The organism is Rhizobium sp. PRIMUS64 (assembly GCF_023006465.1).
In the GTDB taxonomy this organism is placed as follows: domain Bacteria; phylum Pseudomonadota; class Alphaproteobacteria; order Rhizobiales; family Rhizobiaceae; genus Rhizobium; species Rhizobium leguminosarum.
On record NZ_JALBGX010000024.1, the window covers coordinates 1 to 55,971 of the forward strand.

Consider the following 55,971-nt stretch of genomic DNA (forward strand, 5'->3'; position numbering starts at 1 on the left):
CGCCCGCCGGCGCGCCGGCGCCGGCGTGTCTGGCACGCTCGCCGCAACAACGAGATGGCCGTCGGCATCCTGCTTCGCCATCTCACGCGCATGCCGCTGAAGCTTCTCTTCACCTCGGCCGCGCAACGCCGCCACACCGCCTATACGAAATGGCTGATCCGTCGCATGGACGCCGTCATCGCGACCAGCGACCGTTCCGGCTCGTTCCTCGAGGTGCCGCACACGGTCATCCAGCACGGCGTCGACCTTGCTCTGTTCCATCCGCCGGTAACCGCAGAGGACGGCATCGCCGCTACCGGCCTGCCCGGCCGCCATCTGGTCGGCTGCTTCGGCCGTGTGCGCCATCAGAAAGGCACTGATCTTTTCGTCAGGGCGATGATCGAACTGCTGCCGCAACATACTGAGTGGACGGCAGTCGTCTCCGGCCGCGTGACGGCGGAGCACGTGGCATTCGCAGACAAACTCAAGGCGGATGTCGTCGCCGCCGGACTGAGCGACCGTATCCTCTTTCTCGGCGAAGTGCCTGACATCAAGATCTGGTATCGCCGCCTGACGCTTTACGTCGCCCCCTCCCGCAACGAGGGCTTCGGCCTGACGCCGCTCGAAGCCATGGCCTCGCGAACCGCGGTGGTGGCATCGGATGCGGGCGCCTATGCCGAGCTCATCGTCACCGGCGAGACGGGTTCGGTCGTCGCCGCCGGCGATGGCGAGGCGCTGACGCGGGCAATCGCGCCCTATATCGCAGATCCCGCTCTGGCGGTCGCGCATGGCGAGAATGCGCTGCGGCATGTCAGCGCGAATTTCGCGCTGGAGAAGGAAGCAAGTGCGATCGGCGCCGTTTATAACAGTCTTCTCGGCGACAATCGCAGCTGAAGCAGAAAAGAGAAACGGCCCGTTGGATGACGGGCCGCTGCAGGACTTTTAAGGATAAGGGGATAGCGGCTGACTATTCGGCCGGCTGCAGCCCGGCAGCCGAAGTATCCTCTCCGGTCTGGCCGCCCAGTGCTGTGGCGAGTTGCACCGTATCCAGCTCGTTTTCCCAACGTGCCACGACGATCGTCGCCACCGCATTGCCGACGAGGTTGGTCAGCGCCCGGCATTCCGACATGAAGCGGTCGATGCCGAGGATGAGCGCCATGCCAGCGACCGGCACGGATGGGACGACGGAGAGCGTTGCGGCAAGCGTGATGAAGCCGGCGCCGGTGATGCCTGCGGCACCCTTCGAGCTCAGCATCGCCACCAGCAGCAGCAGGATCTGGTCACCCCAGGAGAGATGGATGCCGGTTGCCTGAGCAATGAACAGCGCTGCCAGCGTCATGTAGATGTTGGTGCCGTCAAGATTGAAGGAATAGCCGGTCGGGATGACGAGACCGACGACCGAGCGCTTGCAACCGGCCTTTTCCATCTTGTTCATCAGCCCTGGAAGTGCGGCTTCCGAAGACGAGGTGCCGAGGACCAGCAGCAGTTCTTCCTTGATGTAGCGCAGCAGCGCCACGATCGAGAAGCCGTTGTAGCGGGCAACAGCACCGAGAACGATGAAGACGAAGAGCAGAGACGTGATGTAGAAAGTGCCGATCAGCATGGCAAGGTTGGCGATCGATCCGACGCCGTACTTGCCGATGGTGAATGCCATGGCGCCGAAGGCGCCGATCGGGGCAGCCTTCATGAGGATGGCGACGAGCTTGAAGACGGGAGCCGTCAGGGAATTGAGGAAGTTGACGACCTGCTCGCCCTTTTCGCCGACCATGGCGAGCGCGATGCCGAAGAGCACCGAGAAGAACAGAACCTGCAGAATATCGCCATCGGCAAAGGCGCCGACAATCGTCGTCGGGATGATGTTGGTGAGGAAGCCGACGATGCTCTGCTCATGCGCCTTGGCGGCAAAGGTGGCGACGGCGGCCGGATCCAGCGAGGCCGGATCGATGTTCATGCCGGCGCCTGGCTGGACGACATTGGCGACGATCAGGCCGATGATGAGCGCCAATGTCGAGAAGGTCAGGAAGTACAGCATCGCCTTGCCGGCGACGCGGCCGACCTTCTGCAGATCGCTCATGCCGGCAATGCCGGTCGCAACCGTCAGAAAGATCACCGGCGCAATGATCATCTTGACGAGCTTGATGAAGGCATCGCCGAGCGGCTTCAGCTGGGTGCCGAGTTCGGGATAGAAATGACCGAGAAGGATACCCGCAGCGATGGCCACGAGAACCTGAACGTAAAGATGGCTATAAAAGGGCTTCTTGCCCTTGCTGCCTGCGACTGCATCGAGTGGTGCTGCGATCATGATGTCCTCCTAGTGGCTCGTCCGGAACGAACTCCGGCCTCCCGAGCCGTTCGCTTCAAGTCCAACAGCTCAGCCGTTGTTGCCACCTCCCTCGCAATCGCCGTGCCAGTTTTACGTCGCCCACCAACCGATTGAATTTATTAACGAAAAATTTACTGGACTGCTGACAACTCATTAATCAATGCGGAAATCCGCACAAATCCATTTGCGTTTCGTGCAGAAAAATGCACAAATCCGCCATGTCCGTGTCGCAGAAATTGTGGCCTTCCCTGCCCCTGCAACACCGCATCCGCCGGATGTGGTGGGCCTATGCCGCGCTCGCCTTCCTCGCTGTCGTCGCAAGCCTTTGGACCAGCGGCGAGATCGGCCAGCACCGGGCGGAGGCTGCCCTCGAGGAGCAGGCCCGCATGGATGTGACGCTGAATGCGGCGTTGCTGCGCACGGTCCTCGAAAAATACCGGGCGCTTCCCTTCGTGCTGTCGCAGGACACCGCGCTCGCCGCGGCGCTGGTGGGAAACGATGCCGGCACGTTCGAGCGGCTCAGTCAGAAGCTCGAAATGCTGGCGGCGGGCACGAAGGCCGCCGTCATCTATGTCATCGACAAGGACGGCATCGCGGTTTCGGCCAGCAACTGGCGCGAGCCGACGAGCTTCGTCGGCAATGACTACCGCTTCCGGGAGTATTTTCAGGGGGCGGTCGAACGAGGACAGGCCGAGCACTTCGCGCTCGGCACGGTCAGCAAGAAACCGGGTCTTTATATCTCGCAGCGGATTTCGGGCAGCAATGGCTTGCTGGGTGTCGTCGTGGTCAAGGTCGAATTCGACGACGTCGAGGCGGATTGGAACGCCTCCGGCACCCCGTCCTACGTCGTTGACGAGCGTGGCATTGTCCTCATCACCAGTCTTCCATCATGGCGGTTCATGACGATCGGCCGGATCGCCGAAGACCGGCTGACAGCGATCCGCGAAAGCCTCCAATTCGGCGCTGCGCCACTTCAACCCCTGCCCCTCGACATGGTCCGAAACCTCGGCGAAGGGCTCGATGTCGTCGAGATCGTCATGCCCGGCGATGCCGGGAAAACCAGGTTTCTCGATGTCGCAACGTCGGTGCCGGCGACCGGATGGCATTTGCAGCATCTGGTGGCGCTGGGGCCGTCCGTCGATGCGGGGATTCGCGAAGCCCGCATGCTGGCATTGCTCATACTCTTGCCACTGCTGGCCGGAGCAGCCTTCCTCTTGCGCCGCCGCCATACGATCGCCCTGCGGATCTCCAGCGAACAGCAAGCACGAGAGGAACTGGAACGGCGGGTAGTCGAGCGGACGCTGGATCTCAGCCAGGCGCGAGACCGGCTGCAGGCTGAAATCATCGGCCACAAGAGCACGGAGCAAAAGCTGCAGGCGGTGCAGCAGGATCTGGTGCAGGCCAATCGGCTGGCCATCCTGGGCCAGGTAGCCGCCGGCGTCGCTCATGAGATCAACCAGCCGGTGGCGACCATCCGTGCCTATGCGGATAATGCCCGCACCTTCCTCGATCGCGGCCAGACTGCGCCTGCCGGCGAAAATCTCGAGAGCATTGCGGCGCTGACGGAACGCATAGGTTCGATCACCGAGGAGCTGAAGACCTTTGCCCGCAAGGGCCGCGGCAGCGCCGAACCAACAGGATTGAAGGACGTCATCGAGGGCGCGGTGATGCTGTTGCGCAGCCGGTTTGCCGGCCGCATGGATACGCTCGACATCGACCTGCCGCCCGACGAACTGCAGGTGATGGGAAACCGGATTCGTCTCGAGCAGGTCCTCATCAACCTGCTTCAGAACGCCCTGGAGGCGGTGGCGCCGAAGGCCGGAGAGGGTCGCGTCGAGATCAGAACATCAACTGACGCGGGGATGGTAACGGTGACAGTCGCCGACAACGGCCCCGGCATTCCCCCGGAAATCCGCAAAGGCTTGTTCACGCCGTTCAATACCTCGAAGGAAAGCGGTCTCGGCCTTGGCCTCGTTATCTCCAAGGATATCGTCGGCGACTACGGCGGCCGGATGGACGTTGCAAGCGACAGCGGTGGTACCCGGTTTATCGTTCAGCTGAGGAAGGCTTGAGGTCATGGACACACTGATGCCCGTTGCGCTGATCGACGACGACAAGGATCTGCGCCGTGCCACCGCGCAGACGCTCGAACTCGCCGGATTTTCCGTTTCCGCCTATGACGGTGCGAAAGCCGCGCTGGCGGACCTGCCGGCGGACTTTGCCGGCCCCGTCGTCACCGATATCCGCATGCCCGAGATCGACGGACTGCAGCTCTTCGCCACGCTGCAAGGGATGGATGTCGACCTGCCGGTGATCCTGATGACCGGCCACGGCGATATTCCCATGGCCGTTCAGGCGATTCAGGACGGCGCCTATGATTTCATCGCCAAGCCCTTCGCAGCCGATCGGCTCGTGCAGAGCGTGCGTCGCGCAAGCGAGAAGCGCCGGCTTGTTCTGGAGAACCGCATGCTGCGGAAAGCAGCCGAAGATGCGCAGGAGAATTTGCCGCTGATCGGCCAGACGCCTGTGATGGAAAACCTCAGAAACATTCTTCGCCACATCGCCGATACCGATGTGGACGTACTCGTCGCCGGCGAAACGGGCAGCGGCAAGGAAGTGGTTGCCCAGATCCTGCATCAGTGGAGCCACCGCCGGAAAGGCAATTTCGTGGCGCTGAACTGTGGCGCCCTGCCCGAAACCGTCATCGAAAGCGAACTGTTCGGCCACGAGGCCGGCGCCTTTACCGGCGCCCAGAAGCGCCGCACGGGCCGCATCGAACATGCAAGCGGCGGCACGCTGTTCCTCGACGAGATCGAAAGCATGCCGGCCGCCACGCAGGTCAAGATGCTGAGGGTGCTGGAGATGCGCGAGATCACGCCGCTCGGCACCAATGAGGTGCGCCCCGTCAATCTTCGCGTCGTCGCGGCTGCCAAGATCGACCTCGGGGACCCCGCGGTTCGCGGCGATTTTCGCGAGGATCTCTATTACAGGCTGAATGTCGTGACGATCTCCATTCCGCCGCTGAGAGAACGGCGGGACGATATTCCGCTGCTGTTTTCCCACTTCGCCGCTCGCGCCGCGGAGCGCTTCCGTCGCGATGTCCCGCCGCTTTCACCTGATGTGCGGCGGCATCTGGCCTCGCACACATGGCCAGGCAATGTCCGCGAGCTCTCGCACTATGCCGAACGCGTGGTGCTTGGCGTGGAAGGCGGCGGAGCGGCAGCGGTCCCTCCTCAGCCGACGGGTGCGACGCTCCCCGAACGGCTGGAACGCTACGAGGCGGAGATCATCCGCGACACGCTGTCGGCCAATGACGGCGACGTGCGCCGCACCATCGAGGCGCTCGGCATTCCGAGAAAGACGTTTTATGACAAACTTCAGCGCCACGGCATCAACCGGGGCGGCTATAGCTCGCGCAAGTAATCCGTGACGACGATTAACCTGCCAAGGTCGTTTTAGACTTCGACCAGTCCCAGCTTCTTCACCTGCCGGATCGTCAGCATGGTGCGCACGGTATCGACATGTTCGTTCGCCGTCAGCACCTCGATGACGAAATCCTGAAAGCGGGTGAGGTTCTCCGCCACGCAATGCAGCAGGAAATCGCTGTCGCCCGAGACCATCCAGGCCTGGCGCACCAGCGGCCATTCGGCGGTGGCAGCGGCGAAGGCCTTGAGATTGCCTTCCGACTGGTGCTTGAGGCCGACCATGCAGAAAGCGACGAGGTCGAAGCCGAGCTTCGGGCTGTTCAGCATCGCGTGGTAGCCCTCGATGATGCCGGCTTCCTCGAGCTTGCGCACACGGCGCAGGCAAGGCGGCGCCGAGATGCCGACGCGATCGGCGAGCTCCACATTGGTCATGCGGCCATCGGCCTGCAGTTCCCGGAGGATCTTTATATCGATGACGTCGAGTTCCGCACGCCCCACATCATTGCCTTTCTTTAATTCTCCGCGGGGAGCTTCTATATAAAGCCGCGGAATACGCAAGAAAGTTTCACGCCGATGACGGATTCTTGCACATCTGGGCGATTTGCCTTGTTGGTAACGCAAGGCTGCCCTTGAATAAAAGCATTGGACGTTCATAAATGGCGCATGGACCGCGAAACGGCCGCAATCGCCACTTAGCCGCCGCCCTCCTGCCAGTCGAAAGGAAATGACATGCCCGCCCGCCACACCAAGGTGCTCATCATCGGTTCCGGACCCGCAGGCTATACTGCCGCGGTCTATGCCGCGCGCGCCATGCTGAAACCGGTTTTGATCGCCGGTCTCGAACAGGGCGGCCAGCTGATGATCACCACTGATGTCGAGAACTATCCGGGCTTTGCCGATCCGATCCAGGGTCCCTGGCTGATGGAGCAGATGCTGCAGCAGGCAAAACATGTCGGCGCCGAGATCGTCAACGACCTCGTGACCGAAGTCGACATGAATCAGCGTCCGTTCGTCGCCCGCACCGACAGCGGCCAGGTCTGGACCGCCGATACGCTGATCATTGCCACCGGTGCCAAGGCCAAATGGCTCGGCATCGAGAGCGAGCAGCATTTCCAGGGCTTCGGCGTTTCGGCTTGCGCCACGTGCGACGGTTTCTTCTATCGCAACAAGGACGTGATCGTGGTTGGCGGCGGCAACAGCGCCGTCGAGGAGGCGCTCTATCTCTCCAACATCGCCAAGTCGGTTACATTAGTGCACCGGCGCGACTTCTTCCGAGCCGAGAAGATCCTGCAGGAACGCCTGTTCTCCAAGGAGAATGTCAAGGTGCTGTGGAATACCGAAGTGGCCGAAATAACAGGCACACCGGCCAAGCCGCCAATGCCGCAATCCGTATCCGGCGCGCGCCTGCGTGACGTCAGAACCGGCACGATCACCGACATGGTGATCGATGGCGTCTTCGTCGCGATCGGCCATGCGCCGGCAACCGAACTCTTCAAGGACAAGCTGAAGCTGAAGGACAATGGCTATCTCTGGACCGCGCCGGATTCGACCGCGACCAGCCTGGACGGGGTCTATGCCGCGGGCGACGTGACGGATGATACGTTCCGCCAGGCGATCACTGCCGCCGGCCTGGGGTGCATGGCTGCACTTGAAGCCGAGCGATATCTGACGGGCCACATGCCCGTCGCCGTGGCCGCGGAGTAAGATCGGCATGAGGGGTGGGGGAATGCCATTGGATTGGGACAAGCTGCGTATTTTTCACGCAGCTGCCGAGGCGGGTTCGTTCACGCATGCGGCGGATAAACTGCATCTGTCCCAATCCGCCATCAGTCGCCAGGTCAGCGCGCTGGAGCAGGATGTCGGCACCAAGCTGTTTCACCGCCATGCACGCGGCCTGATTCTGACGGAACAGGGCGAACTGCTTTACCGCACCGCCCATGACGTGCTGCTGAAGCTCGAAACCGTGAAGATGCAGCTCACCGAGACGACCGAGACGCCATCCGGCAAGCTGCGCGTCACGACGACGGTCGGTCTCGGCCAGGGCTGGCTGACCGACAAGATCCAGGAGTTCCTGCAGCTTTATCCCGATGTGCAGATCCAGCTGATCCTCGACAACGAGGAAGTGGATGTGAACATGCGTCATGCCGACTGCGCGATCCGCCTGCGCCAGCCGCAGCAATCCGACCTCATCCAGCGCAAGCTCTTCACCGTGCACATGCACGTCTATGCGGCCCCGTCCTACATCAACCGCCACGGCGAGCCGCAGAAGGTCGAGGATCTCGACAATCACCGCATCATCACCTTCGGTGAGCCGGCGCCGAGTTACCTGCTCGACGTCAATTGGCTTGAGGTCGCCGGCCGCTCCTCCGACAACAAGCGCATCCCGCATCTGCAGATCAACAGCCAGACCTCGATCAAGCGCGCCGCCCTGCTCGGAATCGGCGTCGCCTGCCTGCCGGATTACATCGTCGGTCGCGACCCCGGCCTGATTCAGCTGGCGATCAATGCCGACGTCCCCTCCTTCGACACCTATTTCTGCTATCCGGACGAGATCAAGAACGCCGCCAAGCTGAAAGCCTTCCGCGATTTTATCGTCAGCAAGGCCAGAAACTGGAACTTTTGAGCCCGGTTTTATTGATGAATCGTCGACTATGCAGAACGTGCATGACTGGCATGCACAAATGAGGGTTGCCGTTTGCCCAATAAACCACCATATCGCACATAGCTGATGCACATGGTGGCTTTTCCTCCCAGTTCCACCGCATTAGCTGTTCCCCTCTGGAGGTTTTTGACCTTCACACTTATAAGGGCCCTGGTTTTCCAGTGGCCCTCTTTTTTTGCCCTTACTTCCTCGATAAATGCCGCACCGCAAAAAAATTGTGCGGCGCATAGCAGACATGCACAAAAAAGCATTGAAACCTGCTCAAGGAAGCACCATATCTCTCTCAGCTGATGCATCTTGTGGTTTCTCTCCCAGTACCACCGCATTAGCTGTTCCCCTCTGGAGGTTTTTGACCTTCACAATTACAAGGGCCCTGGTTTTCCGGTGGCCCTCTTTTTTTGCCCAAAATTTGCGCACTCACTAAAAACCACGGCCTCACGCCTCCGTGATTTGCATATCGAAGCCTGACGATCAATATATCGATTAAACACGATTTATAGTTCGGCGAATGACGATGGACAAAGACGAAATTATCAAGGCACTCGCCCATCCTACCCGGATGGACATTCTGAGCTGGCTGAAAAACCCCGAGGAACATTTCCCCTCGCAGGAGCATCCTTTCGAAATGGGCGTCTGCGCCAGCCAGTTCGAGCGCTGCGGCCTGTCGCAGTCGACGGTCTCGGCCCATCTCGGCACGCTGCATCGCGCCGGCCTCGTCACCACCAAACGCGTTGGCCAGTGGATCTTTTACAAGCGCAACGAAGAAACGATCGCCGCCTTCCTCAAGCAACTGACGCAGGATCTTTAGAATGCCCCTCGCCCTCCTCGTTCTCGCCTTGAGCTCGTTTGCGATAGGCACCACCGAATTCGTCATCATGGGTCTGTTGCCGGAGGTGGCTGCCGATCTCTCGGTCAGCATCCCGCAGGCCGGGTGGCTGGTCACCGGTTACGCCCTGGCGGTCGCGATCGGCGCCCCTGTGATGGCCATTTCGACTGCGAAGCTGAAGCGCCGTACCGCCCTGATTGCGCTGATGGCATTCTTCATCGCCGGCAACCTGCTTTGCGCTCTGGCGAGCGATTATTGGGTGCTGATGATCGCCCGAGTCGTGACGGCACTCTGCCATGGCGCCTTCTTCGGCATCGGCTCGGTGGTTGCCGCCGGCCTCGTCGCCGAGGATCGCAAGGCCCGCGCCGTCGCGCTGATGTTCACCGGGCTGACGCTCGCCAATGTTCTTGGCGTGCCGCTCGGCACCGCGATCGGCCAGGCCTATGGCTGGCGCGCCACCTTCGGCGTCGTCACCGTCATCGGTATCGTCACCATATCAGGCCTGATCGCCATCCTGCCCAGGGATAAGCAGCAAGAGAACGGCAGCATCCTGCGTGAGATCGCAGCCCTCAGGAATGGCGGCCTGTGGCTGGCACTCTCCACCACCGTCTTCTTCGCCGCCTCTATGTTCGCTCTCTTCACCTATATTGCGCCGCTGCTGCGCGTCGTCACCGGCGTTTCGCCGGAAGGCGTCACCTGGACGCTGTTTCTGATCGGCCTCGGACTGACCATCGGCAACCTCGTCGGCGGCAAGCTTGCCGACTGGCGGCTCGGCGCGACGCTTGCCGGCGTCTTCGCCGCGATCGCCATCACCTCGATCGCCTTCAGCTATACGAGCCGCTTCTTCATCCCGGCTGAAATCACCCTCTTCCTCTGGGCGATGGCAAGCTTTGCCGCCGTGCCGGCGCTTCAGGTCGGCGTCGTCGGCTTCGGCAAAGACGCTCCGAATCTCGTCTCGACGATCAACATCGGCGCCTTCAACACCGGCAATGCGCTCGGCGCTTGGGTGGGCGGCGTGGTCATCGACGCCGGTTTCGATCTCACCCGCGTTCCGCTCGCCGCAGCCTTGATGGCCCTGATAGGCCTCGGCGCCACGGCACTCACCTATCTCTCCGCCAGGGGCCGGGCCGCCCTCGCCCCTGCCGAGTGATCCTCCCGCAAAAGAAAGGACCATCATGGCCAAGCTTTTCGAACCCACGAAAGTCGGCGACATATCAGTCAAGAACCGCATCGTCATGGCGCCACTCACCCGCAACCGATCGCCGGGCGCAATTCCCAACGACCTCAACGTCGAATATTACCGCCAGCGCGCCACATCAGGCCTGATCATCACCGAAGCAACCGCGATCACCCATCAGGGCCAGGGTTATGCCAACGTGCCTGGTCTCTACACCAAAGAGGCTCTCGACGGCTGGAAGCGCGTCACCGACGCGGTCCATGCATCAGGCGGCAAGATCGTCGTCCAGATGTGGCATGTCGGCCGCATCTCGCACACGACATTGCAGCCGGACGACGGCAAGCCGGTTTCATCGACCAATCGTGTCGCCAAGGCCAAGACCTATCTGGTCAATGCCGACGGCACCGGCAGCTTTGCCGACACCTCCGAACCACGCGCGCTCGAAACCGCCGAAATCCCTGGCATCATCGAGGATTACCGCAAGGCTGCCCGGGCGGCGATCGACGCCGGCTTTGACGGTGTCGAGATCCACGGCGCCAACGGCTACCTGCTCGACCAGTTCATCCGCGACGGCGTCAATGACCGTACTGATGCATATGGCGGCTCGATCGAAAACCGCACCCGTCTGACTTTCGAAGTCGTCGATGCCGTGGTGAAGGAAATCGGCGCCGGCCGCACGGCGATCCGCATCTCACCGGTGACGCCGTCCGGCGAAAGCTACGATTCCAACCCGCAGGCGACCTTCACCCATGTCGTCGAGGGACTGGCCAAACACGACCTGGCCTATATCCATGTCATCGAAGGCCAGACCGGCGGCGACCGTGATTACAAGCAGGGCGACAATCCCGCCTTCGATTACAAGGCACTGCGCCAGACTTACGAAAAGGCTGGCGGCAAGGCCGACTGGATGGTCAACAATGGCTATGATCGCGATCTGGCGATCGACGCCGTCGCAAGCGGCCGCGCCGATCTCGTCGCCTTCGGCAAGCCTTTCATTGCCAATCCCGATCTCGTCGAACGCCTGGTACACAATCTGCCGCTCAACACGCCCGACCAGTCGACCTTTTACGGCGGCACCGGCAAGGGCTATATTGACTATCCGGTCCTCGAAAAAGTCGCCTGAACCTTTCACACGCGAATGGGAATCCCGCCGAAAGGCGGGATTCCCATTTTCACGACCTCTCGGTAAGTTGCACCATGTTTAGTCCCCATCTTGATCGCTGGTCGCTGATATCAGACGGTGAACCCATCATCACCCATTCCAGCCGCCTGCTGCCGGTCCGCTGGCAGGGCAGGCCAGCCATGCTGAAAGTGGCGGCCGATATCGACGAACGTTATGGCGCGCTATTGATGCAATGGTGGGACGGCGACGGCGCAGCCTATGTCTACGCCCATGAGGGTGACGCCGTGCTGCTGGAAAGGGCGACGGGAAAACGCTCATTGCTTGCCATGGCGATGAACGGCGAGGACGACGAGGCAAGCCGCATCCTCTGCCGGACAGCGGCACGGCTGCATGCGCCGCGCGAAAAACCGCTTCCCGATCCCATACCCCTCACCCGCTGGTTCCGCGATCTGGAGCCGGCAGCAGGCAAGCATGGCGGCACGCTTACCGATTGCTCGGCGATCGCCAACACCCTCCTTGCCGATCAGCGTGAAGTCACCATCCTCCACGGCGACATCCACCACGACAATATCCTCGATTTCGAGGCACGCGGCTGGCTGGCAATCGATCCGAAGCGGCTCCATGGCGAACGTGGCTTCGATTTCGCCAATATCTTCGCCAACGAGGAACTGCCAACGATCACCGATCCCGCCCGTTTCCGCCGCCAGCTCGCCATCGTCTCAGCAGAGGCGAAACTGGAGCCGAAGCGGCTGCTGCGATGGATCGCCGCCTATTCCGGTCTTTCCGCCGCCTGGTTCCTCGGCGATCCGAATATTCAGCAGGCAGAGACAGCCCTGACGGTCGCCCGGATCGCGGTGGCCGAACTCGAGAGCTAACCCGCGTTCTGCGACGGGTGCCCGATAAGGGCGGCCGCGGCTTGACGGTGCGGTTCGGGCAGGCAGCCAAGCGCCACGAGCGAAGCCCTGACCGCCTCGTCGATCGGCGTCTGCGGCTCCTTGCCGAGTTCGGCCGTAAGCTTGGTATTCCGCATCCGCACCGGCACCTTCCAGAGATAGCGCATCTCCTTGATCTCCCGCATCACGGGAACGAAAGGAGCGGTCAGCGGCACGATCCACCAAGGGAAGTTGCCGATCTTCGCCCTACCGCCGACGACGCGCTTGATCGCTTCGGCCATCTGCATGCCGTCCGCATCCCAGAAGCCCTCCATGTGATAGACGGCGAAAGGCGGCAGTCGATCGGCCCGCTCGACGAGTTGGGCAATGGTTTCTGCCATGTCGGGCAGGTAGGCCCATTGATGGCCGATGCCGCGCCGTGCCGGGTTCCTGATCGTGCCGACCGGCTTGCCTGGGGTCACGAGGCCGGACGAAAACCAGCTATTGGCCGTCGTGCCTGGACCGAAGAAATCCCCTCCCCTGACGATGATGGCGCCGGCGCCGGACTGCGACGCCGCCTTCATCCGCTTCTCCATTTCGACGCGGATCGCCCCCTTCTTCGTCACCGGATTCTGTGGGCTTTCTTCCGTCGGCGCCGGCAGGGCATCGGGACCAAAATTATAGACGTTGCCCGGCAGCACGACGCGCACGCCGACTACGCGAGCAGCGGCGATGGTATTGTCGAGCATCGGCAGCACCAGCGTTTCCCAGTCGCGATAACCGGGCGGATTGACAGCATGGACGATCAGGCCGACGCCTTCAGCCGCCCTCAGGACGTCGCCGGCATTCATCGCATCGCCCTGCACCCATTCGAAAGCCGGCTCGTTCCTCGACGCTTTGGCGGCGTCACGGTTCAGCGCCTGGATGCGCCAGCCGCGCGCAAGCAGCTTGCGGGCAACCGCGCCGCCGATACCGCCTGTGGCGCCGAGAATGAGGGCCGTCGTCTTCATTTTGCTGCTCATGACAATCATCTCCTTCGATCGGATGAGAGGATCATGCCCCCAGAAGGGAATAAACGAAATTGACGAAATAAATGCATCTGCTATACAAAAATATATGAGCGTCGAACCAAGCTGGGATTTCTACCGCAGTTTCCTGACCGTGCTCCAGCAAGGGTCGCTGTCAGCCGCCGCCCGCGAACTGGGGCTGACTCAACCGACCATAGGCCGCCATGTCGACGCCCTGGAACTGGCGATCGGCGCCGAACTCTTCACCCGCTCACCGAACGGCCTGCTGCCGACCGACGCCGCACTGGCGCTCAAGCCCTATGCCGAAACGCTGGCGGCAACCACCGCCGCCCTTTTGCGCACAGCATCCGGCCAGCGCGATTGCGTGACGGGAACGGTCAGGGTCAGCGCCAGCGAGGTCATCGCCGTCGAAGTACTGCCTGCGATTCTCGGACCGCTGCAGGAGACTTATCCGGAACTTCAAATCGAGCTCTCGGCTTCCGATACGATCGAGGACCTAGTGAACCGCGAAGCCGATATTGCCGTGCGCATGGCCGAACCGCAGCAGGACGCACTCGTCGTGCGCCGAATCGGCGATATCCCGCTCGGCTTTCACGCCCATCGCCGCTATCTCGAACGATACGGCATTCCGCAGACCCTGGCTGACCTCGCAAACCACCGGCTCATCGGCTTCGACCGGCAGACGGCCTATGTCCGCATGGTGATGAAACGTTATGCGGTGCCTGGCATCGAGTTCTCCTTCCGCTCCGACAGTAACCTTGCCCAACTTTCGGCGATCCGTGCAGGAGTTGGCATCGGCATCTGCCAGACAGGGCTCGCGCGTGAAAATCCAGACCTTGTTCACATCCTGCCTGATGCCTTCAGCATTCCGCTCGGCACGTGGGTGGCGATGCATGAGAGCCTGAAGTCTTCGCCGCGCTGCCGCGCTACCTTTGATGTATTGGTCAAGGGACTTCAGGACTATCACCGATATTCGACCAGCGCATAATCGCGAAAATCAGAATCGATTTTCGCAAAGAATCATGCGCAAATTTCGAAGCGATAGAGCCTCCTTAACGCGTCGAGCACCACAGCGGGATGAAAATGATAACGCACAGCCCGGTTGAACTCGTGCCTCACGATCCGCAATGGCCGCAAGCCTTCCAGCGCATCCGCGACAGGCTGCTGACCTTGCTGCCGCAGGCGCTCTCCATCGATCACATCGGCAGCACGTCCATACCGGGCATGACAGCCAAGCCGCTTATCGATATCGACATCGTTCTTCCCGACCTCGGGCATATCGAGGGCGCCACACGCGTACTCCTGGTAGAAGGCTACGAGCCACGCGGCAACCGCTATGACGACGAGGTTTGGGCTTTTCTATCGAGAGGTTCAGTGCCGGCGGAACGGGTCTACCTTTGCCCTTCCGGCAACGGCACGCATCGAAACAGGCTGGCTTTCCGGGATTATCTCATCGCGCATCCGCAAGCGGCGGCCGATTATGCCGCGCTCAAACGCAGGCTGGCAGCCGAATTCAGGATGGACGGCGACCGCTACACTGCGCATAAGCGCGAATTCGTCGATGCGATCGTCGCGCGGGCATTGACGGGCGATGCTTAGCTTCAAATGCCTTGCGAGGCCTCGGCCGTACGGTCCTTCCACAGGCCGTCCACCACTTCGGTTTCCGGCCGGTCGCCGCCCTCGGCATATTCCTCATGCCATTTGCCGTTCTCGTCCTGCCAACTGATCTCGGCGGAATCGCCGCCGACCTGCTGTTCGGCCGCGACGATGCGCGCAGCTTCGAGCGCCTCGGCATGGGTCGGGAATGCCTCGGAATAGACACCTCCCAGCCTGTAGGCCCAGCCGCCGTCATGTGGCACGACTTCGTAGACCACCTTGATCATGCATCCGTCTCCTCATCTTCTTGTTGCGCATTCGCACGCTTCCGGACAGGATCCGGATCATCGCGGCCGCTTGACGAGAATTCGAGGACGCCGCGATCTGCTTTCCGGCCCCGATGACGTTCAGTATTCCATTAAACGCCGAAGACTGCAAATGGCCCTCGACCGGAGCTCGCTTGATAGGCGAAATCAGCGACTTAGATAAAATGCGTGAATCTGGACAGGAGCTGAGGCTTGAGGATCGCGTCACGCTTTAAAGAAGAAAAGTTTCTGGTCGCCGCACTTGTCGTTGCAGCGATCGCCTATCTCTTGGAACACGCCGTGATCGGGATGGGGCGCGGCGTCGCGCTGATCGCAGCCGTCGTCCTGGTCGGCACCATCGTGCTCGCCTCGATCCGCGTCGCCCATCATGCCGAACTGCTCGCCGTCAAGGTCGGTGATCCCTATGGCACGATGATCCTGACGCTCTCGGCTGTTGCCGTCGAAGTCATCATCCTCGCCATCATGATGGGCGGCGAGAGTTCGCCGACGCTGGTGCGCGACACGATCTACTCGGCCCTGATGCTCGATATCAACGGCATTCTCGGCCTTGCCGCCCTGCTCGGCGGCCTCAAGCACGGTGAACAGCCCTATAACGACAATTCCGGCAAGACCTACGGCGTGATGATCCTCACCGCCATGGGCATCTCGATGATCGTGCCGGAATTCGTGCCGAGCGACAAATGGCACTATTATTCCGCCTTCACCATCGTCGCGATGATCGCGCTCTACGGCCTCTTCCTGCGCATGCAGGTTGGCCAGCACAGCTATTTCTTCAGCTACAGCTACCCGCGCTCCGAACGGAAGAAAGAAACTCCGGACGAGCATAGCGCCGACGAGTCGACCACAATCTCGATCGCCACCATTCTCGTCGGCGTCGTCATCATCGGCCTGCTGGCGGAGTTCATGGCGACCTTCATGACCGAAGGCCTGCGCGACAGCGGCGCGCCGATCGCCGTGACCGCCGTCGTCGTCGCAGCGATTTCGGCGGCCCCCGAGATCCTGACCGCATTAAGGGCGGCACTCAGGAACCGCATGCAGGCGACGGTCAACATCGCCATGGGCGCCTCGCTGTCGACGGTCATCCTGACGGTGCCCGTCATGGAGGCGATCGCGCTCTATACCGGCCAGCCCTTCATCATGGCGATGACCCCGGTGCAGACGGTGATGGTGGCGATCACGCTGATTGCCGCCGCGATCAACCTCAACGACGGCGAGACCAACGCCATCGAGGGCATGACGCATTTCATCCTCTTCGCCACCTTCGTCATGCTGACGGCGCTGGGACTTTGAGGGCTTCCCTTCTCCCCGACAGGGGAATGGAGAGCAGTCATCCGCGCGCGGAACGTTAGCTCAAAGAGCAACTTTCTCGACAGCCTCGCCTTTGGGGAGGGCTTTCGACAGTCATTCCTTCGACTTTTCGAGGAAACGCTGCTTGCGGGTTTTCGGCTTGAAGCGCCGGAAGAAACCCTCAATGGCGCGGATCGATTTGGTGACGGACATCAGCCTGTCGATCTGGCCGTTCGCATTGTGGAGCCGTTCCGACAAAACTTCAGCCGCGGTCATCGCGATCTCGATCGGCGGCACCTGTGGGAAGCGTTTGGCGAGTGCGGCATAGGGGCCGGCGTCCACGCCGCCCAACATCGAGATCGTGCCCATCCTGGCAAAGAGACGCAGGAAGATCTGCTCGAACGTCCAGTCGTGCACGTCGAAGACCTTCCACTTCTCGCTCCTCTTGGCCGAAAAGCCGGCAAGCAGGATCTTGCCCGGCAGTTGCAACTCGGCGAGCCAAAGCGCCATCGCAAAGCCGCTCGTCGCGATTTTGCCTGTCGGATAGAGGTCGCCGAGCATTTGCGTCAGATCGAGATGGCGGGTTCTGGCGCCCTTGAAGCCGCTCGCCTCACTGAAGTTCTCCTCCGGGGAGACGCGAATGTTGACGACGCCCAGAAAATCGTCGCCGGCAAAGAAACGCAGGACATCCACCACCTCGCGCCGGTGAACGATATTGGCGCCCATCACGCCGCTGCGGGCAATCAGCACCGCATGGCCGGCGAAGGGTTCGTCGAGCACCTTATAAACATTGTTGAAGAACACGTAGAGCGCCGTCTCCGGCAATTCGCTTCGCAGCCGTCCGAAATCGACTGCTTCGCTGTTTGCCACCAGCACGACGTGGGAATAGGGTGACAGCAGCGCCTTCCACGCCTCCGGCGTCAGGACGTTGAAGCCGCCATCTGGCGCGCCGGCATTCTGCGTATCACTGGGAATTGCTTCCATATCGGCTCACATGCACTTTCCAAGGACGATGCGCTCTGCCCGCCCTACTAGCTGTTGCTGAAATAGGCGCGCGTTCGTGCCAGCCGCGTCAGCCCGCCGATGCGCTTTCCCAAATGCGAGAAGAAACCCGCAACTCGACCCGCCATTGACGGCTGCCTGCAGAAAGAGGCCCACGGTGTGTTGCTGAGATCCTCGATATAGTGCTTGGCCATCCGCCGGTGCACCCAGGGCACGGTGGCCTGCCACGGCTTTTTCCGGCCAGTGAAATGAAGGATCGCCGGCCGGTCGACGAAGGGCAGCAGGCCCGTCTGCGTGTTCCAGCGCGGATCGAGCACCAGCCAGTCGCCGTCGAAGGTGACATTCAGTGCATCCTGGTCGTTATTCTCGAAAAGATGCGACCGTTCCTCGAATATCTCCCGTGTCCTGGCAAAAAGCTCCCTCTCCCGGCAGGCCGACCAGTCGAACAGCAGCACGCCGGCATTGAAATAGCGGCCGCCCTCGCGCATGCCGATCTTCCGCTGCCGGGCACCGGCCTTCTCGGGAAAGGCCATGACATAATCGTCGACCGCAGCCAGCGCTTTGCCTTGGAGATTTCTCGTGAAGAGTTCGTCGACAGGCGAAACCGCCAGCACATCGGCGTCGAGATAGAGCAGGCGCTCGATATGATCGGGTATTTGCAGATCCATGTAGAGTCGCGCCAATGTCGCGCCCGACCAGCGGCCCCGCGCCTGCAGCGCCGTATCCGGCATATTGTAGGGCATCACCCTGATCGCCATGTCATGCAGCCGCGCGAAATTTCCCACCTCGGCGATCTCGTTCGGCTTGAGGTCGATGCCGAGAAGCAGGAACTCCACGGCAGAGCCTGAGAGATTGCGCTTGACGGAAAGCAGGGTGCAGCAGGCGGCAGGCAGCATGTTGACATCCGAACAGACGATCACGGCACTCTGCTGCAAAATCCCGGCCTCCCGAAGCGGCACTTAAACTTGATGCCGGATATCTAGTTGGTTTGATGCCAACCCGCAACCGCAGATCACCCGCCGGACCGTCACTCTGCCGTCACGTTTTGAATCGGATTTCAACGACTTGAGAGGCAAAGCGGAATCAACTCCGCAGCATGTTGAATTGGGATGTGAGCGATAATCGCAGCGCCAGCCCAACGTCGCCGCAAACAAAAAGGCCCGCCGTCGCCGGCAGGCCTTCGATCGGTGTTTTTTAAAACCCGCTTACTTGCAGGCGCCGCAGAAGCGCTGGATGCGGCGGCAGGCTTCCTCGAGCTGCTCTTCCGAGGTCGCATAGGAGATACGGAAGTTCGGGCCGAGGCCGAAGGCCGAACCGTGAACAACGGCGACGCCTTCCGATTCCAGAAGTTCGGAGACGAAATCCTCGTCCGTCTCGATAACCTTGCCGGAGGGTGCGGTCTTACCAATCAGACCCTTGCACGAGGGATAGACATAGAAGGCACCTTCCGGCACCGGGCAGACAATACCCTTGGCCTGATTCAGCATCGAAACGACGAGATCGCGGCGGCCTTCGAAGATCTTCTTGTTCTCGGGGATGAAGTCCTGTGTGCCGTTCAGCGCTTCGACAGCCGCCCACTGGGCGATCGACGTCGCACCCGAGGTCTGCTGACCCTGGATCATGTCCATGGCCTTGATGAGCTGGATTGGGCCGGCCGCATAGCCGATACGCCAGCCGGTCATCGCATAGGCCTTGGAGACGCCGTTCATCGTCAGCGTGCGGTCGTAAAGCTGAGGCTCGACTTCCACAGGCGTAACGAACTTGAAGTCGCCATAGGTCAGGTGCTCGTACATGTCGTCGGTCAGCACCCAGACCTGCGGATTCTTCATCAGCACATCCGTCAGCGCCTTCAGCTCGTCATGCGTATAGGCGGCCCCCGTCGGGTTGGACGGCGAGTTGAAGATGAACCACTTGGTCTTCGGCGTGATCGCCTTTTCGAGATCGGCCGCCTGAAGCTTGAAGTTATGCTCCTGGGTGGCAGAAACGAAAACCGGCGTGCCGCCGCACAGTGCCACCATCTCAGGATAGGAAACCCAGTAAGGCGCCGGGATGACGACTTCGTCGCCGGGGTTCAGCGTTGCCATGAAGGCGTTGAAAAGGATCTGCTTGCCGCCGGTGCCGACGATCGTCTGCTCCCAGGAATAGTCGAGGCCGTTCTCGCGCTTGAACTTGGCGGCGATCGCCTTGCGCAATTCCGGGATACCGGAAACCGGCGTGTACTTCGTTTCGCCGCGGTTGATCGCGTCGATGGCCGCCTTCTTGATATTATCGGGCGTATCGAAATCCGGCTCACCGGCGCCGAGGCCAATGACGTCACGTCCTTTTGCTTTCAGCTCGCGCGCTTTCTGGGAGACGGCGATGGTGGCTGAAGGCTTCACACGGGAAAGAGCATCGGCAAGGAAAGCCATGATAACGGTCCTAATGGTTGAAACGGGCAGAAAGCCGGGACCGGAGTTCTGCGGTTAGCTCTATGTCCAATGTATGGCGGCATTTCAAGCGGAAAGGCGTCATGGTGGCATGATTCTTATTGATCGGTTCGCCGCACCATCAGCCCGGCATGCCGCGCCCTTGGGAGAGGCTTGCGTCACCTGGCCGAAACGCCAGGCGCCGATCTTGAATCAATCTCTAAAGTCATCCGGATTTATCTCCTGAAATCAGTGGCATCGCCGGATTTGGCCATCGCCACGAATAAGCCGCAACAAATGCCGCGCCGCGCCGCAATTCGGTCGCGAGCGCGCCGAGATCGAAGCCGCATCATCCGGCATCCGAAATTGGTTATTGAGGGTATGCCAATGTTTCTGGAAGATGAGTTCGCCATAGGGCGCATACGTGCGCGCCGAATTTCCGTTTCAGTCCTTGTTGCATTCACTATCTTTGCGGCCTGCATCACCGCGGTGCTGGGACGTGCCTCCGCCGTCCGCGCCGCCGAGACGCCGAAGGCATCCGCTGAGCTCGCAGCACTTGTCCGGCCGAACGACGTCCGCAGCGGCTCGCTGCTCTTTCCGTCGAAGGAGCCGGGCTTCTATGTCGAAGCGCCGCAGCTGAAGAGTGATGTCGCCATCGATGTCTCAGGCCCGATCGCCAGGGTAAAGGTGACGCAACGCTTCCAGAATCCGAGCCAGGGTTGGGTCGAAGGCACCTACGTCTTCCCGCTGCCGGAGAATTCCGCCGTCGACACCCTGAAAATGCAGATCGGCGAACGCTTCATCGAAGGCCAGATCAAGCCGCGCCAGGAAGCCCGCGAGATCTACGAGCAGGCCAAGGCCGAGGGCAAGAAGACGGCGTTGCTCGAACAGCAGCGGCCGAACATCTTCACCAACCAGGTCGCCAATATCGGTCCCGGCGAAACCATCGTCGTCCAGATCGAATACCAGCAGACCATCCACCAGTCGGGCGGCGAGTTCTCGCTGCGCTTCCCGATGGTCGTCGCCCCGCGCTACAATCCGGCGCCGATCGTCCAGACCGTCGAATTCAACAACGGCGCCGGTTTTGCCACACCGCGCGACCCGGTGGAAAACCGCGACAAGATCGAAGCCCCCGTGCTTGATCCGCGTGAGAACGCCAGGATCAATCCGGTTTCGCTGACCGTCGATCTCAAGGCCGGTTTCCCGCTCGGCGACGTCAAATCGTCCTTCCACGCGGTCGATATCAGCCAGGACGGCGACCAGGCGAGAACGATCAGCCTGAAGGCGGACTCCGTTCCCGCCGACAAGGATTTCGAGCTCACCTGGAAGGCCGCCCCCGGCAAGATGCCGAGTGCCGGCCTCTTCCGCGAAGTGATTGATGGTAAGACCTATCTGCTCGCCTTCGTCACCCCGCCCACTGCCCCCGATACGGCAGCGCCGCCGGCGAAACGCGAGGTGGTCTTCGTCATCGACAATTCCGGCTCCATGTCCGGCCCGTCGATCGAGCAGGCAAGGCAGAGCCTGGCGCTTGCGATCTCCAAGCTGAACGTCGACGACCGCTTCAACGTCATCCGTTTCGACGATACGATGACCGATTATTTCAAGGGTCTCGTCACTGCCACCCCTGACAATCGCGAAAAGGCGATTGCCTATGTCAGAGGCCTGACTGCCGACGGCGGCACGGAAATGCTACCTGCCTTGCAGGCTGCGCTGCGTAACCAGGGACCGGTCGCAACCGGAGCGCTGCGCCAAGTCGTGTTCCTGACGGATGGCGCGATCGGCAACGAACAGCAGCTTTTCCAGGAAATCACCGCAAACCGCGGCGATGCCCGCGTCTTCACCGTCGGCATCGGCTCGGCGCCGAACACCTATTTCATGACCAAGGCCGCCGAAGTCGGCCGCGGCACCTTTACGGCGATCGGCTCGACCGATCAGGTGGCGAGCCGCATGGGCGAGCTTTTCGCCAAGCTGCAGAACCCAGCCATGACCGATATCGCCGCAACCTTCGAAGGCATCGCTGCCGAGGACATCACGCCAAACCCGATGCCGGACCTCTATAGCGGCGAGCCTGTCGTGCTGACCGCGCGACTGCCTGACGATAAGCCCGCCGGCAAGCTGCAGATCTTCGGCAAGACAGGCGAGCAGCCCTGGCGCGTCGAGATGAATATCGCCAATGCCGCCAACGGCAACGGCATTTCCAAGCTCTGGGCGCGGCGCAAGATCGACGATTTCGAGGCGCGCGCCTATGAACGTCAGGATCCGGCCGCGCTCGACAAGGATATCGAGACCGTCGCGCTCGCCCATCACCTCGTCTCCCGCGTCACCAGCCTGGTTGCCGTCGACATCACCCCGTCTCGCCCGGTCGATCAGCCGCTCGGCTCGACCAAGCTGCCGCTCAACCTGCCGGAAGGTTGGGACTTTGATAAGATCCTCGGCGAAAACCCTGCCCCTCTTGACGGCGCGGAGCGCCATGGCTCGGCTACGCCGACAGGAAACGCCGGACCGGAGCGGGCTGCGGCCGAAACACAGAAACTCCTCGCATCGCCTGAGATCGCAAACATGATGGCTGCAGCCCCGACCGCCAAGGCCGCCACCATGATCGCGCAAAAAAGCACGACCGTGAACCTGCCGCAGACGGCGACGCGCGCCGACGAGCAGATCATCCGTGGGCTGACCATGCTTCTCCTCGCGCTGATGGCGGCAAGCGGGCTGGCCGTCTGGCGGCGGCGCCTCAAGGGCATTATCGCCGTCGGAGCCAAGCGAAATGGTCTCTAGGCTCTCTGCAAGCCAGAATGAGGAAGCGGCCGAATTCGAGCCGCTTCCGACCTATCTGGAACTCGCCATGGCCGCCGCCACGGCCTATGACCGGCCGAAGATGCGCCAGAAGAAGGGTTTCTTCCTCTGGCGTCTTTCCTCGATCGAAAAAGCAATCGCCTTTGCCATCGCCGGCCTTGCCCTCTATGGCTTGGCGCTGATCGGCGACGGCTTCCTGCTGAAGGCGAAGGCGGAGCTTTCCCAAGTTCTGCTGAAACGCGCCTTCGCCGCCGAATTGCGGGGCGAAGAAACAAAACCCTGGCCCTGGGCGGATTTCACCACCGAGGCCAAGGTTCGCGCCCCGCGCCTTGGCAAGGAGGCGATCGTGCTCTCCGGCGCCTCCGGCGAAGCTCTCGCCTTCGGTCCGGCCTGGCTCGTCAACACGCCACAGCCGGGCGAGGAAGGTACCTCCGTGATTGCCGCCCATCGCGACACGCATTTCCGCTGGCTGCAATATATAAGGCCCGGCGATACGATTGAAGTCACGCGCCGCGACGGCAAACTGTTGACCTTCAAGGCCGGCGAGGGCCGCATCGCCCCGTGGGATGCAAGCGGCATCGATCCCTCCTCCGATGGCCGCCGCCTGGTGCTGACCACCTGCTGGCCCTTCGACGCGACGGAACGCGGGCCGTTGCGCTATATCCTCGAGGCGGAATTGGTCGATGGCTAGAGCGCCGTGCGTCCTCTTGGACGCACAAAGGACGCTCTACCTTTTTTGAATCTGCGCGACGGGATCAGTTCAACCGGTAAACACAAAGCCGTTATTGCAGGTCGAATGAGGGTTGAAGCTCTCGCCTGCCCGCTCCACGTTCAGCCTGAGAGACGACGGGGACGCACGATGAAGAGAATGTCCGCCTTCCATTTCGCCGCAGCGCTGGTCCTGTTCGGCACCGTATCGGCGGATGCAGCTGATACTGTCAACACGCAGGATCTCGCGGTGCGGGTCGACAAGCTCGCCGACGGCCTCCAACATCCCTGGGCGGTCGAGGTCTTGCCCGACGGCGCCTATCTCGTCACCGAGCGGCCGGGCCGCATGCGCATCGTCCGCGACGGCAAGCTCTCCGACCCGATCGGCGGCGTGCCTAAGGTCAGCGCCCGTGGCCAGGGTGGCCTGATGGACGTGGCGCTCGCACCGGACTTTGCGACGAGCCGCAAGCTCTATTTCACCGCCGCCATCGCCAACAGCCGGGGCTCCGGCACCGAAGCCTTCAGCGCCACGCTTTCAAATGACGAAAAGACGCTTCACGCCGTGACGCCTGTTTTCACCATGCAGCACTTCACGTCAGGCAACATCCAGTACGGCTCGCGCATCGCGATTGCCCGTGACGGCTCGCTGTTCATCAGCGTGGGCGACCGCGGCGACCGCGACCGCTCGCAAGACTGGCAGGACGATGCCGGCTCGATCATCCATATCAATGCCGACGGCAGCATCCCTGCCGACAATCCGTTCAAAGACGGCGGCAAGGCGCTGCCGGAAATCTGGTCGAAAGGCCACCGCAACCCGCAGGGCATCACCTTCGACGCCAAGGATGGCAAGCTCTATACCGTCGAGCACGGCGCGCGCGGCGGCGACGAGATCAACCAGCCCGAGGCCGGCAAGAATTACGGCTGGCCTGTTATCACCTATGGCCGCGATTATTCGGGCGCCGAGATCGGCGAAGGCACGGCCAAGGAAGGGCTGGAACAGCCGCTGCACTACTGGGATCCTTCGATCGCACCCGGCGCGCTCGTCGTCTATCGCGGCGCCATGTTTCCAGAATGGGACGGCAATTTCATCGTCGCAGCGCTGAAGTTCCAGCTGCTCTCGCGCATGCAGCGCGACGACGGCGGCGCCTTCGTCACCGAAGAACGTCTGTTCGAGGGCGAATACGGCCGCATCCGCGACGTCGTCGTCGCACCCGACGGCGCCCTGCTGATGGTGACGGACGAGGACAACGGCGCGCTGCTCAGGATCTCCAGAGCGCAGGCCCGCAACGGCTGAGACGTCACAACGCGCCGCGCAGTTCCTTGCGGATGACGAATTTCAACCCGGACCAGATCTCGTCAACGGCGCAGACCTTGACGTCGACGAGGCCCATCGGAAGCAGAACCTCCCGCAGCACGTCCTCGGTGATATCGGTCGAAACCCGTGAGCTCTTCTTCGGCCAGGATATCCAGACCATCCCGTCCGGCCTCAGGACACGGAAAAGCGCGGGCGCAATGGCGTCCAGCGCCGCACGTTCTGTCGTAAACAGATGCACGTAGTCGAATGCACGCTGAGGCGTCTCGGGAAGCGCATGGACGACCGAAGCAAAACCATCGAAACCATTGATGTCGCCGATCGTTTCCGGAATGCCGAGAAGAGCGGCTGCCTGCCCCTGTGCAAGGCCGAGTTTCCTGACAAGCGGCGTGCCGGAATAACCGGTCGCCCTGGGCGCTGCCGTGTCGTCAGCCTGCGGCCTCTCTTCACCTCGCATGCCTTCACCTCCGTCAACCGGCACGAAGTCTTCACCCTTGCCGAAAGGAAACGCAACTGCTAACCGCTTGGGCACATCCCTTCCCCATCGAGGACGACATGACGCGCGTTCAGGCGAACCTCCTCCTATTGCTTGCAGCCGCCATCTGGGGCGGCGGCTTCGTCGCGCAGTCGACGGCGATGAAGACGATCGGCCCTTTCTGGTTCATTGGCCTGCGTTTTGCCGTCGCCACGCTGGCCGTGCTGCCCTTCGTCCTTTTCGAAGCGCGCAAGGCAAAGGAAAAGACCAGCGCACGCCATGCGAAGCTCTATATCCTGATCGGCCTTGCCCTTTTCGGCGGCGCAGCCACGCAGCAGGTCGGACTGCAGACGACGACGGTGACGAATTCCAGCTTCATCACCGGCCTCTATGTCGTCTTCGTGCCGCTGATCGCCGTGTTCTTCCTGCGACGTGCCCCGCATTGGGTCATCTGGCCGGGCGCGCTGATGGCGGTCACCGGCATCTATCTCCTGTCCGGCGGCCATCTCTCGGCGCTGACCCCAGGCGATCTGCTGACCGTCGTCTGCGCCGTCTTCTGGGCGATCCAGATCACCCTTGCCGGCACGACCGTTTCGGAGACCGGAAGGCCGCTCGCGCTCTCCGCGGTGCAATTCGCCGTCACCGCAGTCTGTGCGCTGGCCGTTGCCGTAGCTGTCGAACCGGTCAGCCTTTCGGCGATCTGGGCCGCGGCGCCGGAGATCCTTTATGTCGGTATCTTCTCCTCGGGCGTGGCTTTCGTGCTGCAGGTGATCGGCCAGCGCTACACGACGCCCTCGCAGGCCGCGATCTTCCTTTCTTCCGAAGCACTCTTTGGCGCCTCACTCGCTGCCCTGCTGCTCGGCGAGACGATGCCGGTAACAGGCTATGCAGGTTGCGCGCTAATGTTTATCGCTATGCTTGTAGTCGAACTCGTGCCGGGACTGACCCGCGGGCGCTTGCCAGCCGCGTGAACACGCGTCCAAATATGGGTGAGTCACGCATCGGAAAAAAAATTCATTTGCCGCGAGAGACGCGTTCACGTTGCATTTTTGGGAAAATCTGCTCGGAACTTATATTGCAGACGATATAAAACGTTAATCATTCCCTATCAGCGAAGGAAATTTTGCGTTTTTTCGCAAATTGGATGTCGGCAGGGGTGTGCCCAGAACGACACGTTAAAAAACTTTTGCTTGCCAAAATCCTTTAAACGCAGCACTCTCAGCGCGTTCGGGCATTTTGCGAGCATGGGAAGTCCTTAAGTATTTGCGCGCCGGGAACGCTAATATTCCGGTCAGCCGGTTCCGAAAATGGCGGGCGAAAGTCCTGCCTGGAACAGGCCGAGGTAGAGGGGACCTTTTTCTCACATTTCAAGAATTGCCTGCCAACACCTCCCCGCAAGGAGGCAATGCTATGATGCTGCCCGTGTGGATGGCGGGCAGAGAGAAAAGGACCTGAGGCATGGCAGAGACTGGCACTGTAAAATTCTTCAATACCGACAAAGGCTTCGGCTTCATCAAGCCGGACCGGGGCGGCGCCGATATCTTCGTTCACATTTCTGCCGTTCAGGCCTCCGGCCTGGCCGGTCTGACGGAAAACCAGAAGGTAAGCTTCGACACGGAGCCGGATCGCCGCGGCAAGGGCCCGAAGGCCGTCAATCTGCAGATTGCGGGCTGAACCCTTAACAAGGCTGGCGAGTTCGAGTTGAAGCCCGGCAGCAATGCCGGGTTTTGTCGTTCAGCCTTCGTTCAGCTACAAATCTGTACTTCTCTCATCATCGAGAAAGGGGCCGGCGTTCGGTTCCCGGGATTAGGATTTATGCTTATGAACAGGCTCGCCAAGACCATTCTGCTGACGGCAACCGCTGCCGCACTCACGCTTTCTGCCATCGGTGAAGCGTCGGCCCGCGACCGCCACTGGCGCCACGGCAATCACGGCAACAACGATGCGTGGGTAGGCGGCGCTGTCGGCCTTGCCACCGGCCTAATCGTCGGTTCGGCCATCGCCAACGCCAATAATGGTCCGGTCTACGAAGAACGCCGCTACATCGACCCGGCCTACGAGCCGGATTATTACGAACCCGCTCCGGTCTATCGCGCCCCGCGCCGCGTCTATGTCGACCAGCCGCAATATTACGCGCCGGTCCGCACGGCGGTGGAGCCCTGGTCGCCGCAATGGGAGCGTTACTGCTCTTACCGCTACCGCTCCTTCGATCCGCGCAGCGGCACCTATGTCGGCAATGACGGCCGCAGCCACTTCTGCACCGCCGGCTGAATCGTCTAATATCCCTGATGCCAAGCGCCGCTTTTCAGCGGCGCTTTTGTTTTGCCTGCGTCAGCCGGTCTTCTTGTTCCAGGGCATGAACTCAGCCTCAGCATCAAAATCGGTCGAGACACTCACGGTGCGCCACATCCGATCGGCTTCGATACGCGCGGCATCCGCCTTTTCGACATTGAGTACCGCATCGCTGCCGAGCAGCAGCCGGAACGGCGGCTCGTCGAGACCGGCGATGTGGATGACGACTGCCGCCGCTCTGGCAGGATCGCCGGGCTGGCGACCATCGTACTCACGCTGGAAACGCACCGTAGCACCGACCGTCTCCGCATAGTCCTGCCGCCCTTCGGCAAGCACCGTCGAGGAGCCGGCGAAATCGGTCCTGAAGCCGCCGGGCTCGATCACCGTCACCCTGATGCCGAACGGCGCGACCTCTTTCGACAGCACCTCGGAAAAGCCCTCGACACCGAATTTCGCTGCCGAATAGGCGCCGCGCCCGGCAGGTCCGATCCGGCCGCCGACCGATGAGAACTGGATGATGTGCCCCGCCCCCTGCCCGCGCATCAGGGCGATGACCGCCTTGGTCATGATGATCGTGCCGAAGAGGTTGGTCTCGATCTGGGCGCGGAAATCGGCAAGACTGGTATCCTCGATCGAGCCGACATTGCCGTAGCCGGCATTGTTGACGAGCACGTCGATGCGCCCGAACCTCTTCACACCAGCTTCGACTGCTGCCGCTGCCGCCGCCTCGTCGGTCACGTCAAGCGCCAGCGTCAGGACCTGATCGCCATACCGCTCGGAAAGATCGGCAAGCTGGCCGGGATCGCGCGCAGTTGCCACCAAATTGTCGCCGGAGGCCAAAACCGCCTCGGCCAGCGCCCGGCCAAGACCGCGCGAACTCCCTGTTATCAACCAGACTCTGAACATCGGAAACCCTCCTGCTTTGGTTCCCGGCTCATGTATGGTCTATTGTATCCAATCGAAAGAAGGTACCCGGACGATCTATACACACCTTGAGGTAACTGACTTGACCAGTGACATCTTCGATTTCTGCAGCAGTATGACGGACGAACAGGATGGGCGAGCCCGTGAACTGATCGAGCGGGCGGCGGCGAAATGGCCGCTGCGCATCCTGCACGTACTCTCCGATGCCGGCGCACCCCTGCGCTTCTCACGCCTTATGGAGAGGGTCGAGGGCATCAGCCAGAAAGTGCTGACGCAGACGCTGCGCACCCTCGAAAGAGATGGCCTCATCATCCGCACGCTCTATCCCGAAGTGCCGCCGCGCGTCGAATACGAGTTGACGCCGCTCGGACGCGACCTCCTCATGCAAGTCGTCACGCTCTGGCGCTGGATCGTCGAACACCTGGATGATTTCGATGCGCGCAAAGCCGTAAAGCTGACGGCCGCCGGCGTCTAAAGCGCGTCGCAATCTTTCAGATTCGCTCCTTGCGCTTTATGTCTTTGTTTCTACGCATGTCGTTATCGCAAAACCGCTCCACAATTTTGCGCGACATGCCTTCAAGCCGGAATGCGGATCGTTGCCCTCAGCCCACCGAGCGGACTGTCGGTGAGCGTGACGTTGCCGCCGTGGCTGCGGGCGATGTCGCGGGCGATCGCAAGGCCGAGGCCGGTGCCCGACGCATCCAGGTTGCGCGCCGTATCCAGCCGGAAGAATGGCTTGAACACGTCCTCGCGGTTCTTCTCAGGAATGCCCGGCCCATCATCGTCGAAGACGACGGTCAGCCATTTGGCGTTGTGCTTGGCTTCGATGTCGAGCCTATTGGCATAACGCCGAGCATTCGAGGCAAGGTTGGTGACGAGCCGCATGAAAGCGTTCGGCCTGACGGATATGTCGTCATCGCCTTCGATGGAATAGCTGAATTTTTTGCCGTGCAGGGCGAAATCGGATTCCAGCTTCGCGAAGATCTCACTGAGTTTCAGCTCGCCGACATCCTCTTCGACCTCGCCGCGTGCAAAGGCCATGTAGGCCTCCAGCATGGTTTGCATGTCGTTGACGTCATCGTTCAGCCCATGCAGGTCGGGATTGTCGCCAGCCAGCGCCAGTTGCAGCTTGAAGCGGGTGAGGATGGTGCGCAGGTCATGGCTGACGCCGGAGAGCATCGCGGTGCGCTGTTCGATCTGCCGTTCGATTCGCTCCCGCATCAGAATGAAGGCAAGACCGGCGCGCCTGACCTCGTCGGCGCCGCGCGGATAGAAATTATCGGGCTTCTGCCCCTTGCCGAAGCTTTCGGCCGCTCGCGCCAAGGTCAGGATCGGCCGGATCTGCCCGCGCAGGAAGAGGATCGAGATGCCGATCAGCACCAGCGAGGTGCCAACCATCCAGACGATGAAGATATGGGTGTTCGACGCATAGGTCTGGCTGCGTTTGGTCAGCACCCGCAGGATCTTGTTGTCGAGTTTGATGCGGATCTCGACGAGGTTTGAATTGCCGACCGTGTCGATCCAGAAAGGCCGGTGAATTTCGTCGGTGATCTCGTCGCTGAGGATGCCATCGAGAATCGAGAAGAAAGGCTTGACGCGCGGCGGCGGCAGATCGCCGTCCGGCTCGATCGAGATCTGCAGGCTGAGCTGGTCGCGCGCGATGCGGATGATCTCGCTATAGTCCGAGTTCTGCGGATAGGTCTCGATAATTTCGATGATGGCGGCGATGTCACGGGTGACGGCAAGCGACAGCCGCTCCGTCACCATTTGCCAGTGCCGCTCCATGAAGACGGCGGCGACGACGGATTGCAAAAGCACCATCGGAATGATGATGATCAGCAGCGAGCGCGCGTAAAGTCCGGTCGGCAGCCGGCGGCGCAGCCAGCGGACGATCCAGCGCCAACCCGGCGCAGAAGTGCGGTCTTCCCGCCGCAAGCTGTCGATCGTCACCATCAGCGCCGGTCCCGAACCTTGAGTTTAGTCGATGCTCAGCCTGTATCCGATGCCGCGCACGGTCTGTAGCCAGACGGGATTGGCGGGATCGTCCTCGATCTTACGCCGCAGCCGGTTGATCTGCACGTCGATCGTCCGCTCGCCGACTTCGGTATCGTTGCCGATCAGTTCATGGCGGGGGATCGTGTCGCCGGCGCGCCGTGCAAAGAGCAGCATGATCTCCTGCTCGCGGTCGGTGAGCCGGATCACCTCGCTGGCTTTCTTCAGCTCCTTGCGGGTCAGCGAGAAGGTGTAGGGGCCGAACATCACTTGTTCGATCTTCGGTCCCTCGCCGCCGGCGTTGCGGCGCAGGATGTTATTGATGCGCAGCACCAGTTCGCGCGGGTCGAAGGGCTTGGAAAGATAGTCGTCGGCGCCCGCCTCCAGGCCTTCAATGCGGTTGCCCGATTCTGCCAGCGCCGTCAGCATGATGATCGGGACATTCTTGATGGCGCGAAGCCCGCGGGTGACGTCGATGCCGGATTCGCCCGGCATCATCACATCCATGATGATCAGGTCGAAATCGAGACCCGCAAGCTTGCGCTGCGCCTCGGCGCCGTCGGCGGCGACGGTTACGCGGAAGCCGTTCTCGGCGAGATAACGATTGAGCAGCGCGCGGATACGGGAGTCGTCATCGACCACCAGCAAATGCGCCGCATCGTCGGAAATACCTGTCTTGACCGCCATTCAATCCGCCCTCTGTCTGTCCCGCATGCCGCTGAGGAAAGCTTTTACGCCCTCCCGCACCTCCGCAGAAGCCCCTTCGAATGCCCGCTCAATGCGGCGCGATTGCGGCTCGGCAAGGGCAAGCGCCAGCTCTCGTCCCGATTGCGTCGGATAAAGCTTGCGCTGCCGCCGGTCCTCGGGACCTGCCACCTGGCGAATATAGCCTGAATCGATCAGCTGTTTCAGCACCCTTGCGAGGCTCTGCTTGGTGATCTTCAAGGTATCGAGAAGATCAGCCACCGTCATGCCGGGATTGCGGTTGACGAAATGCACGACGCGATGATGCGCCCGGCCGAAGCCGCTCTTCTCGAGGATGGCATCCGGATCGGAAACGAAGTCGCGATAGGCGAAGAAGAACAGCTCGATGATCTCGAAATCGATGATATCTGTATCTTCCATCGGCGTGCCCAGCGGCTCTGGCTTGCCTACTTTCGGGCCGGTCTGTCGTGACACTCGGCATTCCTTTCTCGTTCCGCGCGCTACGTGAAACTTTCGCGAAGATATGTCAGCTTTATTGACATAAATTTTGGCGCGTAGCTTCCGCGAACTCTGCGGGAGGCCCGCACGGTCTCCTCATTTCCCTGGCACTTCCTGGAAACTAAGGCCCGTCCGGCACTCCGACGCAACACGCGATTTCCCCTTGCGTCTGTGGATAAGACGTAATGGGGACAACAATCAACAGGCATGGCGCGTGAAGCGCCGGAGGAGTTAGGGATGCGCCGGTCGCTTCGGCGACCTGGCCGCGATAATCGAGCACCATAGCATCGGCGTAGCCCTTGGCTGCAAAAAGCCGCAGCATCGAGGTGATCGAACGCGCGATCCTGCCGGAGGAACTCCCCGGCTTTAGCGAGTGCTTCTTCACCGGTTCGGCTGCGGAAGTGACCCCGGTTCCCGAAACCGGCCCGTACCGCTTCACGCCGTCGACGATCTCCGAAATGAACGACTACATGAAGGAAGTCTATCCGGCGGTGATCGCCGCCGAATAAGACCCTCAGGAAATCGGCCGGCTACTACATAATTCCTTAAATCGGAATCGATATAAGGATAAAATTATGCAGCAATTTAAAGTGCTACAGCGTTCTTTGCGCGTCTCAAAAGACGCGCGGCGCTGTAGATAAACGCCTGCCGGGCCTTTTTACCTGTGCGCCCGTGCCATGACCAGTCCGGCGAGCGTCGAGAGAATGCCGCCGCCGATCAGGCCGCCGATGCCGTCGGCGATCAGGCCGGTCATAGCCGCTTCCCCACCGACCATGCTGAGCAGCATACCGCCGGCAACGCCGCCGATCGCGCCTGCGATCGTACGGGCGACGACGTTGATCGCCTGCTGCTTCAAAGCGGCGCTCGCGGCGTTGCCGCCGATTGCACCGGCAATCAATTGTGTGATGAGCGGAAGTAGGGCTTCCATGATTTCCTCCTCTGGCGATCTCCCCGATCGCCCAGCTACGCCGATCTTTGGCGTATTAGTATTTTATCATATTTCGGAGGAAAGCGTTAAGAAAAATCAACCGATGCGGGATTAAGGCAGGGAGAAGCGCCCCGAAACGAGGCGGTCCGACGTCCGCCTCGCCTCAATTTCTGTCGATCACGTCATTGATAGACGTAGACGATCCGGCGCGTACCGGGATCGACCAGCACCGGCCGATCGTTGATCCTCGTATAGCGGTACTCGTAGTCGGGAATCGTCTGGAAGGTAACGTCTGCAGGCACTTCCGCGCCGACGACGACATCGCCGCCAAGCTGCACCGTCTCACCCGGGTTGGTGTCGATATAGGTGCGGACCGTCTCCGGCGGGGTGATAGTCTCGACCGACCCGACGGGGCCGAGCAACTCGTCGCCCGGCGCCGGCTGCGGCTCGGCCGGAACGACACTCGCGGTCGACTCGTAGGTCACGCTGGGAACGCCGATCTCGGAGCGGTGCTGCTCGACGATAACAGAGCTGCCGCCGTGATCGACCTGCAGATAATCGGCATAGACCCAGCCACGCATGCCGTTGACGTCGACACGGCACCAGCGGCTGCCTTCGATGCAGCCGTCGAGGACTGCGGTGGAGCCGCGGGTGGCAAGACCGACTGAGGGATATTGTGGGCCGGGGCCAGCACGGACGTTGAGATCGTTGACCGTCGTCGCCATCATCTCCGCCTGCGCAAGACCGGCGCTAGCCATCAGCACCGCGCCTGCCAGCAGAATGTTTCTCTTCAAGGTCATATGAGCGTCTCCTTGGTTTCGATGGGCTGACAACGCACGGGGTTCCACGATGTTCCCCTGTGCTCCGCCGAGCGAAACACTACTTGCGGGAGATTTCATGCAAATGTTTGGAAGAATTGAGAGAAAAACGATTTTATCACCCTGCGACGATGGCAAAGAGAGCCATAAATTCTTGTTGCAGTCCGTCTTTTTACCGTGAGGCACACCGCCCATGGCACAAGATTCCGGCTGTCCTTGCCGCGGTTTCGGATTATACCCGAAGCAGCAGAGACACCAAGCGAGGCACTTATGGGCATGCTCCAGGCCGGCATCATTCCGGTGACACCCTTCCAGCAAAACTGCACGATCTTCTTCGATCCCGATACCAAGGAAGGCATCGTCGTCGATCCCGGCGGCGACGTGCCGCTCATCCTGCAGGCGATCGCCCAGAACGGCCTAACCATCAAGGAAATCTGGCTGACACACGGCCATCTCGACCATGCCGGCGGCGCCAGTGAATTGAAGGAAGCTCTCGGCATCGACGTGGTTGGCCCGCATCAGGACGACCTGCCGCTGCTGCAGCAGATCGAGACCCAGGCCGCGAAATACGGCATATCAGGATTGCGTAACGTCGTGCCCGACCGCTGGCTGAAAGACGGTGACAAGATCTCTTTCGGCGCCCATGAATTCGAGGTCTATCACACGCCCGGCCATGCCCCCGGCCACGTCATCTATTTCAACCGTGCGCAGAATTTCGCCCATCTCGGCGATGTCCTCTTCAACGGCTCGATCGGCCGCACCGACCTGCCGGGCGGCGATCATCAGCAACTTCTCGATTCGATCCGCGACAAGGTATTACCGCTTGGCGACGACGTCGGCTTCATCTGCGGCCACGGCCCCGGCGGCCGCATCGGCGACGAGCGACGCAGCAATCCATTTCTGCGGGAGATCAGACCTCGTGCCGGCACATCAGCCGAAGCCCCGAACAACTAATGCATGTCGCCCAAAAGTGGGCAGCGGTTTTGGGATAACGACTTGCATAAAACAAGGACTTAAAGCGCCGCATAAATCTGGATAGACCCGACGCGCTTTAAGTGTGAGCTTGAGCTCACATCATCTTTCGGCCGTTCGGGACCGGCTGTTCGACGGCAGCAAGCACGATCGCGCCGTTCTCGTCCTCGAATCCCAACGTCAGCACTTCCGAACGGAATGGCCCGATCTGGCGCGGCGGGAAGTTGACGACGCCGAGCACCTGCCGGCCCAGCAGGCTTTCCGGCGTATAATGCACAGTGATCTGCGCTGAGGATTTTTTGGTGCCGATATCAGGGCCGAAATCGATCACCAGCTTGATCGCCGGCTTGCGCGCTTCCGGAAAGGGACTGGCCTCGATGATCGTGCCGACGCGAATGTCGACACGCTCGAAATCGGCGTAGGTGATCTCTTCGGCCATATGGTCTCCGTCAGCCGGCCAGTTCCTCGGCCCGCTTGCGCGCCGCCGCGAGTGCTGCGTCGAACAAGGGCTGCATGCCGTCTTCGGCCATCAGTACGGCCAGCGCCGCCGCCGTCGTGCCACCGGGAGAGGTTACATTCTCCCGCAGCCGCGAAGCGTCGTCGGGGGACTGGTGCATGAGTTCACCAGCCCCCGCGACTGTTTCCCGCGCAAGACGCATGGCGAGGTCCGCCTGCAGACCGAGTTTACGGCCTGCCTCCGCCATACATTCGACGAGATAGAATACATAAGCCGGGCCGCTGCCCGAAAGCGCCGTCACGGCATCGATATCGGCTTCCGCGGGCACCCATTCGACCGGGCCCGAGACGCGCAGAAGGGAATGGACGCGTTCGCGCTGCGGGTCGCTGACCCCTGAATTGGCAAAGGCGCCGGTGACACCACGCCCGACCATGGCCGGCGTATTCGGCATGGCCCGCACCATGGCGGCCATGCCGAGATGTTTCTCGAGGAAACCGAGCGTCTTGCCGGCTGCGACCGAGACGACGACCGTGTCCGGCCCGACGGCGCTCTTCACCGCCGGCAGCACCGTCTCCATCACCTGCGGCTTGACCGCCAGGAACAGCACACTTGCCTTCAAGTCCGTGGGAAGCGCGGTCAGATGGGTGGCGCCAGCCCCGTTGATCGTCGCCAGCATCGCCGGCGATGGGCCGGGATCGACGACGATGACGGCTGAGCCCGGAACGCCGCTTTTCAGCCAGCCGGAGAGCATCGCCCCGCCCATATTTCCGGCGCCGATCAGAACGACGGGATGTGTCGAGGAGAAAGCCTTCGTCGGCATCTCAAGCCTCGCCGACCGTTTCGAACAGCACGGCTTCCATCGCCTTCGTCGCTTCCATGCCGGACCAGACGACGAATTGGAATGCCTGGAAATAGGCCTCGCAGGTATCAAGCGCACTGGAAAGCAGCACCTCAACCTGGCGATTGGTAGGCTCCGCACCGCCGGCAAGCAGCAGCGATTGGCGGAAAATGACGACATCTTCCTGGCGCCAGAGGTCGAAATGACCCATCAGCACCTGCCCGTTGATCGCCGAGAGCAGCTTGACCACCTCGTTGACCCTGATGTCGGGAACTTTGATATCGAAGGCGCAGCCAAGATGCAGCGCCTCGAACTCCTCCATCCAGGAGAAGGAGACGTGGTAGTCCGTCCAGCGCCCCTCGACCGTCATCGCGATCTCGTCCTCGCCGGACCGTTCGAACGACCAGTCGTTGTTGGAGGCAACGTACTCGATCATGTCGACCGGGTTCGACTGACGCTCGACTTCCAATTCCATCAGGTTCATGCAGCACCTTCTTGACCGGAACGAATGCGACCTAACTTGGTGTACGAACACAAGAAAGACACACGCAAATACCGGAAACCACCACTCGGATGATCGTTGAACCGCTGCCAGACTTAACGCAGATAACCTGCCCGGAGCTTACCAAGTCGCTTCGAATCATCATTTAAAATCAGTGTATAGCGCCCCTTGCCCCCTGCCAGCCCCCCGAACGGAAAATAGGACCGGCCACTGTGGAAAGGCTCTTCGAAATTCAATTCAGAAGGGAGAATAAGCGACTCTGCGAATTGGCTTTTTTGGCAGTGTCCACAGGTGGAAAACTCACCTGGTTTTTTTACGGAAGATGCGGCGTGTGGCATGAAGGCAACGCCGCATCTGTGTCGTACCGGGACTTAAGCGCCCTCGCCGGTAAGCTTTGCCTCGAGTGCTGCGATGCGGGCGACAAGCGCCTCATTCTCGTCGCGTGCCTTGATCGCCATCTCGCGCACGGCCTCGAACTCCTCGCGCTTGACGATGTCCATGCTGTTCAGCCAACGCTCGGCCTGAGCGTTGAAGGCGGTTTCGATCTCCTTGCGGACGCCCTGGGCGGCACCGGCCGCATCGGTCATCAGCTTGGCGAATTCGTCCATGATGCGGTTCGTTCCGGTCGTCATGGCGGTTTTCTCCCTTCGCATGAGGTGAATTCAGCCCTTCGGGGCCTCAAGAGTTGAGGTAGGGCTTCACCATCGACGATGCAAGCGCTTTGCACGGGATAAGCTTGGCGGAACCGGCCGGGAACGCATCATCACGAACAATGGACTTGACCGTCCGGGATCGCAGCGGCATGTTCCGCGCAACTCAACAGGTGGAAAACCTTGCCGATAGCAGCCGATCTCCTTGCCATCATGCCTTTCCCGGATATCGATCCGATCGCCTTTTCGATCGGTCCGCTGGCGATTCACTGGTACGGCCTCGCCTACGTCGCCGGCATCCTGCTCGGCTGGGCCTATGCGCGCCGCCTCACCGCCAATGAAAGTCTCTGGCCCGGCAACGTCTCGCCGTTATCAAGGACGCAGCTCGACGATTTCATCGTCTGGGCAGCGCTTGGCGTCGTCCTCGGCGGCCGTCTCGGCTATATTTTCTTCTATGATCTCCCCGCCGTCCTGCGCAGTCCCATCCGTGCGCTCGAGATCTGGAACGGTGGCATGTCCTTCCATGGCGGCCTGACCGGTACGACGATCGCCATGATCCTCTTTGCCCGCCGCAACGCCATCCCGATCTGGAGCCTGTTCGACATCGTCGCCACCGTCGTTCCCTTCGGTCTGTTTTTCGGCCGCATCGCCAATTTCATCAATGGCGAGCTCTGGGGTCGGTTGACCGACGTGCCCTGGGCCGTGGTCTTCCCGACCGGCGGCCCCTTCGCCCGCCATCCGAGCCAGCTTTACGAAGCCGGCCTCGAAGGCATCGTTCTGCTCCTGGTGCTGGCCGCCCTGGTCTACGGCATGCGCGCGCTGAAAAGCCCCGGCTTCATTACAGGCGTCTTCGTTTGCGGTTATGCGCTGTCGCGCATCTTCGTCGAATTCTTCCGCGAGCCTGACGCCCAGCTCGGCTACCTCCTCGGCACGAACTGGCTGACCATGGGCATGGTGCTCTCCTCCCCGATGATCCTACTCGGCCTCTGGGCGATGCTGCGGGCCCGCCGCCAGGCTGCGCTGCAGCTCTGAAAACGGCAGGACGCGCGACATGACCACCGCTCTAGGCGAAAAGATCAAGGCGATCATCCAGGCCAACGGCCCGATCAGCGTCACCGATTATTTCTCGCTCTGCCTCGCAGACCCCGAACACGGCTATTACCGCACCCGCGAGCCCTTCGGCCGTTCCGGTGATTTCGTCACCGCGCCAGAGGTCAGCCAGATCTTCGGCGAGATGATCGGCGTCTTCATCGTCCATGCTTGGCAGCGCCACGGCACACCGACGGACGTGCGCCTCGTCGAAATCGGCCCCGGCCGCGGCACCATGATGACCGACATGCTGCGCGTCATCTCCCGCATCGCTCCACCGCTTTTCGACGCCATGACCGTTCATCTCGTCGAAACCAGCGAGCGCCTGCGCGACGTCCAGAGCCAGACGCTCGAACCCCACGGCGAGAAGATCACCTGGCACGATGGCTTCGACGAAGTGCCGCCCGGCTTCACGCTGATTGCCGCCAACGAACTTTTCGACGCCATCCCCATCCGCCAGTTCATCCGCATGCCGACGGGTTTCCGTGAGCGCATGGTCGGCATCGACGCCGATGGCGAACTGACCTTCGCCGCCGGCGTCGCCGGCCTCGATCCCACCTTGCTGCCCGAACCGGTGCAGAACGTGCCGGTCGGCACGCTCTTCGAGATCTCGCCTGCCCGCCAGGCGGTGATGATGGCGATCTGCGAGCGGCTGCGCGCCTTCGGCGGCACGGCACTTACGATCGACTACGGCCATCTCGTCACCGGCTTCGGCGATACGCTGCAGGCCGTGCGCATGCATGAATTCGACCCGCCGCTCGCCCATCCAGGTGAAGCCGATCTGACAAGCCATGTCGACTTCCAGCAACTCGCCGAAACGGCGCTTGCGGCCGGCCTCCATCTGAACGGCGCCCTGCATCAGGGTGATTTTCTGACCGGCCTCGGCATCCTCGAGCGCGCAACCGCCCTCGGCCGCGATCGCGAGCTGCAAACCCAGCAGGTCATCCAGACGGCGGTCGAAAGGCTCGCCGGCGCCGGTGAAGGCCGGATGGGCGAACTCTTCAAGGTGATGGCGGTCTCCTATCCCGCCGTCGATCTCATGCCCTTTCGTCCGGTGGATTGACAGGGCGCACGCGGCTGGTTCAACATCCGCCCGAAACAAGAACTTGAAGCGCGCCGCATATGCGATGCGCTTGGGATCATAACAAACCCCTCGAAAACCCCGGAATCACAGATGCAGGACGCGGCCTCTCCCGCACCGATCGAAAGCGCGCTGCTGAACCAGGCGGCGGGCAGCACGATCCGGCACGGTTATTTCACTCGGGCCGGCGGCGTTTCCGAAGGGCTGTATCGCGGCCTCAATGTCGGCCTCGGCTCCAGCGACGAACGCGACAAGGTCCTGGAAAATCGCCGTCGCGTCGCCGCCTGGTTCGGCTTGCCGGTCGAGCGGCTGGCAACCGTGCATCAGGTCCATTCTCCCGATGTCGTGACGATCGGCGCCGATTATGACGGCATCCGCCCCGACGCCGATGCGATGGTAACGTCAGCCCCTGGTATTGTGCTTGGCGTGCTTGCCGCCGATTGCGGACCGATCCTGTTTGCTGACCCGGACAATCGCGTCATAGGCGCCGCTCATGCCGGCTGGAAGGGCGCATTGACGGGCGTGCTCGAAAATACCGTCGCCGCCATGGAGGCGCTGGGTGCGGACCGCGGCAGCATCGTCGCCTGCCTCGGCCCCTCGATCAGCCAGGCAAGTTATGAGGTCGGTCCCGAATTCGTCGAGCGTTTCGTCGCCGAAAACCCGGACGACGAGCGCTTTTTCGTGCCTTCCGCAACGCCCGGCCACGCCATGTTCGACCTACCGGCGCTGACCGTCGACCGGCTGACGAAAGCCGGCGTGCGGGCCGAAAGCCTCGGCCTCTGCACTTATCCGGACAACGAGCGCTTCTTTTCCTACCGCAGGACGACACATCGCAAGGAGCCGGATTACGGCCGCCAGATTTCCGCGATATCAATCAGGGAGACTTGAGCAGAATGGCACTGCACTTCGAAAAGGCCGAATTCGCAAGCCGGCTTGCGCGCCTCACCGAGAAGATGAAGGAAGAAAAGCTCGACGCCTTGCTGCTCTTCGCCCAGGAAAGCATGTACTGGCTGACTGGCTACGACACCTTCGGCTACTGCTTCTTCCAGACGCTGGTCGTCAAGAGCGACGGCACCATGGCGCTGATCACCCGCTCGGCTGATCTTCGCCAGGCCAGGCATACCTCAATCCTCGAGGACATCCATATCTGGGTCGACCGGGTCAATGCCGACCCGACGCTCGACCTGAAGAACCTGCTGGTCGAGATGGATCTGCTCGGCGCCCGCATCGGCGTCGAATACGATACGCATGGCATGACCGGCCGCGTCGCCCGCCTGCTGGACGCGCAATTGACCACCTTCGGCCAGATCGTCGACGCCTCCTACCTCGTCAGCCGCCTGCGCCTGATCAAGAGCCCGACGGAGGTCGCCTATGTCGAGCGCGCCGCCGTTCTCGCCGACGATGCGCTCGATGCTGCGATCCGGCTGACAAAACCCGGCGCCGACGAGGCCGATATCCTCGCCGCCATGCAGGGCGCGATCTTTTCCGGCGGCGGCGACTATCCCGCCAACGAATTTATCATCGGCTCCGGCGCCGACGCGCTGCTTTGCCGCTACAAGGCCGGCCGCCGTAAGCTCGACGCCAGCGACCAGTTGACGCTCGAATGGGCCGGCGCCTATGCGCATTACCATGCCGCCATGATGCGGACGATCCTCATCGGCGAGCCGACGCATCGCCATCGCGAGCTTTACAACGCCTGCCGCGAAACCATCGAGGCGATCGAGACCGTGCTGAAGCCCGGCCAGACCTTCGGCGATGTCTTCGACATGCACGCCAGGATCATCGATGAGCGCGGCCTGGCCCGCCACCGGCTGAATGCCTGCGGTTATTCGCTCGGCGCCCGTTTCTCGCCCTCCTGGATGGAGCATCAGATGTTCCATGTCGGCAATCCGCAGCCGATCGAGCCGAACATGTCGCTCTTCGTGCACATGATCATCGCCGATTCCGATACGGGCACGGCGATGACGCTCGGCCAGACATATCTGACGACACCGGATGCGCCGCGCGCCTTGTCGCGCCATCCGCTCGATTTCATCGGGCTTTGACCGGTGAGAATCCGGAATTGACAGACGACCGTCCCCACCCGCATAAATTCGGGTGGGGCTGATTGCGATTGTGGGAAGGACGGATCAAGGGATGACGCGAGCTGCGATTGTGCCCACGTTCCTGTTCGTCATGGCTCTGCTGACCGCCTGCAACACCACCGATGCGCTGACACCGCAGGTCGATATCGGCGATTCCTCCGGCCGCCCGTCATCGAGCCCGGTAACGCAGAGCGAAGCCGAGCGGTTGGCGGGCACCCGCCAGCCGAGTTTCTCGGGAAGCTCGCAGCAGGGCGGCTACCATCCAGCCTATGATCAGTCACAGCAGGCCTATCGGCCCGGCACCGGCGCGCCACCGACGACGATGCAGGAGCAGGCAGACGCCCTGTCGAGGAGCAGCTCCTCGCCGGCCGCCTCCGCCCCGATCGACGGACAATCGCTGCCACCGCCGGTGGCCAGTGGTGGGCCTCCCGCACAGTCGGCTCAGCCGGCCGAGGCACAACAGCCGCAGCAGACCGCCGCCCTCCCCTCCAGTTCCTCCTCCGTTCGCGGCAGTACCGTGCGCTTCCTGCCCATCATCGGCGCGCCCGTGCAAGCCGTGACACCGCTCTCGCGCCAGCTCGGCACCGAGGCGCGCGCGCACGGCCTTTCCATCAAGAGCTCGAACGATGCGAGCAGCGATTACATCCTCAAAGGCTATCTCTCCGCCTTCAGCGACGACGGCAAGGTTACCGTGGTCTATGTCTGGGATGTTCTGGACAGCGGCGGCGGCCGCCTGCATCGCATCCAGGGACAGGAAAGCGTGCCGACGGCCGCGGCCGATCCCTGGGCGGGCGTTCCAGCCTCGGTGATGCAGCAAATCGGCTCAAAAACCATCGCGGAATTCTCCTCCTGGCGGCAGACTCAAGGCGGTTAGTCACAAACTTTTTGCAAATATGGAAGCCTGTGGCGCCTTTGCCCTTGCATTCACGGGGAAGCTGACTAAAAAGCGCGGCTATCAGCGCGTAACAGGCGGACCAAAATGAAGGTTTTCGCAGGCAATTCGAACCGGCAACTCGCCGAAGCGATCTGCAACTATCTCAATGTTCCCTTGGGGAAAGCCAGTGTTCGAAGGTTTGCCGATCAGGAAATCTTCGTGGAAATCCAGGAAAATGTGCGCGGTGAGGACGTTTTCCTCGTGCAGCCGACTGCCTTTCCCGCCAACGACCATCTGATGGAACTGCTGATCATGATCGACGCGATGCGTCGTTCGTCAGCCCGCCGCATCACCGCCGTCCTACCCTATTTCGGCTATGCCCGTCAGGATCGCCGGGCCTCCGGCCGCACGCCGATCTCCGCCAAGCTGGTTGCAAACCTCATTACCGAAGCCGGCGCCGACCGCGTCATGACGCTCGATCTCCATGCCGGGCAGATCCAGGGCTTCTTCGATATACCCACAGACAACCTCTTTGCCATGCCCGTGCTGACCCGCGACATCAAGAGCCACTATGACCTCAGCAACGTCGTGGTCGTCTCGCCCGACGTCGGCGGCGTGGTTCGCGCCCGCGCGCTCGCGAAGCGCCTGGACTGTCTTCTGGCCATCGTCGACAAGCGTCGCGATCGGCCGGGTGAATCCGAAGTCATGAACATCATCGGCGACATTGCCGGCAAGGACTGCCTGCTGATCGACGATATCGTCGATTCGGGCGGCACGCTCTGCAACGCGGCCGACGCGATGCTGGCCAAGGGCGCATCCAGCGTCACCGCCTATATCACCCACGGCGTTCTCTCTGGCGGCGCAGTCACCCGCGTCACCTCCTCGAAGCTGCGCGAACTCGTCATCACGGATTCCATCCAGCCGACCACGGCCGTGCTCTCGGCCCACAATATCCGCGTCGTAACGACGGCGCCGCTGATCGGCGAAGCCATCAGCCGAACGGCTCAGGAAGAGTCCGTCTCCAGCCTCTTCGATTAAAAAGAGCCGGCGTTCGACCGGCTCTTTCAATTTCCACCTCAGATGGACCAAGCTATTGCCGGGCATGCTCTCCGAGCCGCATGAATTGCTGGCCGTTGATTGTCGCGGAGCCGCGTCGCAAACCCGATCGTTGGTCTCCGCAGGGCTTGTGACGCAAGACGCAAAAGGCCGGCACGAGGCCGGCCTCTTTCACTTCTGATGCCAATTGATAACGCTCAAGGCTGCTGCGGCGGCGCAGGTACCGCGTCCTCACCCTGATCCGGTTCCTGCTGGTCTGGCTCCAGCCCCTGATCTTGATCCTGATCAGGACCATCCGGACCCTTGATCTGCTGGCCATTGATCGCCACGGAACCATCGCGACTGATGCTGATGTCCCAGCGCGAGCGGCCATCTGCATCGGTCTTGGCAAAGCCCTTCACCATCATGATGCCGAAGGAGACCTGGTTGAGGTCTGGATCCGTCTTGGCAAGCTCCTGAACCGCGGCAATCGTCTTGTCGAGATCGCGGGCAAGGATCGTCGCCTCCATCGAATAGTCCTTCTGGGTATCGAAGCGTCCCTCGATCTTGCCCGTCATGTCGACGTCGTAGACATCGGACTTGGCGCTGACCTTCGGAAACTCGACGGTGAGCTGGCCATCGCGGAAGAGCTTTTTCGCCATCTCGTCGCCGCTTTGCTCTGGCGGCTTGGCGTTGAAATCCATCGCCATGAGCGCGTCGCCGAAGGTTGCGAAATCCAGATTCGGAATGGCGAGTTGCAGATCGAAATTGGTCGGCACGAAGGGCGAATAACTTGCCGGCATCGCCGGGCTGTCGAGGCTGATGTCCTGCGCGTCGATGCCGAAGCCGAAACGCATGGCATTGCTCGGCCCATCGATGGCCAGGTTGTAACCGAACGCCTTGACGCCGCCATTGCCTACCTGGCTGCTGACGGTCAGATTATTGACCCCGATTGTCTCGCTGAACGAGGCAAGAATCGGAAAGGCTTGCTTGAGCATTCCCTTTATCTTGTCGCTGTTCTCTGGGCTTAGCTCCTTCTCCTCGAGATGGTCGAGAATGAAAAGGACGATCTCGCGGATTTGCTTGGCCGGCAGGCCGTTCACCTTGGCATCGAAATCGATGGAGTCGGCACGGATTTCAATGGGCGGCATTTGCAGACCGGAAACCTGCTCGACGAAAGTCGACATCGAGCCGCTGCCGGCAAAATCGATACGCCCGTTGCCGCCTGCGCTGTCCGTTGAAGTCAGCTTTTGGTCCATCCCGGCAAAGCTGGCATGGACTTCCTCGGTGTCGGATTTGCTGGCGACCTTGATGTCCTTGGCGGTGAAAGTGCCGGAGCGCAGATAGCTGATCGCCGGATCGAAGACGCCGGTGTAGACAAGCGAAGCGATGGAGTAGGAGAAATCCGTTGGCTTCTGGTCGGGGCCTTTGAAATGGCCGGAGACGTTGAGCTTGTTGTCACCCTCAATGTTCCAGAGCCCGCTGTCGAGCGGCGTAGCGAACATCGAGAACGGCGTCAGCCCGTTGATCGCGAATGTCGCCGGATCGGCCTTGGCAAGCAGCTTCGCCAGATCGTAAATGATCTCGTAGCGAGTGCCTGCCGGATTGACGGTAAGCAGGCCGCTCTTCGCAAGATCCTCGGGAAGCAGCTTCGTCAGATTGTCCTTGACCGCATTGGCGCCATCCTGATTGATCTCGACACCCTGAGCCGTGGTGACAAGGCAAAGTGCCAGCAAGCTCGTTGCCGTGACAAGTTTGAGACGCATAGTCCGATTTCTCCTCAGCCCCTTTTTTGAATGCGGCCATCCAAAGATGCGAAGCGCGCCGATGTCAACCTCAGCTGTGGCAGAGAATGGCAATTTCGCCGTTCATACGGCCGCGTATTTCGGACGGGCGAGGACATCGCCTCCTCGTATGCGCCATTCGGCTCGCCGTTGACGATCGACGCAATGCTCGAATGCGGTTTCGGCTTGTCGAAGCGTGTATATCACCGGAAAACAGCCCGAATCCGCAACTTGCGTTTCCGATCGACTTATAATATAGGCCACCGGTCCGTGTAGACACCCTTGGAGGCAACGCGGATGAGGTCGGGTCATACCGCCTCCGGTTCGTCGGAACAAGGCTTTTGCCCGCCGCCGAACTCTCCATATAACCTCGAAAGGAATAGCCATGAGCCAGGAAACTTACGAGCTCAAGGCCGAGGCGCGCGAACGGGTTGGTAAGGGGTCCGCCCGTGAACTTCGCCGCAACGGTTTGATTCCCGCTGTCATCTATGGTGACAAGCAGGCCCCCATTGCCATCGCTCTCAACACCAATGAGGTGACGAAGCGCATTCACGCCGGTGGTTTCATGACCACCGTGGCGACGATCGAAATCGACGGCAAGAAGCACAAGGTTCTGCCGAAGGACTACCAGCTCGATCCGGTCCGTGACTTCACGTTGCATGTCGATTTCCTGCGCGTCTCCGGCAACACCCAGGTGACCGTCGAAATCCCCGTTCACTTCATCAACGAAGAGAAGTCCCCGGGCCTCAAGGTCGGCGGCGTTCTGAACATCGTTCGCCATGAAGTCGAAGTTCATTGCCCGGCCGATGCGATCCCTGAGTTCTTCAACATTGACCTCAGCGGCAAGAAGATCGGCGACAGCATCCATATCTCGGAAGTCACCCTGCCGAAGGGCGTGACCCCGGTCATCGACCGCGACTTCACGATCGCGACGATTATCGCTCCGGCTGCCGGCATCGACGAGAGCGCCGCGGAAGGCGAAGCTGAAGCCTGATCGCTTCGACCAATTTATAAAGCATATGGCCCGCTTTCCCCTGGAAGGCGGGCTTTTCATTGCCCGGAAATGCCCCGTTTCAGCAACATTTAACAAATTCGTGAAAGCATGATCCGTCAGCTGCGAAGAAGCCCGCCTCAACGCGCGACAGCAAATATGGTCGGCCTGGGGAGTAGACGGAACCATGAACAATTCCGTTGAGAACAGATTTTTTGCGATAGTTTGCGGAGCGCTGCTCGTTTTTGTCGCTCCCCTCTTTGTTCTCTTCCTTTTTCTTTCCTCGGAACGGGCCGACAAGGAAATACGCGACCATATCTCCGTTCTTCTTGTCGCCAATGCCCAGGCGCTGGCCAAACCCCTGTGGGACCTCGATGAAGACAGCGTTACCCAGATCAGCGCGACGGTCGTTTCCCAAGGCGCCATCGTCAAGGTCGAAGTGCGTGACCAGTCAGGCCAGCTCGACGTCAGCCAGTCCACCATTCCGCGCTCATTCGACGGCAAGCTGGTGCAGGTGTCGCGCGCCATCATCTACAACACCGTCGACGGTCCGAGGAACCTCGGCAGCATCAGCGTCTACTATCCCGCGCTCGGCCTGTTTTCCGGCCTGAAGCAGGAAGAGGTCGTCTTCATCTCGATCTTCATCTTTGCGGTATTGACCGTTTTCGGCACGGCACTGATCGGCAACCGCTTCTTCGTCATCCAGCCGCTGATGCGGCTAACGGCAGCGATCGAAGCCACCCGCCAATTGGGCTCCCGCCATCATGTCGACTGGCAGTCGAACGACGAGATGGGGCGACTTGCCCATAGCTTCAACGAGATGCAGACCAAGCTCGAAAGCGAGGAAAAGGAGCTGAAGTTCGCCCACCGCCGCGCCACCGACATCTACAATCTGACTCCCGCCATGCTCTTCTCGCTCGACGAGGAGGATCGCATCACCGCCGTCAGCGATTATTGGCTGCTTGCCACAGGTTACAACCGCGCTGCCGTCATCGGCCGCAACTTCGCCGATCTCGTCACCCCCACCACCCGCGACAAATTCGTTACGCGCCGCCGGGCCGAAAGCGGCTTGACCGTCACCGTCAAGTTTGTCTGCCTGGACGGCCGCACGATGGACGTCCTCATCATGGAATCGGAGGCGGGAGCCGGCGCTCACGACCGCCTCTCGCTATCGGTCATGACCGATGTCACCGAACTCAAGGCCTCCGAAGACCGCAACCACCGCCAGGCAATCACCGATCACTTGACTGGGCTTCTTAATCGCCAGGGCTTCGAAGCCGTCCTCGACAACAAGATCGCCGCCGCCGACGCCGCCGGCCAGGAACTCGCCTGTCTCTTCGTCGATCTCGACCGCTTCAAGTGGATCAACGACAATATGGGCCATGCCGCCGGCGACATGGCGCTGGTCGAGCTCGTCGAGCGCCTGAAGGCCCATCTTGCCCCTTCCGACGAGGCAGCCCGTCTCGGCGGCGACGAATTTGCCATCCTGTTGCCGGCGAAGGATGCAGAAAAACGCGCCAGGGTGATGTGCGAGCAGATTGCCTCGATCTTCGAAACGCCATTCGCCCCCGACATGCATCTGAGCGCTTCCGTCGGCATCGCCATCTATCCGCATCATGCTGCAACCGCGGCCGAACTGCTGCAGAAATCCGACATGGCGATGTATGCAAAGAAACGCGACGGCAAGAACGGCGCGCAGCTCTTCGACAATGCCATGCTCGACCGTGCCCGCAGCCGCGCCGAAATCGAAGCCAACATCGAAGCCGGCCTCGTCGACGACTGGTTCGAGGCCTTCCTGCAGCCGATCGTCAACCTGAACGGCCGCGGGATTGCCGGTTTCGAGGCGCTGATGCGCCTCAACCATCCGCAGAAGGGCTTGATGCCGCCGGCCGAGATCATCAGCGTCGCCGAGGAGACGGCAAAGATCGTCCGGGTCGGCAACGTCATCATGGAAAAGGCGATCGCCAACCTCGCAAAAATTTCCCGCATATCAGGCATGCAGGATACCTATCTCGCCATCAACTTCTCGCCACTGCAGTTCGAGCCGGCGCTGCCGGCCCGTCTTGCCGCCTTCGTCGGTCGCCACGGCATCCGCCCCGAGCGCATCGTCGTCGAGATCACCGAAGCTGTGCTGATGCACGACAATCCTGAGATTCGCATGATCGTCACGGAGCTTCGTCGCTTTGGCTGCCGTATCGCGCTCGACGATTTCGGCACCGGCTATTCGTCGCTGAGCTACCTCAACCGCTTCCCTGTCGACATCATCAAGATCGACCAGTCCTTCACCCGCGCGATCAACGACGGCGACGACGACGTGCGCCAGAAAAGCCGTATGCTAATCGAAGGCATCACCACGCTCTCCCATAAGATGAATTGCACCGTCATTGCCGAGGGTATCGAGACCGAAGAGGAATGCCGCACGCTCCACCAGATGGGGCTTGACTATGGTCAGGGCTACCTCTTCCACCGTCCGCAGCATGCAGCCACACTGATCGAGAACCTGATGGCCTCGCAATCGGCCGTCGCACGCGCCTCGTAAACGAAGAACGAAGGAGATGATGCCGATGAAAAAGCTCCTGCTTCTCGCATGCCTGGCGCTGCCCTGCACCGCCCATGCGCAAAGTGTGACCTTCACGACCGAGGATTATGCCCCCTTCAACTACCGCGAAGGCAAGGAGATCAAGGGCGCGACCGTCGAGCAGGTCGAAAAGGTAATGGCCGCAATCGGCGTCGACTACACGATCGAGATCATGCCCTGGGCGCGCGCTTTTAGCCTTGCCCGCACGGCGCCGATGACCTGTGTCTTCGCGACCGCCCACAACGGCGCACGCGACCCGTTGTTCAAATGGGTCGAGCCGCTGCTCATCGACCGCAACATCCTGATCACTCGCAAGGGTTCGGGCGTCACCGCCGGCAATCTGGACGAGGCAAAGAAATATACGGTAGGTACTCAGCGCGAGGATTACACCGAGACGATCCTGAAGGAGAAGGGCTTCACCAAGCTCGATGTCGCCAGCGACTTCAACGCGACGCTGCGCAAACTGCTTGGCGGGCGCATCGACATGATGCCGATCTCCGAACTCTATTTCGAAAAGCTGAAGGTCGACCAGCCGGTGGAAATGGTGACCGTGCTCTCCGCCCAGCCGATGGGCATCGCCTGCGAGAAGAACTTTCCGGACGATCTGCTGACCAGGATGCAGGCTGCCCTCGACAAGCTGATCGCCGATGGCGACCAGAAGCAGATCTTCCTGAAATACGGTATGAACCTCTCGGAATGACCCTGCTCGGCGGGCTGCTGCCCTTTCCGCTTGACTTTGCTTTCGTTTCGCGGTGGTGAACGGCGGGAAGTTTTAGCGAGGGAAGACAGGCCATGCTGATCATCGCGGGTCTCGGCAATCCCGGCGGCAAATACGCCGGCAACCGCCACAATGTCGGTTTCATGGCCGTCGACGCCATCCATCGGCGCCACAGCTTCTCGCCCTGGTCGAAGAAGTTCAGGGCCGAGATCGCCGAGGGCGAGATCGCCGGCGAAAAGGTGCTGCTGATCAAGCCGCAGACCTTCATGAACCTCTCCGGTGAGTCCGTCGGTGAGGCGATGCGCTTTTACAAGCTTCAGCCCGCCGACCTTGTCGCGATCTACGACGAACTCGACCTCCCCCCGGGCAAGGCGCGGCTCAAGACCGGCGGCGGCCATGGCGGCCACAACGGCATCAAGTCGCTGGACGCCCATTGCGGCAGGGAGTACCGGCGGCTACGCCTCGGTATCGGCCATCCCGGCGTCAAGGAAATGGTGCAAAACCATGTGCTCAGCGATTTCGCCAAAGCCGACAAGGCCTGGCTGGAACCGCTTCTCGACACGCTCGCCGACAATGCCGACATGCTGGTGCGAAACGAGGATTCGCAGCTGATGAACAAGATCGCGCTGGCGCTCGGCGACAAGGCCGAGGAGGAGAAACCGCGAAAGGAAAACAAGAATACCGAAAAGAAGCCGGCCGGCCAGTCGCATATCCATCAGGCCCGCAACCACAATCAGCCGAAGCTGCTGACATCAGGGCCGATGGCCGACATGTTGAAGAAGATGTTCGGCAACAAGGGCGACTGAAGCCATGACGGACCGGGACTTCGTCATCCGCCCTGCTGCCCGCAGCGATCTCCCCAGTCTCATGACGCTTTACCGTCACCTGAACCCGACCGATCCGGTTCTCGACGAGGCACTTGCCGAGGAACGCTTCTCCGCCATCCTCTTGCAGCCGGGCATGACCGTGTTCATCGGCTATGCCGGTGATGTCGCCGCCGCAACCGTCGCAAGCGTCGTCGTGCCGAACCTGACGCGGAGCGGCGCTCCTTATGGGCTCATCGAAAACGTCGTTACCCACGCCGATCATCGCAAGCGCGGTTACGCCGGCGCCGTTATCCGCCACGCGATCGCAGACGCCTGGAACGCAGGCTGCTACAAGGTGATGCTGCTCACCGGCTCCAAGAATCCGGCCACGCTGCGCTTCTACGAGAATTGTGGCTTCGCTCAGGACAAGACCGGCTACCAGATCCGCCGACGCTGAGCCCCTCTCGGGATTGCCCCCGGCAAAGCGCCTATTCTTCCGGCTCTGTGGTGAACATCAGCGGAAAGCCCATGCCCTTGGCGAGGTCGATGCCTTCCTTGGCCTTGGTCTCGGCGATGTCCCTTACGCAGACCACGACCACACAGGAACCGAGCTTGTGCGCCGTCATCATCACCCGGTAGCCGGACTCCTCGCTCATGCGGAAGACGGACTTCAGGATCATGATCACCAGTTCGCGCGGCGTATAATCGTCATTGACCAGAATGACCTTGTAGAGCTTCGGCTTATCCAGCTTCGGCTTCACCTTGGTCTTCGGTTTCAGGGCAACGTCATTGTCACTCATCGGAAAAATCCACCCGTTGATGACATGGAAAAGGCGGAGAAAACGTCCGCCGACAATATATTGCACCGTAAGCACGGCAGTTCAATGACGTAACTATCACTCAGCGGAAAGCGGAGGCAATCCCGGCCACGTTTTTCGAGAATCGCCGCAGCCTTCCTGTCATCCGGAGGGCCGTTGAACTTCAATTCCTGTTGCGAACCCTTGACCCAGGGCGGCCATTCCCGCATAGGCAGGGCAAAGTTACAAACAGATATGGATCAAGCCATGGGCTTCAAATGCGGTATCGTCGGGCTGCCGAATGTCGGCAAATCGACCCTCTTCAACGCGCTCACCAAGACGGCCGCCGCACAGGCGGCGAACTATCCCTTCTGCACCATCGAGCCGAACACCGGTGAAGTCGCCGTTCCCGATCCGCGCATGCGCAAGCTTGCCGACATCGCCAAGTCCAAGGAACTGATCCCGACCCGCATCTCCTTCGTCGATATCGCCGGCCTCGTGCGCGGCGCCTCGAAGGGTGAAGGCCTCGGCAACCAGTTCCTCGCCAATATCCGCGAGGTCGATGCCATCGTCCATGTGCTGCGCTGCTTCGAAGACAGCGACATCACTCATGTCGAGGGCCGCATCAATCCTGTCGCCGACGCCGAGACGATCGAGACCGAGCTGATGCTCGCCGACCTCGAAAGCCTGGAGCGCCGCACCGAGCAGACGCGCAAGCGTGCCACCGGCAAGGACAAGGATTCGGTGGCGATGCTGCCAATCATGGAAGCCTCGCTGAAGCTGCTCAACGAAGGCAAGCCGGTGCGCACGCTGCTCTCGACGCTCGATGCGGAAGAGATCGTCATCCTCAAGAGCCTCAATCTTTTGACGTCGCATCCGGTGCTCTACGTCTGCAACGTCGCTGAAGGCGATGCCTCGACCGGCAATGAATTCACCGAAGCCGTCGCCGTGATGGCTAGGGAACAGGGTGCCGAAACCGTCGTCATCTCGGCGGCGATCGAAGCGGAAGTTGCCCAGCTTCCCGAAGAGGAAGCCAAGGAATTCCTCTCCGCCCTCGACCTTGACGAGGCAGGTCTCGACCGGCTGATCCGCGCCGGCTACAAGCTGCTCCACCTCATCACCTATTTCACTGTCGGCCCTAAGGAAACGCGCGCCTGGACGATTGAGCGCGGCACCAAGGCGCCGCAGGCCGCCGGCGTCATCCATTCGGATTTTGAGCGCGGCTTCATCCGCGCCAACACCATCGCCTATGACGACTACATCAAATACAACGGCGAAGTCGGCGCCAAGGATGCCGGCAAGGCGCGCGACGAAGGCAAGGAATACGTCGTCCAGGACGGCGACGTCATCCATTTCCGCTTCAACACCTAAAGCAATTCCAGGAAAAGTGCGAAGCGATTTTCCCAGGCAAAGCGCGAGGCGTTTTTGCCGGGAATTGCGTGAAAACAAAGGGTTAGAACGGTTCTGCGCTTCCATGAAAAGCTGAACCGCTCTAACCGGAAATCGCTGCTGTCCCGACCAATGCTTGTCGCCCAACTGCTGAGTAGATTGGGCGACATTTGTTTTACGACGTCGCCGCTGAGACAGCAGGCGGCAGTTTTTGCGAAATGGCGGCTGGCAGCGCCCGCAGCACGATGCGGCGCAGCGGCATCCAGCCTGTTCCGATGATGAGTACGATCGCTCCGACGACAATCAGCGTCGTGTAGATATAGGTATCAACAGTCGCACTCCCCTGCCGGAAAATGCCATAGATCGCAAAACCGAGCGACAGCAGGCCTGACGTGACGAAGGCACGGCGGTCGATGACAAGGCCGATCAGCATTAACACCGCCACGCTGATAACAACGACGGGCGTCTTGATCGACACCGACTGGGCAAGATCCAGCCAACTGCCGTCGAAAGAAATCAGCAGCCTTACGCTGAAGAGCAGCGCCGGCGCAGCACCCAGATGAAGCCAGAAGGCGATATCGGAGCGTGTCGTCCGGCGCAGCCGATCGCCAAGGTCGAAATAGAGCGCCGTCGCGAACAAGCCCAGCGCGCAAGCGAGGAAGACCACCGCCAGCACCATGGGATGATTGCCGAAAAACGCAGGATCCCCGCTCGCCCATTGCACGAGCCGCAAAAGCAGGGTGAGGACGAGTGCAAGGGCCGACATGATGCAGAGCGCCAGCGACAGCGGCACGCGATAACGGGCATAATAGAGGCCGAGAATGATCGGGAAGCCGGCGACGAACTGCGTCATGTCCGCCCCGATGTCGTTAAAGAAGGCTGTTCCCGGCTTGAAGAAGAAGGACATCAGCAGGACTGTCCAACAGAACAGCGCGATTGTCAGGCTGACGGCCGGCAGGGCAAGCCGCTGGCGGCGCACCAGGATTTCCGAGAGCACGATGATTGCAGGCAGCACGGCATAGAGCGCGGCAAGCCCCCAGAGACCGCCCAGCGCCACGGCGACGCCGATGGTGATCAGCACATCGTGGAAGCCGCGCACGAAGCGCGGCGTCTCGGTATCCGACCAGGCCTGTCCCTCCGCCGCCATTGCCGGCTGCGCCTCAGCGACGCCGACACCGCGCTCCGTCAGGAACGGCAAAAGCCGCCCGCCGGCCTCCGGCGAGATCAGCTCTTGGCGCACGGCCTCATCGAGTATCGACCTTAGTTCAGTCATGCCGGTTTATCTCCCCGGAATCATTGAGCCCGCGCGGATGCTATTGTAAGCATTGTGCGCTGCATATGGCGGGAGGAGCGAATGTCGGCAGAAAAGCTTTCCTTCGAGGATTTCCAGCCCGGCCGCGGCTTCACGCTCGGCCCGAAGCTGGTGACCGCCGAGGAGATCATTGAGTTCGCAAGCGAATTCGACCCGCAGCCGATGCATCTCGATGAGGCCGCCGGTCGCGCCAGCATTCTCGGCGGGCTTGCTGCTTCCGGCTGGCATACCTCTTCGATGTTCATGCGAATGATGGCCGAGAGCTATGTGCTGCATTCGCTCTGCGAGGGTGCGCCGGGCGTCGATCTGATGGAATGGCGAAAGCCGGTGCTTGCCGGCGACACGCTGTCGGGCCGCTCGACCGTGCTCGAAGCCCGGTCGATGCGCTCGCGCCCCGGCATGGGCATCGTCAAGTTTCGCCACGAGGTGGAAAACCAGCGCGGCGAACTCGTCTGCGTCTCGGAGAATTCGGTCATGTTCGGCATGCGCGTCCGGCCCGCAGATATCGGCATAAGCCCGGAGACATCCGCATGAGGATGTCCGAGCTTTACACCGTCGGCGAAAAGGCCGAGATCGGCAGCTACACCTTTACCGAGGAAAACATCATCCGCTTCGCGACGCGCTACGATCCGCAGCGTTTTCACGTCGACAAAGAAGCCGCCAAAGACACCCTCTTCGGTGGCCTCTGCGCCTCGGGCTGGCACACCACCGCCGCCTGGATGCGGACCTTCCTCGCCTTTTGGGAAAGGCAGAGCGCCGCACTCGCGCAAAAGGGCCTGACATCGCCGAACCTCGGCCCTTCACCCGGCTTCCAGAAACTGCAATGGCTGCGGCCGGTTTTCGCAGGCGACGTCGTCACCTATTCCGTCGCCTTCCTCTCCAGCCGGCCGCTCGCATCGCGACCAGGCTGGCACCTCAACACCATCCTCTGCGAGGGGGTCAATCAAAACAGCGATCCCGTTATCCGCTTCGAAAGCGGCGTGCTCGAATTCGACTGACACTGCAGGCGGCCGGACGAGGGTTCAGTGCCCGGAGAATTCGACCAGAGTGTGCACGACAACGCCGAGCTCTTCCAGTTTCTTGCGGCCGCCAAGGTCCGGCAGATCGATGACGAAGCAGGCGCCGACCACCTCTGCGCCGATCTGGCGCAACAGTTTCGTGGCACCCACAGCCGTACCGCCAGTGGCGATCAGGTCATCGACCAGGATCACCTTCTCGCCAGGCTGCACCGCATCGCGATGCATCTCCATCTCGTCAACGCCATATTCCAGGCTGTAGGCGATGCGCACGGTCTCGTGCGGCAGCTTGCCCTTCTTGCGGATCGGCACGAAGCCGGAAGAAAGCTGATGCGCCACCGCGCCCCCAAGGATGAAGCCCCGCGCCTCCATGCCGGCGATCTTGTCGATCTTCATGCCCGCATAGGGCTGCACGAGTTCGTCGACCGCCCGGCGGAACGCACGGGGGTTGCCGAGCAGCGTGGTGATGTCACGGAAAATGATGCCGGGCTTGGGATAGTCGGGAATGGAGCGGATGCTGGCTGCGAGCTCCGAAGTCGTATTGTCCATGGAAAGTCCATATTCTGCGAGGGCATGAAACTGGCCGCACCCTATCAATTGCCAGGGGTGGAACCAACAAAAAAGGCGGCCCGAGGCCGCCTTTTGAATGTCGATCGGAAACCGCTCAGTGTTCCTTGTTGGCGTAGATCGAGCGCTTCGTCAGGTAGATCAGCACCGTGAAGATCGCCAGGAAGATCATGACCATGAAGCCGGTGCGCTTGCGCTCCTCGAGATGCGGCTCTGCGGCCCACATCAGGAAGGCGGAGACGTCCCTCGAATACTGGTCGACCGTCGCCGGCGCGCCATCGTCATAAGTCACCTGCCCGTCGGAGAGCGGCTTCGGCATGGCAAGGACGGCTGCAGCGTGGAAGTATGGATTGTAATGTGAGCCCTGCGCCACCTGAAAGCCGGCTGGCGGTTCTTCATAGCCGGTCAGCAGCGCGTGGATGTAATCCGGGCCACCTTCCTGATACTGCGTGAAGATGTCGAAGACGAATTGCGGGAAGCCGCGCTCGACCTCGCGGGCCTTGGCGATCAGTGAAAAGTCGGGCGGAGCCGCACCGTTGTTGGAAGCAGCAGCGGCCTCCGCATTGGGGAAAGGCGCCGGGAAGTGATCGGAAGGGACGGCCTTGCGGCTAAACATCTCGCCGGCCGCGTTCGGGCCGTCCTGAACCTCGTAGTTCGCAGCGAAAGCCTTTACCTGCGCCTCGGAATAACCGAGCTCATCGAGCATGCGGAAGGGCACGAGGTTCATCGAGTGGCAGGCGGAACAGACTTCGGTGTAGACCTTGAGGCCACGCTGAAGCTGACCCTTATCGTAATGACCGAACGGACCGGCGAAAGTCCATTCCTCCTCCTTCGGCTCCTTCAGCGGATAGTGCGGCGTCTCACTTTCCGCGTGATGGGCAGGAGCCGCGCCGTTGGCGGGCGTCGCCTCCTGGGCCAGCACGGCACTGCCAAGACTGGCAGCGAATGCGAACGA

The 55,971-nt window shown here is 61.2% G+C and carries 57 protein-coding genes and 1 pseudogene (1 of these 58 only partly in view); 35 read left to right on the forward strand and 23 right to left on the reverse strand.

Features of this window, described 5'->3' with window-relative positions:
- The coding region (locus MOV76_RS12490; protein ID WP_247264632.1) for a glycosyltransferase family 4 protein at positions 1-873 on the forward strand (873 nt) is incomplete at its 5' end.
- A 73-nt stretch (positions 874-946) separates the two neighbouring features.
- On the opposite strand, the gene MOV76_RS12495 is transcribed toward MOV76_RS12490, so the two are convergent.
- The gene (locus MOV76_RS12495) at positions 947-2,281 is read right to left on the reverse strand and encodes a dicarboxylate/amino acid:cation symporter (protein ID WP_247264633.1); all 1,335 of its coding nucleotides are present in this window, start codon (positions 2,279-2,281) and stop codon (positions 947-949) included.
- A 224-nt stretch (positions 2,282-2,505) separates the two neighbouring features.
- Here MOV76_RS12495 and MOV76_RS12500 point away from each other — a divergent pair, with 224 nt between their 5' ends.
- Together MOV76_RS12500 and MOV76_RS12505 are read left to right on the forward strand one after the other, a co-directional pair.
- On the forward strand, positions 2,506-4,374 hold the full coding sequence (locus MOV76_RS12500) for an ATP-binding protein (RefSeq protein ID WP_130652819.1): 1,869 nt from the start codon (positions 2,506-2,508) through the stop codon (positions 4,372-4,374).
- Between the two features lie 4 nt (positions 4,375-4,378).
- Positions 4,379-5,725, forward strand: a complete 1,347-nt coding sequence (locus tag MOV76_RS12505) for a sigma-54 dependent transcriptional regulator (protein ID WP_018243000.1) — start codon at positions 4,379-4,381, stop codon at positions 5,723-5,725.
- Between the two features lie 32 nt (positions 5,726-5,757).
- On the opposite strand, the gene MOV76_RS12510 is transcribed toward MOV76_RS12505, so the two are convergent.
- Positions 5,758-6,225, reverse strand: a complete 468-nt coding sequence (locus tag MOV76_RS12510) for an Lrp/AsnC family transcriptional regulator (protein ID WP_003541645.1) — start codon at positions 6,223-6,225, stop codon at positions 5,758-5,760.
- 231 nt (positions 6,226-6,456) lie between these two features.
- Between MOV76_RS12510 and trxB the strand changes: the two genes are divergently transcribed.
- The 6 genes from trxB to MOV76_RS12540 all read left to right on the forward strand — a co-directional run bounded on the left by trxB (position 6,457) and on the right by MOV76_RS12540 (position 12,390).
- On the forward strand, positions 6,457-7,431 hold the full coding sequence (trxB, locus tag MOV76_RS12515; protein ID WP_018243001.1) for a thioredoxin-disulfide reductase: 975 nt from the start codon (positions 6,457-6,459) through the stop codon (positions 7,429-7,431).
- Between the two features lie 22 nt (positions 7,432-7,453).
- Entirely contained in the window at positions 7,454-8,350 is an 897-nt protein-coding gene (locus MOV76_RS12520) for a LysR family transcriptional regulator VtlR (RefSeq protein ID WP_018446649.1), read from the forward strand.
- 553 nt (positions 8,351-8,903) lie between these two features.
- Complete coding sequence (locus MOV76_RS12525; RefSeq protein ID WP_018243002.1) at positions 8,904-9,197, forward strand: helix-turn-helix transcriptional regulator; 294 nt, start codon at positions 8,904-8,906, stop codon at positions 9,195-9,197.
- A gap of 1 nt (position 9,198) precedes the next feature.
- The gene (locus MOV76_RS12530) at positions 9,199-10,365 is read left to right on the forward strand and encodes an MFS transporter (protein ID WP_247264634.1); all 1,167 of its coding nucleotides are present in this window, start codon (positions 9,199-9,201) and stop codon (positions 10,363-10,365) included.
- A 25-nt stretch (positions 10,366-10,390) separates the two neighbouring features.
- On the forward strand, positions 10,391-11,515 hold the full coding sequence (locus MOV76_RS12535; RefSeq protein WP_247264635.1) for an alkene reductase: 1,125 nt from the start codon (positions 10,391-10,393) through the stop codon (positions 11,513-11,515).
- A 74-nt stretch (positions 11,516-11,589) separates the two neighbouring features.
- Complete coding sequence (locus MOV76_RS12540) at positions 11,590-12,390, forward strand: aminoglycoside phosphotransferase family protein (RefSeq protein WP_247264636.1); 801 nt, start codon at positions 11,590-11,592, stop codon at positions 12,388-12,390.
- On the opposite strand, the gene MOV76_RS12545 is transcribed toward MOV76_RS12540, so the two are convergent.
- Positions 12,387-13,409 carry an NAD(P)H-binding protein gene (locus MOV76_RS12545; protein ID WP_247264637.1) on the reverse strand — a complete coding sequence of 341 codons (1,023 nt, stop codon included), beginning with the start codon at positions 13,407-13,409 and terminating at the stop codon, positions 12,387-12,389. The two genes, MOV76_RS12540 and MOV76_RS12545, sit on opposite strands and share 4 nt — an antisense overlap.
- A gap of 94 nt (positions 13,410-13,503) precedes the next feature.
- Here MOV76_RS12545 and MOV76_RS12550 point away from each other — a divergent pair, with 94 nt between their 5' ends.
- Both MOV76_RS12550 and MOV76_RS12555 read left to right on the forward strand, forming a co-directional pair.
- Positions 13,504-14,403, forward strand: a complete 900-nt coding sequence (locus tag MOV76_RS12550; RefSeq protein WP_018243007.1) for a LysR family transcriptional regulator — start codon at positions 13,504-13,506, stop codon at positions 14,401-14,403.
- A gap of 95 nt (positions 14,404-14,498) precedes the next feature.
- Positions 14,499-15,014, forward strand: a complete 516-nt coding sequence (locus MOV76_RS12555; RefSeq protein WP_112906621.1) for a GrpB family protein — start codon at positions 14,499-14,501, stop codon at positions 15,012-15,014.
- A gap of 2 nt (positions 15,015-15,016) precedes the next feature.
- Here the strand turns inward: MOV76_RS12555 and MOV76_RS12560 are convergent, their stop codons facing one another.
- Entirely contained in the window at positions 15,017-15,298 is a 282-nt protein-coding gene (locus MOV76_RS12560) for a DUF2188 domain-containing protein (RefSeq protein WP_017965291.1), read from the reverse strand.
- 231 nt (positions 15,299-15,529) lie between these two features.
- Here MOV76_RS12560 and MOV76_RS12565 point away from each other — a divergent pair, with 231 nt between their 5' ends.
- Complete coding sequence (locus tag MOV76_RS12565) at positions 15,530-16,627, forward strand: calcium:proton antiporter (protein WP_182563470.1); 1,098 nt, start codon at positions 15,530-15,532, stop codon at positions 16,625-16,627.
- A gap of 111 nt (positions 16,628-16,738) precedes the next feature.
- Here the strand turns inward: MOV76_RS12565 and MOV76_RS12570 are convergent, their stop codons facing one another.
- From MOV76_RS12570 to MOV76_RS12580, 3 genes are all read right to left on the reverse strand, one after another.
- Complete coding sequence (locus MOV76_RS12570) at positions 16,739-17,608, reverse strand: hypothetical protein (protein ID WP_018446657.1); 870 nt, start codon at positions 17,606-17,608, stop codon at positions 16,739-16,741.
- 47 nt (positions 17,609-17,655) lie between these two features.
- On the reverse strand, positions 17,656-18,561 hold the full coding sequence (locus MOV76_RS12575) for a glycosyltransferase family 8 protein (RefSeq protein WP_247264638.1): 906 nt from the start codon (positions 18,559-18,561) through the stop codon (positions 17,656-17,658).
- Between the two features lie 270 nt (positions 18,562-18,831).
- Positions 18,832-20,034: a pyridoxal phosphate-dependent aminotransferase gene (locus MOV76_RS12580; RefSeq protein ID WP_018243012.1), complete on the reverse strand. Its 1,203-nt coding sequence runs from the start codon at positions 20,032-20,034 to the stop codon at positions 18,832-18,834.
- A gap of 384 nt (positions 20,035-20,418) precedes the next feature.
- Between MOV76_RS12580 and MOV76_RS12585 the strand changes: the two genes are divergently transcribed.
- The 3 genes from MOV76_RS12585 (at position 20,419) to MOV76_RS12595 (ending at position 24,826) form a co-directional block, all read left to right on the forward strand.
- Positions 20,419-22,806, forward strand: coding sequence for a marine proteobacterial sortase target protein (locus MOV76_RS12585; protein WP_182563472.1), 2,388 nt, complete (start codon positions 20,419-20,421; stop codon positions 22,804-22,806).
- Positions 22,796-23,515 carry a class GN sortase gene (locus tag MOV76_RS12590; protein WP_112904336.1) on the forward strand — a complete coding sequence of 240 codons (720 nt, stop codon included), beginning with the start codon at positions 22,796-22,798 and terminating at the stop codon, positions 23,513-23,515. Before MOV76_RS12585 ends, MOV76_RS12590 begins: the two co-directional genes overlap by 11 nt.
- 168 nt (positions 23,516-23,683) lie before the next feature.
- Positions 23,684-24,826, forward strand: a complete 1,143-nt coding sequence (locus MOV76_RS12595; RefSeq protein ID WP_113542331.1) for a PQQ-dependent sugar dehydrogenase — start codon at positions 23,684-23,686, stop codon at positions 24,824-24,826.
- Between the two features lie 4 nt (positions 24,827-24,830).
- On the opposite strand, the gene MOV76_RS12600 is transcribed toward MOV76_RS12595, so the two are convergent.
- Complete coding sequence (locus MOV76_RS12600) at positions 24,831-25,301, reverse strand: DUF3052 domain-containing protein (RefSeq protein ID WP_182563473.1); 471 nt, start codon at positions 25,299-25,301, stop codon at positions 24,831-24,833.
- A gap of 98 nt (positions 25,302-25,399) precedes the next feature.
- Here MOV76_RS12600 and MOV76_RS12605 point away from each other — a divergent pair, with 98 nt between their 5' ends.
- The 3 genes from MOV76_RS12605 to MOV76_RS12615 all read left to right on the forward strand — a co-directional run bounded on the left by MOV76_RS12605 (position 25,400) and on the right by MOV76_RS12615 (position 27,590).
- Positions 25,400-26,290 (forward strand): DMT family transporter, encoded by an 891-nt coding sequence (locus tag MOV76_RS12605; protein ID WP_182563474.1) that lies wholly within the window; start codon positions 25,400-25,402, stop codon positions 26,288-26,290.
- Positions 26,291-26,777: 487 nt separating this feature from the next.
- Positions 26,778-26,993: a cold-shock protein gene (locus MOV76_RS12610; RefSeq protein ID WP_003561293.1), complete on the forward strand. Its 216-nt coding sequence runs from the start codon at positions 26,778-26,780 to the stop codon at positions 26,991-26,993.
- Between the two features lie 141 nt (positions 26,994-27,134).
- Positions 27,135-27,590, forward strand: a complete 456-nt coding sequence (locus MOV76_RS12615) for a BA14K family protein (RefSeq protein ID WP_026230703.1) — start codon at positions 27,135-27,137, stop codon at positions 27,588-27,590.
- A 60-nt stretch (positions 27,591-27,650) separates the two neighbouring features.
- Here MOV76_RS12615 and MOV76_RS12620 read toward each other — a convergent pair whose 3' ends face one another.
- Positions 27,651-28,517, reverse strand: a complete 867-nt coding sequence (locus tag MOV76_RS12620; RefSeq protein ID WP_182563475.1) for an oxidoreductase — start codon at positions 28,515-28,517, stop codon at positions 27,651-27,653.
- Between the two features lie 34 nt (positions 28,518-28,551).
- Here MOV76_RS12620 and MOV76_RS12625 point away from each other — a divergent pair, with 34 nt between their 5' ends.
- Positions 28,552-29,010 carry a helix-turn-helix domain-containing protein gene (locus tag MOV76_RS12625; RefSeq protein ID WP_018243020.1) on the forward strand — a complete coding sequence of 153 codons (459 nt, stop codon included), beginning with the start codon at positions 28,552-28,554 and terminating at the stop codon, positions 29,008-29,010.
- A gap of 101 nt (positions 29,011-29,111) precedes the next feature.
- On the opposite strand, the gene MOV76_RS12630 is transcribed toward MOV76_RS12625, so the two are convergent.
- Genes MOV76_RS12630 through MOV76_RS12640 form a run of 3 tightly spaced genes read right to left on the reverse strand, consistent with a single transcriptional unit; the run spans position 29,112 to position 31,706 of the window.
- Positions 29,112-30,488 carry an ATP-binding protein gene (locus MOV76_RS12630; protein WP_047618532.1) on the reverse strand — a complete coding sequence of 459 codons (1,377 nt, stop codon included), beginning with the start codon at positions 30,486-30,488 and terminating at the stop codon, positions 29,112-29,114.
- Between the two features lie 24 nt (positions 30,489-30,512).
- Positions 30,513-31,214 carry a response regulator gene (locus MOV76_RS12635; RefSeq protein ID WP_003581129.1) on the reverse strand — a complete coding sequence of 234 codons (702 nt, stop codon included), beginning with the start codon at positions 31,212-31,214 and terminating at the stop codon, positions 30,513-30,515.
- Positions 31,215-31,706: a MarR family winged helix-turn-helix transcriptional regulator gene (locus MOV76_RS12640; RefSeq protein ID WP_026230704.1), complete on the reverse strand. Its 492-nt coding sequence runs from the start codon at positions 31,704-31,706 to the stop codon at positions 31,215-31,217. It abuts the gene before it with no gap.
- Positions 31,707-32,035: 329 nt separating this feature from the next.
- On the opposite strand from MOV76_RS12640, the pseudogene MOV76_RS12645 reads away from it, so the two are divergent.
- A pseudogene (locus MOV76_RS12645) lies at positions 32,036-32,239 on the forward strand (branched-chain amino acid aminotransferase); the annotation flags it as partial.
- 149 nt (positions 32,240-32,388) lie between these two features.
- Here the strand turns inward: MOV76_RS12645 and MOV76_RS12650 are convergent.
- Together MOV76_RS12650 and MOV76_RS12655 are read right to left on the reverse strand one after the other, a co-directional pair.
- On the reverse strand, positions 32,389-32,658 hold the full coding sequence (locus MOV76_RS12650) for a hypothetical protein (RefSeq protein WP_003541697.1): 270 nt from the start codon (positions 32,656-32,658) through the stop codon (positions 32,389-32,391).
- Between the two features lie 182 nt (positions 32,659-32,840).
- A complete protein-coding gene (locus tag MOV76_RS12655) occupies positions 32,841-33,458 on the reverse strand; it encodes a DUF1236 domain-containing protein (RefSeq protein WP_047618539.1) in 618 nt (205 codons plus the stop codon).
- A gap of 288 nt (positions 33,459-33,746) precedes the next feature.
- Here MOV76_RS12655 and MOV76_RS12660 point away from each other — a divergent pair, with 288 nt between their 5' ends.
- The gene (locus tag MOV76_RS12660; protein WP_182563476.1) at positions 33,747-34,430 is read left to right on the forward strand and encodes an MBL fold metallo-hydrolase; all 684 of its coding nucleotides are present in this window, start codon (positions 33,747-33,749) and stop codon (positions 34,428-34,430) included.
- A gap of 115 nt (positions 34,431-34,545) precedes the next feature.
- On the opposite strand, the gene MOV76_RS12665 is transcribed toward MOV76_RS12660, so the two are convergent.
- The 4 genes from MOV76_RS12665 to MOV76_RS12680 all read right to left on the reverse strand — a co-directional run bounded on the left by MOV76_RS12665 (position 34,546) and on the right by MOV76_RS12680 (position 36,877).
- Positions 34,546-34,887: a tRNA-binding protein gene (locus MOV76_RS12665; protein WP_018446670.1), complete on the reverse strand. Its 342-nt coding sequence runs from the start codon at positions 34,885-34,887 to the stop codon at positions 34,546-34,548.
- A 10-nt stretch (positions 34,888-34,897) separates the two neighbouring features.
- Complete coding sequence (gene proC, locus MOV76_RS12670) at positions 34,898-35,725, reverse strand: pyrroline-5-carboxylate reductase (RefSeq protein ID WP_247264639.1); 828 nt, start codon at positions 35,723-35,725, stop codon at positions 34,898-34,900.
- A 1-nt stretch (position 35,726) separates the two neighbouring features.
- Positions 35,727-36,227, reverse strand: a complete 501-nt coding sequence (locus tag MOV76_RS12675) for a YbjN domain-containing protein (RefSeq protein ID WP_003541709.1) — start codon at positions 36,225-36,227, stop codon at positions 35,727-35,729.
- 389 nt (positions 36,228-36,616) lie between these two features.
- Complete coding sequence (locus tag MOV76_RS12680; RefSeq protein ID WP_247264640.1) at positions 36,617-36,877, reverse strand: accessory factor UbiK family protein; 261 nt, start codon at positions 36,875-36,877, stop codon at positions 36,617-36,619.
- 201 nt (positions 36,878-37,078) lie between these two features.
- Between MOV76_RS12680 and lgt the strand changes: the two genes are divergently transcribed.
- From lgt to MOV76_RS12710, 6 genes are all read left to right on the forward strand, one after another.
- Complete coding sequence (gene lgt, locus MOV76_RS12685; RefSeq protein ID WP_247264641.1) at positions 37,079-37,927, forward strand: prolipoprotein diacylglyceryl transferase; 849 nt, start codon at positions 37,079-37,081, stop codon at positions 37,925-37,927.
- Between the two features lie 19 nt (positions 37,928-37,946).
- Positions 37,947-39,047: a class I SAM-dependent methyltransferase gene (locus MOV76_RS12690; protein WP_247264642.1), complete on the forward strand. Its 1,101-nt coding sequence runs from the start codon at positions 37,947-37,949 to the stop codon at positions 39,045-39,047.
- Positions 39,048-39,158: 111 nt separating this feature from the next.
- Positions 39,159-39,953 carry a peptidoglycan editing factor PgeF gene (pgeF, locus tag MOV76_RS12695; protein WP_247264643.1) on the forward strand — a complete coding sequence of 265 codons (795 nt, stop codon included), beginning with the start codon at positions 39,159-39,161 and terminating at the stop codon, positions 39,951-39,953.
- A 5-nt stretch (positions 39,954-39,958) separates the two neighbouring features.
- Positions 39,959-41,110, forward strand: a complete 1,152-nt coding sequence (locus MOV76_RS12700; protein ID WP_247264644.1) for a Xaa-Pro peptidase family protein — start codon at positions 39,959-39,961, stop codon at positions 41,108-41,110.
- Between the two features lie 91 nt (positions 41,111-41,201).
- Positions 41,202-42,023 (forward strand): hypothetical protein, encoded by an 822-nt coding sequence (locus MOV76_RS12705; protein ID WP_247264645.1) that lies wholly within the window; start codon positions 41,202-41,204, stop codon positions 42,021-42,023.
- Between the two features lie 105 nt (positions 42,024-42,128).
- Positions 42,129-43,061, forward strand: a complete 933-nt coding sequence (locus tag MOV76_RS12710; protein WP_018073974.1) for a ribose-phosphate pyrophosphokinase — start codon at positions 42,129-42,131, stop codon at positions 43,059-43,061.
- A 215-nt stretch (positions 43,062-43,276) separates the two neighbouring features.
- On the opposite strand, the gene MOV76_RS12715 is transcribed toward MOV76_RS12710, so the two are convergent.
- Positions 43,277-44,824, reverse strand: a complete 1,548-nt coding sequence (locus MOV76_RS12715) for a hypothetical protein (protein WP_247264646.1) — start codon at positions 44,822-44,824, stop codon at positions 43,277-43,279.
- Between the two features lie 403 nt (positions 44,825-45,227).
- Between MOV76_RS12715 and MOV76_RS12720 the strand changes: the two genes are divergently transcribed.
- From MOV76_RS12720 to MOV76_RS12740, 5 genes are all read left to right on the forward strand, one after another.
- Complete coding sequence (locus tag MOV76_RS12720) at positions 45,228-45,836, forward strand: 50S ribosomal protein L25/general stress protein Ctc (protein ID WP_018243034.1); 609 nt, start codon at positions 45,228-45,230, stop codon at positions 45,834-45,836.
- Between the two features lie 184 nt (positions 45,837-46,020).
- Entirely contained in the window at positions 46,021-48,372 is a 2,352-nt protein-coding gene (locus MOV76_RS12725; RefSeq protein WP_247264647.1) for a bifunctional diguanylate cyclase/phosphodiesterase, read from the forward strand.
- A gap of 25 nt (positions 48,373-48,397) precedes the next feature.
- On the forward strand, positions 48,398-49,111 hold the full coding sequence (locus MOV76_RS12730) for an ABC transporter substrate-binding protein (RefSeq protein ID WP_018446677.1): 714 nt from the start codon (positions 48,398-48,400) through the stop codon (positions 49,109-49,111).
- A 92-nt stretch (positions 49,112-49,203) separates the two neighbouring features.
- On the forward strand, positions 49,204-49,935 hold the full coding sequence (pth, locus tag MOV76_RS12735) for an aminoacyl-tRNA hydrolase (RefSeq protein ID WP_018243037.1): 732 nt from the start codon (positions 49,204-49,206) through the stop codon (positions 49,933-49,935).
- Positions 49,936-49,939: 4 nt separating this feature from the next.
- Positions 49,940-50,392, forward strand: coding sequence for a GNAT family N-acetyltransferase (locus MOV76_RS12740; protein WP_247264648.1), 453 nt, complete (start codon positions 49,940-49,942; stop codon positions 50,390-50,392).
- 31 nt (positions 50,393-50,423) lie between these two features.
- On the opposite strand, the gene clpS is transcribed toward MOV76_RS12740, so the two are convergent.
- Positions 50,424-50,735, reverse strand: coding sequence for an ATP-dependent Clp protease adapter ClpS (gene clpS, locus MOV76_RS12745; protein WP_247264649.1), 312 nt, complete (start codon positions 50,733-50,735; stop codon positions 50,424-50,426).
- 264 nt (positions 50,736-50,999) lie between these two features.
- Here clpS and ychF point away from each other — a divergent pair, with 264 nt between their 5' ends.
- Positions 51,000-52,103, forward strand: a complete 1,104-nt coding sequence (ychF, locus tag MOV76_RS12750) for a redox-regulated ATPase YchF (RefSeq protein ID WP_026188481.1) — start codon at positions 51,000-51,002, stop codon at positions 52,101-52,103.
- 193 nt (positions 52,104-52,296) lie between these two features.
- On the opposite strand, the gene MOV76_RS12755 is transcribed toward ychF, so the two are convergent.
- On the reverse strand, positions 52,297-53,394 hold the full coding sequence (locus MOV76_RS12755) for a hypothetical protein (protein ID WP_247264650.1): 1,098 nt from the start codon (positions 53,392-53,394) through the stop codon (positions 52,297-52,299).
- 81 nt (positions 53,395-53,475) lie between these two features.
- On the opposite strand from MOV76_RS12755, the gene MOV76_RS12760 reads away from it, so the two are divergent.
- Complete coding sequence (locus MOV76_RS12760) at positions 53,476-53,967, forward strand: MaoC family dehydratase (RefSeq protein ID WP_247264651.1); 492 nt, start codon at positions 53,476-53,478, stop codon at positions 53,965-53,967.
- Entirely contained in the window at positions 53,964-54,431 is a 468-nt protein-coding gene (locus MOV76_RS12765) for a MaoC family dehydratase (protein ID WP_018243043.1), read from the forward strand. The genes MOV76_RS12760 and MOV76_RS12765 overlap by 4 nt, the downstream gene beginning before the upstream one ends.
- A 24-nt stretch (positions 54,432-54,455) precedes the next feature.
- On the opposite strand, the gene MOV76_RS12770 is transcribed toward MOV76_RS12765, so the two are convergent.
- Both MOV76_RS12770 and MOV76_RS12775 read right to left on the reverse strand, forming a co-directional pair.
- Positions 54,456-54,998, reverse strand: coding sequence for an adenine phosphoribosyltransferase (locus MOV76_RS12770; RefSeq protein WP_018243044.1), 543 nt, complete (start codon positions 54,996-54,998; stop codon positions 54,456-54,458).
- A 115-nt stretch (positions 54,999-55,113) separates the two neighbouring features.
- A protein-coding gene (locus MOV76_RS12775) for a cytochrome c1 (RefSeq protein ID WP_047618577.1) crosses the window boundary here: on the reverse strand, positions 55,114-55,971 show its 3' portion. 27 nt of this gene lie beyond the right edge of the window; the window shows 858 of its 885 coding nt (coding positions 28-885); its start codon lies beyond the right edge, outside the window; its stop codon occupies positions 55,114-55,116.

Coding starts and splice junctions, on each gene's coding strand:
- MOV76_RS12550 (WP_018243007.1), top strand. CDS start 13,504: ATGAGCGTCGAACCAAGCTGGGATTTCTACCGCAGTTTCCTGACCGTG.
- MOV76_RS12530 (WP_247264634.1), top strand. CDS start 9,199: ATGCCCCTCGCCCTCCTCGTTCTCGCCTTGAGCTCGTTTGCGATAGGC.
- MOV76_RS12765 (WP_018243043.1), top strand. CDS start 53,964: ATGAGGATGTCCGAGCTTTACACCGTCGGCGAAAAGGCCGAGATCGGC.
- MOV76_RS12590 (WP_112904336.1), top strand. CDS start 22,796: ATGGTCTCTAGGCTCTCTGCAAGCCAGAATGAGGAAGCGGCCGAATTC.
- MOV76_RS12505 (WP_018243000.1), top strand. CDS start 4,379: ATGGACACACTGATGCCCGTTGCGCTGATCGACGACGACAAGGATCTG.
- MOV76_RS12755 (WP_247264650.1), bottom strand. CDS start 53,394: ATGACTGAACTAAGGTCGATACTCGATGAGGCCGTGCGCCAAGAGCTG.
- clpS (WP_247264649.1), bottom strand. CDS start 50,735: ATGAGTGACAATGACGTTGCCCTGAAACCGAAGACCAAGGTGAAGCCG.
- MOV76_RS12630 (WP_047618532.1), bottom strand. CDS start 30,488: ATGGTGACGATCGACAGCTTGCGGCGGGAAGACCGCACTTCTGCGCCG.
- proC (WP_247264639.1), bottom strand. CDS start 35,725: ATGCCGACGAAGGCTTTCTCCTCGACACATCCCGTCGTTCTGATCGGC.
- MOV76_RS12720 (WP_018243034.1), top strand. CDS start 45,228: ATGAGCCAGGAAACTTACGAGCTCAAGGCCGAGGCGCGCGAACGGGTT.
- MOV76_RS12620 (WP_182563475.1), bottom strand. CDS start 28,517: ATGTTCAGAGTCTGGTTGATAACAGGGAGTTCGCGCGGTCTTGGCCGG.
- MOV76_RS12675 (WP_003541709.1), bottom strand. CDS start 36,227: ATGAACCTGATGGAATTGGAAGTCGAGCGTCAGTCGAACCCGGTCGAC.
- MOV76_RS12500 (WP_130652819.1), top strand. CDS start 2,506: ATGCACAAATCCGCCATGTCCGTGTCGCAGAAATTGTGGCCTTCCCTG.
- MOV76_RS12700 (WP_247264644.1), top strand. CDS start 39,959: ATGGCACTGCACTTCGAAAAGGCCGAATTCGCAAGCCGGCTTGCGCGC.
- MOV76_RS12760 (WP_247264651.1), top strand. CDS start 53,476: ATGTCGGCAGAAAAGCTTTCCTTCGAGGATTTCCAGCCCGGCCGCGGC.
- MOV76_RS12730 (WP_018446677.1), top strand. CDS start 48,398: ATGAAAAAGCTCCTGCTTCTCGCATGCCTGGCGCTGCCCTGCACCGCC.
- MOV76_RS12650 (WP_003541697.1), bottom strand. CDS start 32,658: ATGGAAGCCCTACTTCCGCTCATCACACAATTGATTGCCGGTGCAATC.
- MOV76_RS12535 (WP_247264635.1), top strand. CDS start 10,391: ATGGCCAAGCTTTTCGAACCCACGAAAGTCGGCGACATATCAGTCAAG.
- MOV76_RS12690 (WP_247264642.1), top strand. CDS start 37,947: ATGACCACCGCTCTAGGCGAAAAGATCAAGGCGATCATCCAGGCCAAC.
- pgeF (WP_247264643.1), top strand. CDS start 39,159: ATGCAGGACGCGGCCTCTCCCGCACCGATCGAAAGCGCGCTGCTGAAC.
- pth (WP_018243037.1), top strand. CDS start 49,204: ATGCTGATCATCGCGGGTCTCGGCAATCCCGGCGGCAAATACGCCGGC.
- MOV76_RS12555 (WP_112906621.1), top strand. CDS start 14,499: ATGATAACGCACAGCCCGGTTGAACTCGTGCCTCACGATCCGCAATGG.
- MOV76_RS12680 (WP_247264640.1), bottom strand. CDS start 36,877: ATGACGACCGGAACGAACCGCATCATGGACGAATTCGCCAAGCTGATG.
- MOV76_RS12525 (WP_018243002.1), top strand. CDS start 8,904: ATGGACAAAGACGAAATTATCAAGGCACTCGCCCATCCTACCCGGATG.
- MOV76_RS12560 (WP_017965291.1), bottom strand. CDS start 15,298: ATGATCAAGGTGGTCTACGAAGTCGTGCCACATGACGGCGGCTGGGCC.
- MOV76_RS12540 (WP_247264636.1), top strand. CDS start 11,590: ATGTTTAGTCCCCATCTTGATCGCTGGTCGCTGATATCAGACGGTGAA.
- MOV76_RS12770 (WP_018243044.1), bottom strand. CDS start 54,998: ATGGACAATACGACTTCGGAGCTCGCAGCCAGCATCCGCTCCATTCCC.
- MOV76_RS12595 (WP_113542331.1), top strand. CDS start 23,684: ATGAAGAGAATGTCCGCCTTCCATTTCGCCGCAGCGCTGGTCCTGTTC.
- MOV76_RS12705 (WP_247264645.1), top strand. CDS start 41,202: ATGACGCGAGCTGCGATTGTGCCCACGTTCCTGTTCGTCATGGCTCTG.
- MOV76_RS12585 (WP_182563472.1), top strand. CDS start 20,419: ATGTTTCTGGAAGATGAGTTCGCCATAGGGCGCATACGTGCGCGCCGA.
- ychF (WP_026188481.1), top strand. CDS start 51,000: ATGGGCTTCAAATGCGGTATCGTCGGGCTGCCGAATGTCGGCAAATCG.
- MOV76_RS12660 (WP_182563476.1), top strand. CDS start 33,747: ATGGGCATGCTCCAGGCCGGCATCATTCCGGTGACACCCTTCCAGCAA.
- MOV76_RS12580 (WP_018243012.1), bottom strand. CDS start 20,034: ATGGCTTTCCTTGCCGATGCTCTTTCCCGTGTGAAGCCTTCAGCCACC.
- MOV76_RS12615 (WP_026230703.1), top strand. CDS start 27,135: ATGCTTATGAACAGGCTCGCCAAGACCATTCTGCTGACGGCAACCGCT.
- MOV76_RS12570 (WP_018446657.1), bottom strand. CDS start 17,608: ATGGAAGCAATTCCCAGTGATACGCAGAATGCCGGCGCGCCAGATGGC.
- MOV76_RS12725 (WP_247264647.1), top strand. CDS start 46,021: ATGAACAATTCCGTTGAGAACAGATTTTTTGCGATAGTTTGCGGAGCG.
- MOV76_RS12545 (WP_247264637.1), bottom strand. CDS start 13,409: ATGAGCAGCAAAATGAAGACGACGGCCCTCATTCTCGGCGCCACAGGC.
- MOV76_RS12625 (WP_018243020.1), top strand. CDS start 28,552: ATGGTCTATTGTATCCAATCGAAAGAAGGTACCCGGACGATCTATACA.
- MOV76_RS12605 (WP_182563474.1), top strand. CDS start 25,400: ATGACGCGCGTTCAGGCGAACCTCCTCCTATTGCTTGCAGCCGCCATC.
- MOV76_RS12610 (WP_003561293.1), top strand. CDS start 26,778: ATGGCAGAGACTGGCACTGTAAAATTCTTCAATACCGACAAAGGCTTC.
- MOV76_RS12740 (WP_247264648.1), top strand. CDS start 49,940: ATGACGGACCGGGACTTCGTCATCCGCCCTGCTGCCCGCAGCGATCTC.
- MOV76_RS12495 (WP_247264633.1), bottom strand. CDS start 2,281: ATGATCGCAGCACCACTCGATGCAGTCGCAGGCAGCAAGGGCAAGAAG.
- MOV76_RS12520 (WP_018446649.1), top strand. CDS start 7,454: ATGCCATTGGATTGGGACAAGCTGCGTATTTTTCACGCAGCTGCCGAG.
- MOV76_RS12715 (WP_247264646.1), bottom strand. CDS start 44,824: ATGCGTCTCAAACTTGTCACGGCAACGAGCTTGCTGGCACTTTGCCTT.
- trxB (WP_018243001.1), top strand. CDS start 6,457: ATGCCCGCCCGCCACACCAAGGTGCTCATCATCGGTTCCGGACCCGCA.
- MOV76_RS12600 (WP_182563473.1), bottom strand. CDS start 25,301: ATGCGAGGTGAAGAGAGGCCGCAGGCTGACGACACGGCAGCGCCCAGG.
- MOV76_RS12635 (WP_003581129.1), bottom strand. CDS start 31,214: ATGGCGGTCAAGACAGGTATTTCCGACGATGCGGCGCATTTGCTGGTG.
- MOV76_RS12665 (WP_018446670.1), bottom strand. CDS start 34,887: ATGGCCGAAGAGATCACCTACGCCGATTTCGAGCGTGTCGACATTCGC.
- MOV76_RS12655 (WP_047618539.1), bottom strand. CDS start 33,458: ATGACCTTGAAGAGAAACATTCTGCTGGCAGGCGCGGTGCTGATGGCT.
- MOV76_RS12710 (WP_018073974.1), top strand. CDS start 42,129: ATGAAGGTTTTCGCAGGCAATTCGAACCGGCAACTCGCCGAAGCGATC.